Genomic DNA, 41764 nt, shown 5'->3' with positions numbered 1-41764 from the left:
CCACACGCCACACGCCACACGCCACACGCCACACGCCACACGCCACACGCCACACGCCACACGCCACACGCCACACGCCACACGCCACACGCCACACGCCGGCTACTGCAAAAAATGACAGGCGCCGTCGGTTAATCGGTAAAGCACGCCGCGCTCCTCCCGGCCCCGGGGGACAGGGTGAATCCAGCCCTTGGCGGCAAGCCTGTCGATCAGCGTCCTGGCGGTTCTGTAGTTGATTTGAAGGTGCCGATAAACATCGATCGGACGAAAATCGCGCGCGAGCCTGAACGCGAGGCGAACGATTTCCTTCTCCCTCGGGTCCATTGTTGGACTGGGCAGGGCTGGAGCCTGGAATTGGCTGATAAACAAACGCAGCAAAGTGAGGCAAACCTCAGGTTTGTTCGCGACATTGTCGTAGGAGAAGGAAAGGAGGCGATATCCGAGAGACTGCAAAAAAACCTCCCGGTTCGTCTCGTTGTCAAACCCGTTGCGATCCATATCCCGGACATGCTTGGCGAAGCCTTTGATTTCGAAAAGAACCGTAAATCGCCATGGCGTTACCCAGGCGAAATCGGCAAAATAAGATCGGCCCCGCCAGTCCAATATTTCAAACTCGGGGTGTATATCCTCCAGGCTTCCCTTCAACGGCCACCACACCTTGTGCAAAAACATTTTCTCTCCATGAAAATTGCGATGCACTAACCGGCCTCTTCTTTCTCCTGTTCTTCGCTGGATATGATGCGACAAAAAAGCCGCGTAAGCTTCCTCGAATTCCATCGCGAACTCCCCCCTTAACGCAACAAAAGAACGTCCTTACCCGGCTTGAGGATAAGGACGTTCTTCGTCACTTTTACTTAGATTATAGCGCCAATACCCGGTTCTGCCTAGCTTACTCTGACCAGATAAGTCACGGAGCGATTGCGGTTCCGGTCATCGTCGGGCAAGGTGGAGGACACCATGAGCCGGTTGCCGGAGGGATTCCAGCGCAACGGGTCGGAGATGAATTTGATGTCCAAGGAGAGCGGAGATGACGTTCCGGCGGACACATCGGCGATATAGATGCCCCGAACGGTTCCGTTGGGCGTAATCCCGGAGTAGGCAAGCTTGGTTCCGTCAGGCGACCAGGCCATTCCGTAGATTTGGGAATCTTGAGCGATGGCGTGCAGCGTATTGCCTTGAAGGTCGGTGATGAGCAGCTCCATATTGCCGGATTTGATCCGTCTCACCAGAGCCAATCTTTGTTCATCGGGGGAAGGGAGCATCCATACGACATTGCTGACGCCGTCGATAGCAGAGCTTCCGTCCGACGAGCTACTCATAAGCTTGCCCTCCAAGGTCGTGTAATAAAAAAGGCTGCCGATCCGAAAAAGATTGCCGGGAAACATCTCATCGGTGTCCAGCAATCTGCGGGGCGTCTCATCGGACGTTCCCATCTCATAAAACGTGCCGTCAATGGTTGAATAGATGAGGGAGTCGTTATCGATCCAGCTTCCGTTATCGATCGTAATCGCATCCTCTTTCGTAAACGCCAGATTGCTCCGCGAGCTAAGATCGAGCAGATTCCCTCTGCCGGTATTGCTTTGAAGATAGAAGGTCTTGTAGAAGACCTTTGTTTTGTCCGGGCTCGCTACAGCGAAGCCCTGATTTTCCTCGCTGGCATGAATCGGGGTTTCTTGCCCAGTGGACAGCACATGAACGTAAACGTTGCTCGGATACCAGTCTGCGCCTTCAACGTGCTCAGGCTTCATATCCCTATTCTCGCGAGCGACCAGAAGCTCATCGTCGCTGAGCCAATCCGAGCCGCGGACATTGTCCAATCGGACGAGAGCGTCCACCTCCGTTTTCGGGTAGGCGATAGCTTCCGGGTTGTCCAGCACGGTAATCGTCTTGCCGCCGGCTTCGACTTGGTTCCGGTTCGAGCTCCATTGCGGCTGGCAGCCGGCAAGGAAAATCAGAACCGCAGCAACGATGCCCGCCGCGAACTTGCTATTTCTCACGGGAATTCCTCCTTAGTTACGCACGGATGGAAAAGAGGGAAGGCAAGCCGGAATACCGTTCCGGGCTCTTCCTGCAGCAACTCCACGCTGCCGCCCTGCTTTTCGGTCAACTGCTTGACGAGCGCAAGACCGAGCCCTGTGCCTCCGCTTTGCCGCGAGCGATCTTTGTTGACCGTGTAGAAGGGCTCGAATATTTTATCCCGCGCTTCTGCGGGGATGCCTATTCCGTTGTCGGCAATCTCGATGATCGCATGCTCGCCTTCGGCGCGGCCAGAGACAATGATGCGGCCGCCCGGCACGTTATACTTGATGCCATTGTCCAGCAGATTAACAAAGATGTGAACGAGGCTTTCGCGATCCGCCCAGATCGCAATGTCCGACAGCAGGGGAATGATCTCGACATCGTAACGCCCGGCCTTTGCCCTTAATCTGTCGATCAGGTCCAGCAGCAGCTTATCCAGATCAACCTGCTCGGGCTGATACTCGAAATCGTACTTCTCCAAGGCGGCCAGCCGCAAAACCTTATCTACCATGTCCGTCAGACGATCCGCTTCCAGTTGGATACGGGAAACGGCGTCGGAAGCCATTTCCGAGTCTCCCGGATACAGCTCCATCAATTCCGAATAAGCTTTAATAGACGTAAGCGGCGTCTTGAACTCGTGACTGATATTGCCGATAAATTGCTTCTGCTGCTGCTCCAGCTGTTGGAGCTTAGTTACGGCTTGGCGAAGCTTCGTCTCCTCGGCCCGCATCCCCGCGATGTTGTTTTGAATTTCGGTGCTCATATAATAAATTCCTTGGCTGAGCTGGCCCAATTCATCTTTGCGCCTTAAGGGGGCGGCAGGCAAAAACTGTCCTTTGCGAATTTGCTCTGCGGCGCGATTCAGCCTCACGATCGACGAGGCCGCTCTCCAGAAATACAAGTAACCGAGAATGAAGCTGACGCCAAGAACAGCAGCTCCAGTCAGTACGAATAGCCCTGCAATCGTATTGTAGAACCGTTGATCGTCGGCGAGGGAATACTGGAACTGGATCACGCCCATCTGCTCTCCCGGTCCCTGGATCGGCGACAGATAGAGCACGGATGCGTCCTCGCGCTGGTAGGCGATTTTTCCTTTTAGAGCGTACTTCAAAGCGTCGCTGTTGTCGTAAGAGGGGGGCGTGAGAGGAAGGGAATCCCCTACCTTCTTGCCGTCATTGTTGAACAGGACGACGTGCAGACCGGAATACACGGCCAGATCCATGGCGAATTGCTGTCCCCTGGACCGCAGAAATTGCTGGGCTTCGGTGGGAGGAGAGATCATATAGGCCTGCTTGATGCTCAAGTTGGCGATTCGCGTTTGCTGCAGCAATTCCTTTTCCATCCGGGACTGCTGCTGCTCCTTGATTCCTCTCAGCACGAGCAGGCTAAGCACGAACACAGTGAGCAGCAGGAGAAGGGCGAGAAACAGACTGAACTTAACCTTGATGCTGACGGCTTTCATGAATCGACTCCGGCAGCCTTGTAGCCTACGCCAAACACGGTTTGAAGCAAGGCCTGTCCGGTATCTCCGAGCTTCTTGCGAAGACGCTGCATATGAATATCGACCGTGCGCGTTCCCGCGGCATATTCAAGCCCCCATACGGTATCAAGCAGCTCGTCCCGGGTGTAGACCCGTTCCGGATGGGAGAGCAGCAGGGCGAGCAGATCGAATTCCTTGGGCGTAAGCTCTACGGCTTCATCTTGTACCTTGACAGTTCGCAGCTTCACATAAACCGTCAAAGCTCCCGCGACAATCGTTTCGGCCTCCGGCTCCTTCTTTTCCAATCGGCGCAGAAGCGCCTTCACACGAGCGATCAGCTCGCGAAGATCGAACGGCTTGGTCATATAGTCGTCTGCGCCCAGCTCAAGGCCGACGATTTTATCTACAATATCGTTCTTGACGGTGAGCAGGATAATGCCCATATCGGTGCGATTGTCCAGCTTTCGGCAAACCTCGTAGCCCGTCAGCTTCGGCATCATCACGTCGAGAATCATCACGTGAGGCCGAAAGCTGAGAGCCGTATCCAGAGCGGCTTGGCCGTCGTAGACGGTTTCCACCTCATAGCCTTCCTTGCGGAAGGCATAAGAAATCGGATTGGCGATGCCGGGTTCGTCGTCGGCAACGAGTATGCGTCTGTTCATAGTTTCACCTGGTTGTATGGTTTAAGCCTTGCGAGCCATCGCTGTCTCTGCATCTTCGAAATATTGCTCAAGCGTCACCTTTTTATTCGCAATATCCTCGGCGATTTCCTTGCCGACGAAGCGAACGTGCCAAGGCTCGTAAGAATAGCCTGTCACGGATTCCTTACCCTTCAAATAACGGATGATAAACCCGTGTTCTGCGGCATGCTTGGCAAGCCACTGGCCTTCCTTCGTTTTTCCGAAGCTTTCCTCCAAAGCATAGCCGACGCTGGCGCTTGAGATATCCATCGCCAGACCCGTCTGATGCTCGCTTTGGCCGGGACGGGCGCTAGTACGGTTCGCGACCTTCTCGCCCTTGCGCTTAACGTTGCTGTCGAAGATCGACTTCTGCGTCGCGTAGGAGCGATAGCCCGACACAGCCTTCAGCTTGATGCCGTCGTCCTTCGCCGCCTTGAACAACGATTCCAGAGCTTTGGCCGCCGCTTTCCGCATTTGCTTCTTGGGCGAGTCGCCCGAGAAGGAAAAAGGAACGTCGGGCACGATCAGGTCCTTGGGCACATAATCCGAGGCCAGATTGCGCTGCTTGTTCACAAGCACATAAAGGCTGGAGGCATTGGTAATGACGGCAAGTCCCTGCTTGTTTTTGCGCACAGTGCTGCCTGGCAAACTGTCGGCCAGCAGTTCGAATGCCGCGCTCTCCTTCACCGGAGGCTTCACCGCCTCGGTGGGAGGCGTTGATTCCGTCGGCTTCGTCTCTGTCGGCTTCGCAGTCGGCGGATTGCTCGCAGAGGCGCTGGGCTTCGGGGATTTATCGGGAGCCTGCGACGCGCTGGGGCTCGGCGATTCCGGCGATTGGCTCGGTTCGTCGGACGGGCTGGGCAGAGGCGTGAAGCTGGATGTCGGCGAAGCTTGTTCAGAAGGCAGCGCCTTCGATGACTGGGCTCCGTTATACCATATTCCTCCTATAATCACAATGCCAAGCGCTGCCGCTATCTTCCTATTTCTTTTTTTCATAGGTCATTCTCCTTGTAAGCATCCTATTGGTTCATCTCCGAGATTAATAGGACGATGTTTCTCCGTTATTACGACATGTTTCAAAGTTGTAAACTTCCTGTCGGACGGAAGGGAGCAAAAAAAGTGCGGAATGACGTCGAACGGGGCAGGATTAGGGGAGCTTCGCGTCAAAAGAAATACAGTTGAATTTGGATTCGGTTGAGAGGATGTTGGACATGGCAACCCGCCGTCGTTTCGGAGCAAGCATGAGAGTGCAAGTGATGCTGCTGATGATTGTCGTACTGATGATGCCGCTTGGGGGAGTCGGTTGGTTTTATTACAAAACGCTCAGCGAGGATCTGGGCGAGATCGAGCAAGCGCATGCGCTGGAGGTCAGCGAATCCGCGCACAGACTGCTCGCCCAGCTGGGAGAGCAGCTGTCGAGCTCGGTTATTACGAATGCCAAATGGAAGGACTACTTGCTGGCATTGAATGCAGGGGATATGGACTGGATTGAGGAAAACATCAACGTATCGCCGGAGATTATCCCCAACGTCAGCTTCGTGGCTACCGTCGATAACTCGGGAAAGGTGCTGACGCAGGCCGGGGATATTCCGGAATTTACAGGCAGCGTAAGCGACCCCTCTCTGATCGAAAAGGTTGCCGGCACGCCCGATGTGCATGGGTTCATGCTTACATCGCGGGGACTAGCCGTCGTGGCCGCTTCGCAGATTACGGACGAGCAGAGCCTGGAGCCTTCAACGGGCATTCTCGTCTTCGGTCGATTGCTGGATGACGAGGCCATTCAGGGAGTCGGCGCGATTCTGAACGCCGGCATCGGCATTCGGACGAAGACGGGGCAGCGGCTGAGCAGCGACGCGTCCGTGACCAGCCTTCTGGAAACCGGAGGGTCCGATAGCAGCGAACGGATGACATTCAAGACGGCTCAGCATGGCGGCAAACGAACAAGCCTCGTCGCTTCGGGGTATGCGGGGATGGACGGGGCGGAAATCGCCGAAATGGTCATCGCTGTGCCGGCGGAAGCCAGCGGAACGGTGCGTGCCGAGATGGTGCGCATGAGCGGAATCGCGGCGGTTATGGCCGTGCTGCTCTTCCTGTTGATTGCCTTTGTGCTGAGAAGACGAATTATCGTTCCGCTTGTCGCGTTCGAAGGCTTTCTGAACAAGGTGTCGGAGGGCCAGCTTTCCGGCGAGCTTCCGGAAGCGCTGAGCAGGCGAGAGGACGAGATCGGCTCGATCTCCCGCTCGCTGCAAGTCATGACGGGCCATCTTCGGACCATCGTGTCGGGCATCCGTTCGACCGCCTCCGTCACCTCGGCGGCTGCCGCGCAGCTGACGGAAGAGGCGGACACGGCGGCGGACGGAGCGCAGCGAATCGCCGGATCGATGAAGGAGGTTGCCACTGGAGCGGAGTCCCAAGCGCTCGGCATGAGGCGGGGCGCAGATGTCGCGTTGGAAATCCTCGGCGGAATGAATACGATCAGCGGGAGATCGGCCTCCGTCGCGGGAGTAGCTGAGCAGGCTTCCGCTCAAGCCTCCCAGGGGAACGGGACGGTGAACGGCGCCATTGCGCAGATGGAGAAAATCGCGTCGTTCGTCGAGACGTCGGTTCAGGAAGCCCGGCAGCTTCATGTGAAGTCCGAGCATATCGGCCGAATGGTCGAAGCGATAACGGATATCGCCTACCGGACAAATCTGCTTGCGCTTAACGCGAGCATTGAAGCGAGCAGAGCGGGGGAGCAAGGGCGGGGCTTTGCCGTCGTGGCGAGCGAGGTGCGCAAGCTGGCTTTGCAGGCTGACCGTACAGCCGGAGAAATCGGGGAAGTCGCAGGCGATGTGCAAGCCGGTATTCGCGCGGTCGTGCAACGCATCGATGAGGGACAGCGAGAGGTGCAAGGCGGAACCGAATCGGTTCGCGACGCCGGAGCGGCGTTTCACGCCATCTCGGCCAGCATACGGAATATGGAAGGCGAGCTTCAGGGAATAGCCTCGGCGGGACAAGAGATCGGCGCGCAGCTGGAGGAACTGTCGGCGCTGATCGAGCAGACGGAGGCGATATCCGAGTCCAGCGCGGATCGTTCGAGGGACGTATCGGGCATCGCCGAATCGCAGCTGGCCTCGGTTCGCAAGGTAGCCCGGGAGATGGGGGAGCTGGCCGACCGGATTCGCGAGCTGGAGCTTGCGGCGAACCGTTTCCGTTAAACTGGACCTAAGTCCAGTATTCAACCAAACAATAGACAAGGGTGGACGCGGGGGTTTTCCCTTATGCTATAGGTATAAAGGCATTAACGGAGAAATCGAGGGATTTACATGAAACCATCCAGAATAACCCAAACGGTTACCGCCTGGAAAATTTTGATCGGAAGCCTGCCCCGGGGGATTGTCGCCTTCGCGATAGCGATCGCCGGCTTGAGCGCCGGTCTTCCGCTGGCTGTTTTTTTCGTAGGTCTGCCGGTGCTGGCGGGCATGCTTATCGTCAACGGGAAGCTGTTAAGCCTGGAAGGCCGTTTGCTTGCCAAATGGGAGAGTTCTAAGAATGCGTCGTTCGCCGAACGCATAACGCTGTCCGATATTCGCTCGGACGACAGGCTTAAAGGCTGGAAGGGGTGGCTGAGCGTGCTGGGCAACATTCAGCATTACCGCGGCCTTGGCTACGGAATCGCCCAATTTCCGATTTCCATTCTCGCCTTCGTATTGGCCGTTGTCATTCCCGCGGTCGGCTTTGGTTTATTGCTTTCCCCTATCGCGTATCTGGTAAGCATCAACCTGTTTTCGTTCGACTTGTTTCAAAAAGACGTTGCCGTGGCCTGGCTGTTTCCCGGTTGGTCGAGCTTTCAGCGCTCTTGGTTCAGCGCGGGCCTAGGAGCGATCCTCCTGCTCTTCCTGCCTTCCTTGCTGCGCTTGCTTTGCGGCTTGTACGCCAGGTGGATTTACTGGATTTCGGGGACACAAGAACGAACAAAAAGCGGACCTGCATAGGCCCGCTTTTTGTATTGTTCGCGTTACATCCACGCTTCGCCCCAAGTCTGAATGGAGTGAATGACCTCCTCCAGTTGACGGCCTTTCTCGGTTAATTCATATTCGATGCGCACCGGCATTTCCGGATACACCGTTCGAGTAAGGATCCCGGCCGCTTCAAGCTCCTTCATGCGGTCTGTTAGCATTTTATCGCTCATTTCGGGAATTTGCTCTTTCATATCCTTAAACCGCTTAGGACCGCCGAGAAGTACGCGGATGATGAGTCCGGTCCATTTTTTGCCCAGCAACTCAGCAGCCGATTCGTACTTGGGGCACATTTTGGAATAGTCCATACCGATTCCCCCTTTCATGTATTTTAACACACGCACTTCAAAAAAGTAAGTATAAAATTAATTTTAAAAAGTAACTTTAAATAAGTAGTTTACTTTATTTATAATAGTTATTATACTGGAAATAAAGCAAGGAAAGAGCAAAAGGAGGCGTGCATCCCATGATCAACGTACAAAGGGCAAAGGATCGGTATTCCGCCGACCATGGCTGGCTAAAATCCAATTTCAGTTTTTCTTTCGCCGATTATCATGACCCCGACAATATGGCTTTCGGTCCTATGAGAGTATTGAATGACGATTCGATCGCGCCGACCAAAGGGTTCGGAATGCATCCGCACCGCGAGATGGAGATTGTAACGCTGGTGCTTGAGGGCGAGCTGGAGCATCAGGACAGCTTGGGCAATCGGGCCGTCACCAGATGGGGCGGCATTCAGCGGATGTCGGCGGGAACGGGCGTATTCCACTCCGAATACAACAGCTCCGCGACGGAGACGCTTGATCTGCTGCAAATGTGGTTCATACCGGCGGTTAAAGGGGTCGACCCATCGTATGAGACGACGGAATTCGATAAAGACGACCTTGTGGGAAAATGGGTGCCGATCGCTTCCTCCGCAGGTGAAGCGGGCAAGGTCGCTCATGTTCATCAGGATATGACGATCTATTTGACGGAAATCAGTTCTGAGGGTTCAATGGACTACAAGCAGCCAGCGGGAAGAAAAGTGTTTCTGTTCGTTCTAGAGGGAGAGGTCGAGGTGAACGGCGAAACAAGGCTCGCCCGCAGAGATGCGGCGCGTATCGAGGACGTTGCGGAGCTGACGCTCGGCAGCGGAGCAGGCGCGCGGTTAATGCTGATCGATCTTCCGTGAGCCATTTGTTACACAATTGAAATATTCCTGTGACCTAACTGTCGCAGAGACGGGGTATGATGAAGACAAGACCCCCTTTTTCATAATGTTGAAGCCTGCCACCGTTGGCAGGCTTCCTTTTTGCGTTCTTTCCTCAATAAATCGGAACGACAATCTTGCGCTTCTTCCGGTAAAATACCCAGCGGGTGAACCCGATCTCGCGAAGCCGCTCCTGAACGAGCTCCAGCTCGTCTCCGACCCGGCTCGGGAGGTGCGCGTCCGATCCGAACGTAACGTCCGCGCCGAAGTGCAGCGCCCGTTCCAGAATGGCGTCGGTCGGATACCAGCCGCCGCAGTCTTTTGTTTTGCCGCTCGTATTGATCTCAATGGCGAGATCGTTGGCGGCTACGGCCTTGAGCGCCTCGTCGATCTCGGCCTCCGCTCCGGCGATATCGGCAAATGCGGGGTAGTAGCCCTTCATCGCGTCGATATGCCCCAGCACCTGGAACAGACGCGATTGCGCAGATTGCCGGATAAGCTCGTAGTAGTGCTTTTTCTCCTCGGTCTGCTGGTCTTCGTTCAGGTTTTTCCAACGATTGCGGTTGAAAATGCTGACATTTCGGGTCTGATGAACCGATCCGATAATGTAATCGAACGGATAGGGCTCGTAGCTGCTCCGGTAAAGCTCAATCTGATCCGAGTAAAAATCGGATTCGACTCCGAGAAGCACCTCGATTCGATCCTTGTAGGCTTCCTTGAGTCTGAGCACTTCCGCGACGTAGTTCGGAAACTCGGACCGAGCCATGGCGATGTTCGGCTGGGGATGGTCGTGCTCATGGGCAAAATACGGCGAATGGTCCGATATGCCGATAACCTGCAAACCGGCCTTGATCGCCGATTCAATGTAGTCTTGAATGTTGTCCGAAGCGTGTCCGCATCTGTAATGGTGCGTATGCAAGTCGAATTTCATGTCATCACTCCTTGAAGGTCTCGGTTTATTCGCTGCCTACGAAATGATCCTCGGGCATGCCCTTCAGATCGTTCAAAAATTGTCTCATCGCGCTATTCACATAACGCCCCGACTTGGTCATGACTCCGACGGGATGACTGACCTCCAGCTCGCGGATGGGGATCATCTTCAGCGAGCCCCGCCGCAATTCCTCTGAGATGGAGAGCTTCGATACGATGGCTGCGCCCATATTCAGCTCGACCATGCGCTTTACTTCCTCGCTGCTTCCCAGCTCCATAACAATGTGAGGCTCGACGCCGTATTCCCGGAAAATCCGATCTGTGAACCGACGTCCGAGCGTGTCCGGCGACAGCAGAATAAGCGGGACGTCTTTGAGCATTTTAAGGGTGACTTTTTTGGCCTCTGCGAGGGGATGCTGCGGAGAGACCACGAATTCGAATGTGTCGTAATAGAGCACCGAGGTTTCCACCTGGAGGCTTCGATCGGTCAGGTAGCCGATGCCGACATCCACGGTGCCGTTCTCTACGCTGGACAGAACTTGCGCGGAGTTCATCGAGCTTATGCTTGTTTTGATCAGCGGATATTGATTCTGAAAGTAGGACAAAACCCGGGGAAGGATCTGGATGGCGATAGACGTCGTCGTTCCTAGAACGATCTGGCCTTGGGGGATTTCGTTCAGGTCGGACAGCTTCTGCTTCAGCTGCTCTACGATAGCTAATATTCGCTCGGCATGCTCTAGGAACACTTGACCCCGATCCGTCAAGGTGACGGGATGATTGCGATCGACGAGAATGGCTTTGAATTCCTCTTCCAGACTTTTGATTTGCGCCGATACGGCGGGCTGCGTCAAGCTGAGCATTTCCCCAGCTTTGCGGAAGCTCAACGTCTTGGAGATCGTGACTAGGGTTTCCAGTTGGCTAATGTTCACTTGTTCGCCTCCATAAGTATTGATTTAATTTATCGGCATCACTTATGTGCATAAAAAGGATTTGTCGGCACTTTCATTTCATTATAGGGGATTGGGCATGTCCGCGCAAAGGGTTTACAATTACTCAAATTTGAGTAAAATAAATGAGGTACTCAAATTTGAGTAATGAACGCAGTGATAACAGGGAAGGAAGTACTACAATATGGACGTGAATAAAAGCAATACGAAGCTTGTCGTAGCAGGGCTTATGCTCGGTCTGTTCATGGCATCGCTGGACCAGACGATCGTCTCCACGGCGATGACGACGATTATCAAGAAGCTCGGAGGGTTCGAGAGCTTCATCTGGGTTTATTCCGCTTACATGATCGCGATGGTCGTCGCGACTCCCATATTCGGCAAGCTGTCGGATATGTACGGACGCAAGAGATTTTTCCTGGCAGGTCTCATTCTGTTCCTGCTGGGCTCTATCCTGTGCGGCATGGCGCAGAATATGGATCAGCTCATCCTTTACCGGGCGCTGCAGGGAATAGGCGGAGGCGCCTTGATGCCGATCGTCTTCACGATTATTTTCGATCTGTTCCCTGCCGAGAAGCGTGGCAAGATGATGGGATTGTTCGGAGCGGTATTCGGCATCTCCAGCGTATTCGGTCCGATTATGGGCGGCGCGATTACCGACCACTTAAGCTGGCGCTGGATTTTCTACATCAACGTTCCCGTCGGCATCCTGTCTATCTTTTTTATCGCCAAGGCATATCACGAAACAAGGGTGGCCCGCAAGCCGTCCATCGACTGGGCCGGCGCGATCCTGCTGACCGGCACGATTCTTTGCTTGATGTTTGGTCTGGAGCTTGGCGGCACGGAAGGCTGGGCATGGGATTCCGCCCGCACGATCTCCCTGTTCGCGGGCTCCGCGATTATGCTTGCCTTGTTCCTCTGGGCGGAGAGCGCCGCTAAAGACCCGATTATTAAGCTTGGCCTCTTCCGCCAGCGGCTATTCACGAGCAGCATGGGCATCAGCCTGCTGTACGGCGGCGTATTGATCGCGGGCGCGACGTACATTCCGATCTTCGTTCAAGGCGTATTTCACAAGACGGCGACGGAAACGAGCACCGTGCTGACGCCGATGATGCTGGGCGTAGTGCTGAGCAGTCAGATCGGGGGCCGTGTCGCGGCGAAATTCCGCTATCGCGATGTCATGCTGATCTCTGCCATTACGCTGCTGATCGGGTCTTACTTGCTCGGCTTCGTCATGGACATGGAGAGCAGCCGATTCATGATCACCGTGTATATGGTCATTATCGGGCTGGGCATGGGCGTGTCCTTCTCGCTGCTGAACATTTCTACGCTTAACGCCGTTCCGCCGCAATACAAGGGGTCCGCGTCCTCGTTGATTACCTTCTTCCGGACGATCGGCTCCGCAATAGGAATTACGGTGTTCGGCGCTTTGCAGAAGCACGATTTCCAGCAGGGCGTACAGGCGCTGCCTGATCTGAGTCCCGAGCTGGCGGCCCGGATCAAAGGCGGGCAAGCGCTGCTTGACCCCGCGATCCAGCAGCAAATGGGCTTGTCCCCCGACATCGTCAACCTGCTGCTGGGCAAGCTGGCGGATTCGATTCTTTACTTGTTTCAGTGGTCCATTCTCCTTCCGGCGCTGGCTCTCATCTTCGTATTCCTGATGGGGCGCGCCCGCATGGAGAAGACGGCCCCCGGTCCGCAAGGAGCTTCGGGCGGGCAAGGGCCGACCGGTTCGGGCGATGCTTCGGCTTCCCGGCAGGGCGGCAAATCCCGGCCGGAACCGTCGCTGCCCCGAGGCTAGTCGATCATGTCAATTCGTCTGATTATTCTGGGCTTGCTTCAGGAGCGAAATTATCATCCTTACGAAATTCGGCAAACGATTAAAGCCCGCAATTGGCACCATACCTTCCGCATTCGCGACGGTTCGCTCTACTACGCGGTGGACCAGATGCATGAGGATGGCTTGATCGAGGTTGCCGAGACCATTGCCGTTCAGGGGGGCAATCGTCCGGATAAGCTTGTCTACCGCATTACGGACAAGGGAAAAGCGACCTTTCAGGAATTGATCTACGGCGAGCTTGGCGAAAGCTTCGTCCCGCAGCACCCCATGTTTGCGGCGCTGCCCTTCGCCCGGCACGCGGACGATGCGCGCATGGCCGAGATTATCGCCAAGCAGCTGGAGGCTTGCCTGACGAGGATCGCTCATCTTCGCGAAGTATTGAGCGTCAAGGGAAGCTGGCTTCCACGGGGAGCGGTGCGGCTGATCGAAGGCATACTGAGCTTCAGCGAGACGGAGCGAGCCTGGCTGGAGGGACTGCTGGAGGATGCCAGAAGCGGAAGGCTGACCGACGAAGGGAACGTTCCCGAGCAATATCGCAAATAAAGAGAAAGCCCGGTTAGGCATCGGCGGAGGAATTACCTCCCGCAACGAGGTCTTGACCGGGCTTCTTTATGCGGTTTCTTCAGGGTGCGTCCTTGGAGTCCCGGGCGCGTTCATCCCCGAAGCGGCCGGGCAGCCATCTTCTGAACAGCCGCTCGATGGTTTTCGTTTCTTTGGCGAGCACAGGGCCGAGTACGGCGAGAATCAGGACGTACAGCACCGCGAACGATTGAATGGCGGGCATAAGCCCTCCCGCTTTGCCGATGTTGGCCATGATGATCGAGAATTCTCCTCTCGACACAAGCGTAAATCCGATGTTCAACGAATGCCGCGGAGAGACGCCCGAGAGACGCCCTGCGATCATTCCAGCGGCAAAATTGCCGATCAGGGTCAGAACGACGGCCAGCAGCGTCATGCCTACCGCGCCTCCCAGCGTGGAGGGCTCGATGGTCAAGCCGAAGCCGAAAAAGAATATCGCTCCGAAAAAGTCGCGAAAGGGCATGACCTGCTGCTCGATTCTCTTGACGTGCTTGGATTCTCCCAGCACGAGTCCGATCATCAGCGCTCCGATGGCCTCGGCCACATGAAGCGTCTCCGAGAACCCCGCCACCAGAAACAGCAACGTCATGACCGTAAGCAGAAACAGCTCGGTCGAAGAGACGCCCAAGGGGATGTCGATATAGCGGACGACTTTACGGCCAATATACAGAAACAGGAAAATAAACAGAAAGGCGGTCAACGAGACGAGCAGAATGCTGGCGAACGAAGAGGCTCCGCTCAGAATCAGGCCGGTCAGGATAGAAATGTGCACCGCTATGAACAGATCGTCGAACATAATCATGCCCATGATGATTTCGGTTTCCTTGTTGGCGGTTCGCTTCAAGTCCACCAGAACCTTGGCTACGATCGCCGTGGAGGAGCTGGTCATTATTCCGCAGACGACCAGCGTTTCTTTCAGCGGAAGCTCCGCGATCCATCCCAGCAGCAGCCCGGACAGGAAGTTGAGTCCAACGTAGAATGTGCCGCCGATCAGAATGCCTTTGCCCGATTTCAACAGGCGCGCAACCGAAAACTCAAGTCCAAGATAAAACAAAAGAAAGATGATGCCCAGCCGGCCCATAAAATCGATGAAGCCGGAGCTCTCGATAAATCTCAAATCAATAATCCAGAAATGGGGAGCGTGCGGACCGACGGCCATTCCGATGAGAATGTAGAACGGGATGACCGAAAATTTAAGCTTCTGGGACAGAAAGCCGGTTAAGGTAATCAGAGCCACGGCCAAGCCAACCTCGAAGATGAGCGTGTCCATAGCCTATAGGCTCCCGTTGGCTAAAAACGTTCTCAGTTCCTTCAGATGCATTCGTTCCCCGGTCACGACAAGGGTCGAGCCGGAGGCGATCACGTAGTCGGGACCCGGATTGATCTGCTTGCTGTGATTTCTTTCGATGGCGGCGATAATGATCGCGCCAGCCGCCTGGCGAATGTCCAAATCCGCGATTTTCCGCCCGACGCACTGCCACTGGGGCTCTATCCGAATCCATTCGATAACGAGCTGGTCCAGCACCATCTCCTGGGCTTCGATCAGCTTGGGCTTGTAGCTGATGCCGGCCAGAATGGCGGATACCGCGCGGGCTTCCTCGTCATCCAGCACCGTCATCGATAACATTTCGTCGGGCGAGGAAGGGTCCATATGAAACAGCTCCCGCCTTTCGTCGTTATGAACGACGATGACGAGATGATCCCCCCCTCGGGTAACGAGGCTGAACTTGCGACCAATGCCGGGGAGACTGCATTCTCGAAAATTGAAGTCGCTATGGCTCATAGTAGATTTCACCTCCTGTCGGCGTTAGCTCCCGTCGAGTGATGAATGCGGTCGATCTGATCATGCCGATAGCCTCCTTGACGTTGAAATAACCCTTGCATCCAAGGGCTGCCCCCATTCTATCACACTTACGTCCCGGCGGCGATTCGTTCAAGCGAAGGTTAAGGCTGCATTAAAAAAAGCTAAAGCGGGGGGAGCAGACAGGAATGGGAACGCTTCATATCGAAGGATACGGGGACAATGGCGCTAAACAGCGGGAGAGGCGGCACGGATTGGACGACAAAAAAAGAATAAGGGCCTGGGTCATGTACGACTGGGCGAATTCCGCTTTTGCGACGACGGTGATGGCTGCGGTCATGCCTATCTATTTCATCAGCGTGGCGGGCGGTACGGATGGCAGTTGGAGCTTTACACAAACAGCGGCGGCGATTCTGGTCGCGTTATTGTCGCCGTTGCTGGGGGCGATCGCGGACCATACCGGCCGCAAGACGACGTTCCTGCGGGTATTCAGCCTGATCGGGGCATGCGCCAGCTTCGGACTGGCTTTCGTAGGACCCGGGGACATGTGGCTGGCCTCCGTGCTGGTCGTCATCGGCATGGTCGGATTCGGCACGGGCAATACTTTCTATGACGCTCTATTAAACGACATCTCTTCCCCGGCCCGTCGGGAAAGAATAAGCGCGCGGGGCTACGCCATGGGCTACCTGGGCGGAGGAATGCTGCTTGCGGTAAACCTGGGGCTGATTCTCGGTTGGGAGACAGTCGGGCTGCCGGATCAGAGCGCGGCTTCGCAAATCTCGTTCATGTCGGTCGGCATCTGGTGGATCGTCTTCTCCCTGCCGCTATTCCGACAGGTGAAAGACCAGCCGATGGCGCGGGAGGACACGATCGCGAATCATCTGAGGACGGGATTGAAGCGGTTGAAGGAAACGTCGGTCCGGATCAGGAAATATCCCGAGCTGCTCAAATTCATGCTGGCTTATTGGTTTATGTTCGACGGAATTAATACGATTATCGTTATGGCGGCCAGCTATGGCACGACGATCGGCATCGAGAGCAAGGATCTGATCACCGCGCTGCTCATCACGCAATTCGTCGGCTTTCCTTCCTCGCTCCTGTTCGGCAAGCTGGCCGATCGTCTGGGGAGCAAGAAAATGCTGCAGTTCTCGCTGGTCGTTTACTTGGTCATCGTTGTGCTGGGCTACTTTATGACGAGCGCTCTGCATTTTTACTTGCTTGCCGCCATGGTCGGAATGGTGCAGGGAGGCGCGCAAGCGACCTCAAGAGCCGTGTTCAGCAAAATGATTCCCGAAGGAAGAACTGCCGAGTTTAACGGCTTTCTCAGCTTGACCAGCCGATTTTTCTCCTTTGGGGGGCCGCTGGTATTCGGACTGGTGAAGCTGATCAGCGATTCGAGCCGTTCCGCGCTGCTAGCCGTGGCGTTCTTCTTCGTGGCCGGAATTTTGCTGCTGTCGCTCGTTAACTTCGCCAAAGGCGAGCGGGAAGCGCGCGAGACTGTCTAGGCGTATGGCCTACCGGGAGTAGCCCTATGAAGGCACGACGGACTCTGCGAAGCATATAGCGGCGGTTCCGCACGGCAGGCCCGTCTCATAGGAGACGTCTCCAAGCAGCTCGCCGAAGCGCGATTTTAGCCGGGACTCGGCCTGAGCGCCGTCGTTGTTCGCGATGGCCCGCTTCCAGGCCAGAACGGCCGCGGCAAGACTGCGGCCGTCTTCCAGCGCGAGATCCCATAGCTCCAGGGCGCTGGCTTGATGAACAACCGTTCGGTCGGACGGATCTATCCAGGTCTGGCGCGCTTCGTTGAGCACATCCCACTCCGGCGTTCGCCTTGGCGGGGAGAACGGCGCGAGATGACCGAGGGTAAGACGTCCCTTCCATCCCGAAGGATCGTAGAAGAGCCGCTGCGCGCTCTGGAATTGGGCGACCGCTCCATCGAGCTGATCGGCCGTGATGTTCTGCGCCAATGCCGGATAATGAACGGCAACGGTTCGCAGGAAGCCGGACGATAAATCTCCGGGCAAGCGTCCCTGGGTGTCAATTTCCGGCGCGACCGGCGTAAAGCCGGTATGCAGGCCGTCCCTGCGCAAAAGGAGCTGAGAATCCATCGCGGTTTCATATCGCTGATGATGCCATTTGCGAAAGCCGGAGCGGCTGAACACGAAAGGATGAAGGTTCCGGTCGAGCGCGTGATGCAGCAGAAAACCCAGCGCATAGGCGCTTGCGGGATCGTCGAGGGAGCGGTCTCGCGTCTCCTCGAACAGCGACAAGAGGAATGGGCCGCAGCGGACGGAGTGCATCAGGTTGCCGAGTTGATTCAATGCGGTGGACTTCTGCCACGGCAAATAATGATCGTAGAAGAGGAAGTCCGGGCCCTGGCAGCCGAGCTGGAAGGCGGTCTTCCACTCCGTAAGAGCCAAATTATCCGAGGTGGAAATAGCCCTTAAGACTTCTTTACCAAACTGTATATGGGCCCATATGTTCGGCAAGATTCCGCCTCCTTTGACAAAAATCAGTGTACTTGTACCTATGATTTCAGTATAATGAGATAAAGCAGTTGCGGCTAGCGGTTTAATCCAAGCAGACAAGGGGCGCGTTCAGGCATGAAGGCTGAGTACATCAACCCGTTTTTGGAATCCGCGCGGATGGTCATCGAGCAAATGGTGCAGATTCGTCCCAGCACGGGAGAGCTATCCATTCGTGACATCAAGTTCGCGGAAAACCACGTGTGGATTCAAATTGGATTGACGGGTCACTTGACCGGCGATATCGTATTTGGCTTAAGCGAGTCGGTTGCCATGCGTATCGTGTCCGCCATGATGGGAGGCTACGCGATCACCGAGATCGACGATATGAGCAAGAGCGCGATCTCCGAATTGGGCAATATGATCAGCGGGAACGCTAGCACCATGTTGTATAATCAGGGCGTTCATGTGGACATTACGCCTCCGAAAATTATGGGAACCCACTTCGCTTCCGCAACGGGGGCCAAGCGAGCGCTTGCCGTTCCGTTGATTATGGACGGGATCGGCGAGATGGAAATTCAGGTACTCATTGCTTGATCGCTATCCGATTGCAAATAAACATCTGGACGAACGCCCCGCGAGGGGCTTTTTTCATGGTAAAATAAAAGTTCCAGCGCGTTATCGTATAACGTCCCGGGAGGGGTAAATGATGAGAGAAGAGCTGTTCGGCAAAGTCGTGCTCATTACCGGGGCGTCGAGCGGGATCGGAGCGAGGGTGGCGGAGCTGCTCCTGGAGCGGGGAGCGATTCCCGTGCTGACCGCCCGCTCAATGGATAAGATGCGGCAATGGTCCGCGTCGAGGTCCGGCGAGCATGGGGTATATGAGATGGACGTTCAATCGGACTCGCAGGTCGCTGAGGTGATCGGACAGGTGCTGGCGCGCTACGGTCGAATCGACGTGCTGCTGAACAATGCGGGCTTCGGAGAATTTATGCTGGTCGAGGATGCGTCGATGGCGCATTTTCAGGAGATGATGGACGTGAACTACTTGGGGACGGTGCGCTGTACCCGTGCGGCGCTTCCCGCGATGCTGCAAGCAGGGCGGGGGCACATTGTGAACGTCGCTTCGATGGCCGGGAAGATGGCCAGCGCAAAATCGGCGGGCTACTCCGCGACGAAGCACGCGCTGCTCGGCTTTACGAATGCGCTGCGCCAGGAGCTGAGAGGCAGGGGAGTCGCCGTATCGGCCGTGAATCCGGGACCGATTGATACGCCGTTCTTCGAACGCGCGGATCCGGAAGGCCGGTACGTTCGCAATATTCGTTGGTTTATGATGTCGCCCGACAAAGTCGCAAGGGCAATTGTGTCGGTGCTGGAAACGAGAAGAGCGGAGCTGGATATGCCGTGGACGGCCGCTGTGGGAACGAAATTTATGCAGCTGTTTCCTCGAATCGGCAACGCGCTGTTCGGCAAGTTGATGAATCGCAAGTAAGGCATGTATGAAAGAGGGGACGAACTGATGAGCTTTACGGAGCTGGGACTTAACGATGCGTTGACGGACAAGCTGAAGGCTGCGGGGATTGCGGAGCCTTCGGAGGTGCAGCGGCAGGCGCTTCCCGCGCTGCTGGGCGGGAAGGACGGAATCATCGTCTCGCCGACGGGAACGGGCAAGACGCTTGCGTATTTGCTGCCCCTCTTGCAGAGGATCGACGGCTCGCGCAAGGAAGTGCAGGCGCTGGTGCTTGCGCCTACCCAGGAGCTGGCCATGCAGATCATGCGGGAGGCGGAGGCTTACGGCCAGCCGCTCGGAGTGAAGGCGACGGCGTTGATCGGCGGCGCTTCGCTGGCAAGGCAGCTTGAGCGGATGAAATCCAAGCCGGCGCTCATCGTCGGAACGCCGGGGCGCGTCCGGGAGGTGGCCAACACCCGCAAGCTGTCGCTTCATGCGGTCAGCTTTGCCGTTGTGGATGAGACGGACCGGATATTTTCCCTCGGGGGAAAGAATGATGTCGAGCATCTGCTGAAGATGTGCGGGCGAGAACGTCAAACGGTATTCGTATCGGCGACCCGTTCGCAAGCGATGAAGGAAGCCGAGAGAAAGTGGCAGAACGATCCATGGGTCTCGGACGTAACCGGTAAGGAGAATGAGAACGGCTTGTCCTCGACGCTGCGTCACTGGTATTTCCAAGGAGACCGCAGAGACAAGATCGACCTGATCCTGAAGCTTGTTCGCCACATGAAGCCGACAGCGGCGCTGCTATTCGTGAACGATACGGAGAAAATCGGCGAGCTTCAGGCCAAGCTGCGCTATGAGGGCCTGTCGGTAGACGCCCTATATGGCGACACGAGAGGACAGGAGCGCGGCGAGGCGATGCAGCGCTTCCGCAACGGCCGCACGAAGCTGCTGATCGCGACCGATGTCGCAGCCAGAGGGCTCGATCTTCCCGGGCTTCCGCTTGTCGTTCAGATGGAGCCCGCGCTCGACGCGGACCATTATGTGCACCGCTCCGGCAGAACGGCGCGCATGGGACGCGAAGGGACCTCCATTACGCTCATTGCGCCGGAAGAACGGTTTATCGTGGACAAGCTGGAGAAGCAGCTTGGCGTGACGTTCGAGCCGAAGATGCTTTACGAGGGACGCGTCGTGTCGCTGGAAGAGGGGCTTGCGCGCAAGGGCGCGAGCGGAAAAGGCCGTTCGAAACCTGGCGAGGAAGGACGTCCGGCGTGGAAATCGAAGGCCGAATATATGGCTTCGCTGGAGAAACGAAAGGCCTCGACCGAAGGTCAAGGGCGGGAGCCGAAGCCGGCCGCTGCCGAAGCGAAGCAAGGAGCGGAGCGCCGGGATACCGGTAAGCTGCCGGGCGCGAGGACGGAACCGGGGGCAGGCATTCGTGCGGCCAAGGTGCATGCTGCAGCTGGCAAGCGCGATGAAGCGACGGGCGGGAAGCCAGCCGCGAAACCGGTTGCCAAGCCGGCCAAGATCAAGTCCGATCGCGCCCGCGATCAGAAAAACAAGGGCGCGCCGAAGTGGCTGAAAGCGAAGCGGGAAGCCGCAGCGGAGGACAAACCGGCAGAGTAAGCACATTCCGAACAGCGGATTGGATTTCGAGAAAGGCGGCGTTGGGGGACTCCCCGCGCCGCCTTTTTCTTGAATACTGTTTTATTACTTATCTGATCGCGCGATACAAAACGTATGCCGCCGACCCGCGGAGGGGCCTACCTCGCCGCTTCGAGGCTTCATCGGTACGTTTTCACGACGAGGCTGTCAAGGCTTTTGAATTCGTAGCCCTGCTGTCTGGCCCCTTCGATGATTCGTCCGAGCGCCTCGGCGTTGTCGCGCGATACGGAGTGAAGCAGAATGACCGCGCCGGGATGAAGCTGCGCCATCACGCTGTCGTAAGCGTAGCGCCAGCCCTGCTGACGATTGACGTCCCAATCCTTGTAGGCGACCGACCAGAATACGCCGGTGTAACCCAATTCCCGGCAGGCGGCGAGCATACGATTGCTGAAGATGCCGCGAGGGGGCCGCATATAGCGCATTTCCTTTTGCGGCGTAAGCCGGGCGACCTCCTGCCGAACCTTGTCCATCTCGCTGCGTATTCTTTCCGTCCCGACCTGGCTCAGATCGGGGTGGCTCCACGAGTGGTTGCCGATCAAATGCCCTTCTTGCGTCATTCGCTGCACCAATTCGGGCTGATCCTTCACGAAATGCCCGGTGACGAAAAATACGGCTGGGACCTTCTTCTCCTTGAGCACGTTCAGAATTTGCGGCGTTAAGCCGTTCTCGTAGCCGTTATCGAAGGTCAGAAACAGCTCCTTCCGCTCCGTATCCCCGAGAAATATGGCTTCCTGCTGTTGAAGTACATTCATAAAGCCCTCTTCCGCAATGGAAGGAAGCGTCCCGTTTCGGCTTTTCTTGAACCCGAAGTGATAGGGAGAATCTCCTCCTGCGAAGGCCGTGCCGGCCCAACTCGGCGGCAATAACAAGCAGATGGCGGCTAATAACGTCGACAGGGCAATTTTACGCATGAAGCGCAGGCACTCTCCTCTTGGCTGGGTTCTATTTACCTTGGGATGACGGAGCGGGAATTATTCGCGCCGGCTCTTCGAGCCTCTTCTCTTGAACAAATCCGCGGCGAACATAAACGCGAGGACAGGTAGCAGCGTAATCGCTTCAACCCCTATAAAGCCCCAAGTTCCGATGGCAGCCCATCGATACCATCGATAGTCGGACAAATACGAATTCACGAGAAAGAGCCAGACGGCGGATAATAAATAGGCAATCGCATAGGGCTTCATGAACGATACCTCCCTTACTACCGTTCCACCTCGTCTTGCAGACTATTCAGAGTAAAACCCTATTTCGGTGCGCATACTGAGGGCAGCGGAAAGGATGGGACGATATGGAACCTCGCGTGGCGATCACAAATTTTCAATTCATGTCCCTCATTGTCATTTCGACCATTGGCACGTCCAGTCTTTACGCTCCGGCGGCGTTATCCCACTATGCGGACAGGAATTCCTGGTTTCTTGTGCTGGTTGGCGGGTGCGTCGGGGCGTTTAATCTGCTTGTCTTCATGGGGTTGAATCGGATGTATCCGGACAAAAGCCTGATCGGCATCTGCAAGCAAGTGCTGGGCCCTTGGCTCGGAGGCTTGTTTGCCTTTGTGTTTATTTTCTATTTTCTGGACATTACGGCTTGGGTTCTGCGGGAATTCGCGCAGTTTTTCATCATTGCGCTTAACCCCATCGTGCCGCAAATCTGGTATCTGAGCGCAGGCGTCATCATGGGCGCTTACGCTGTGTTCCACGGCTTGGAGGTATTCGGTCGAGTGGCGGAGATCGTTTTTTTCGTAACGGTGTCGACCTTTCTCGGCATCTATCTGATTCTCATTCAGCAATATCATCCCGAGTATTTGCTGCCCGTATTGGAAAACGGCATCCTGAAGCCGCTGGAGGGCATCATCCCCGTCAGCTCCTGGTTCGGCGACCTCATGGCGGTATCCATGGTCGTACGGCATGTTCGTCAAACCAAAAGAACGATGCTGTTTGCCCTGGGGGCCGTCGGGATCACCACCGTCCTGCTGATGTTGTCCGTTCTTTCCTGCACGATGCTGTTCGGAGCCAAAGCCTCCGGGACATTCACCTATCCGAGCATCAGCCTGATTCAAAACATAAAGCTGTTTCGCAATATCGAGCGATTCGATGCCGTGCTGGTCGCCGTATGGGTCATGAGCTCCTTCATCAAGATCACCTTATATTTCTGGGCTTCGCTCAAGGGGCTGACGGAATTGCTCAAGCTCAGACAGCCCCGTTCGTTTATCGTCCCGCTTGCTCTCGGCCTGCTCGTGAGCGCGAAGTACAAGGTATGGGGGTTAATCGAATTGGCCGCTTTCTATGACAAGCAGGCTTGGTATTTCATGGTCTTTCAGTTGGCGCTGCCGCTGTTGCTGCTGCTGATCGCGATGTTCAGGAAGGACGGAGGAAAGCTGGGGGTGAGCGTATGAGCAGGACGAATCAGCCCGGCCAGCGGCTCGCCTCCAAACCTGCGGAAAATATATCGCTTCTGAAGAAGAGAATGCGGGACACCCAGGATCTGATCTATATCGAATTTGCCTTGTGCTCGGGGCAGCCGGGCGCGGTCTGTTATCTGCAAGGCTTGACGGATGAACGGAAGCTTGAAAATCTGTTGAAGGAGGTCAAGGAGAAGGATCCCCCCCAGCTTACTTTTCGCAGAGACGAGGAATTGGAATCGATCGATCAGATCGCGGAGGCTCTCGCACACGGCAAAGCCGTGGTGCTGCTGTCCGATCCCGCGCGCGGAATCGCAATCGATACGCTGGGCGTGCAGCTCAGGAAGGTGGACGAGCCCACCAGTGAATCTACGTTAAAAGGACCGCGAAGCGGGTTTACGGAATCGCTGTCCAACAATCTGGCTCTTGTGCGGTTCTACCTTCCGTCCGCAGATTTGAAGGCGGAGTATTGCGAGATCGGACAGACAAGCCGGATCAAAGTCGCCCTGATCTCGATAGATGGCGTGACGAATCCGGTCATTCTGGAGGAGCTGAGACGCAGAATCCGCGAAATTCCGGCCGACTTCATTCTGGGCAGCAATTACATTGAAGAGTGGATCGCAGACAACCCCTATACGCTCTTTCCCTTGGTTGAGTCGACAGAGAGACCGGATCGCGTGGCCGGCGCGCTGATCGATGGCCGAATTGCCGTTATGGTGCAAGGCAGCCCGTTTGTGACGCTGCTTCCCTTTGTGTTCCTTCAGGCGTTTCAAGTCGGGGAGGACTACGAATGGCAGTTTTATATCGGCTCCGCCCTGCGGCTGCTCAGAATATTATGCGCTCTGATCGGAATGCTGCTGCCCGCGTTCTATGTTGCTACGATTACGTTCCATCACGAGCTGATTCCTACCGCCCTGCTTCAAAGCATCGCCGCAGCGAAGGAGCCGGTGCCTTTTCCCGCTGTGGTCGAGAGCTTCGCGATGATGGCCGCCTTCGAAATCATGCGCGAAGCGGGCATTCGCATGCCCAGGCAGATTGGCCAAGCGGTCAGCATCGTCGGCGCGCTCATTCTCGGCCAAGCGGCGGTGCAGGCGGGCATCGTATCGCCGATCATGGTTATCGTAGCTGCGCTGACCGGCATATGCACGTTTACCCTGCCGGCCACAGCCATGAATTACGCGATTCGGCTCCTCCAGTTCGGAATGACGTTCCTGGCTTCCATTCTAGGTTATGTCGGAATCATGTTCGGGATTGTCGTATTACTCACCTATCTGGCATCCCTGCGCTCGTTCGGAATCCCCTATCTCGCTCCGGCGGCCCCTTTTCATTTCGGTGAGCTCACCGACGTCCTCGTTCGCAGGCCCCATCCCTTGAACGTCAAGCGGCCGGCATTATTTCGCTCAATTAGCCCTTATCGCTGGAAGAGGGGCCGTCCATGAAGGGCCGACGCTGGATCTGGGGGACGGTCGCGGCATTGGCGCTGCTGAGCTCGGGCTGTAAAGGCAATGTGGAGTTGAACGAGCTTCATATCGTCCATGCCGTTGCGGTGGACGTGGGTAAGAAAGGAGGCGTGCGGGTGTCCGCCGAGATTTCGGAGTTAACGACGGGAGGACAGCAGCCGAAGGGGATGCAAAACCGCACCTTCCTATTGACGGGAGAAGGAAAAACGCTGTTCGAGGCGGCTCGTTACATCCTGGACAAATCGGATCGTACTCTTCTGTGGGGACAAACCTCTGTCATAATTATTAGCAAAGCCGCGGCAAGCCGAGATTTCGACAAGCAAATCGAATCGATCCGGCGGTTTCGTCAGTTTCGGAATACGACTATGCTGTTCATGATCGACGGCACGGCCTCGGAGGTTCTTGAGGTGGCGATGCCCAACTCGGCGATCAGCGGGCAAGCTCTGAGAGGGCTGTCCGAGGGCGGGGAGAGCACGGCCCTGACAACGCAAACAACCTTGCTGGACATATACAGGGATCAGATTAATAAATATCGGGATATCCTTGTGCCGTCAGTGAATATTTCCAAAAAAGAGCGAGGGGCGAAAAGCTGGATGCTGCAGACGGTCGGCTTTTTCGCATTCAGCGATAACAAGCTGGCCGGCTATATGGGCGTGAAAGAAAGCAAAGGCTACATGAGAGCGGCCAATCTGATGCGCGGAGCCGTAGAGGAAGTCGCCTGCGGCGGCGCCTCCTCCCGAACGGTGACGTTTGAAAATACGATCAGCAAAAGCCGGATCACGGCGAAGCTGGACAAGGACGGAGCTCCGGTCGCGCACATCGAGATCGATGCCGATTTGAACCTGGTCGGAATCCCCTGCGAGGATACGGACGTTACGCCGGGGGATATTGCCGATTGGGAGAAAAGGCTGAATGCGGAGATCGAGTCTGAAGTGGAGGACTTCCTCGCGGCATCGCAGCGCCGCAAGACGGACTTGCTCGGTATCGGAGAGAATCTCCATCGGAGGCATCCGAAGCAGTGGAGCCGGGTGAAGGAACGCTGGGCCGAGCTTTACCCGACCTGTCGCTTTACGGTAAGAGTCCGCACGCGAATCGACCATACGAATTTTACGACGTAAGGCTTCCCTTTTTTGTAAGCGATGCTTGCTCCCGTTATAATAGAAAGAAAAGTACGGGCGTCATCGCGTCTTAAGGGGGATACGTCAAATGATATCGCGTCAAGCGAATGCGCGAGTGCCTGCGCTGGCCATCAGCGGGCTGACGGGAGGCTACAGCCAGAGAAGACCGGTGCTGCACGATCTGTCCATAACGGTCTATCCGGGAGAACTCGTCGGGCTGATCGGACTGAACGGCGCGGGGAAAAGCACGGCCATCAAGCACATTTTAGGGCTCATGGTCCCTCAGAAGGGGGAAGTCCGCGTTGCGGGAGTTACCCTGGAGGAAAATCGCGAGGTCTATCGCTCGTCGACCGCTTACGTTCCGGAGCAGCCGACCTTGTACCCGAATCTGACGGTGAAGGAGCACCTCCGTTGGACCGCCATGGCTTATCATCTGGAGGAGGCTCCCGCTTTGGCGACGATCGGGGAGCTGGCCGAGACCTTCCGGATGACGGATGCCCTGAACGCCTTGCCGGATACCCTGTCGAAGGGGATGAAGCAGAAGGTTATGCTGATGAATGCGCTGCTTGTCCGTCCTGCGCTGCTCATTATCGACGAGCCGTTCCTCGGATTGGACCCGCTCGCGATCCGGGGGCTGGTGACCGCTCTCGACGAGGTACGGGCGCAAGGGAGCGCGATCTTGCTGAGCTCGCATATCCTCTCGGCCCTTGATCGCAAGGCGGATCGTCTCGTCGTGCTGCATAAGGGAAACAGAATTGCATGGGGAACGCCGCAGGAGGTTAAGCTGCAGGCGGGCTTCGAGGACGCGAAAGCGACGCTGGACGATGCGTTCGAAGCGCTGGTCTCGTCGGCGGAAGGAGGCCATTCGCGTGGGTGAGACGAGACGGGAGGAGCAGCGCGTCTTCCTTCGTTCTCTCAGGCGCGAACGCGGGGCCGCATTCCGGAAAGAAATCGTGCCTTATTTCCGCTACGTGCTGCAAAGCGGGTTTGGCTTGTTCGCCTCGGCGATTTTTTTTGCTTCGTTTATTTGGTACACCGGACTGATCAAGGACGTGCCGGAGGCTTGGCCGGTCAAGGAGGTCGGAGTCGCGCTTCTGACCTGGGCAGCATTCCAAGCCCCGCTTCGCACTTATTTCCGTCCTTCCGACCCGGTCTTCCTGCTGCCGATGGAAAACAGGCTCCTTCGAGAATATATCGGGCCTGCGCTTAGAAAGTCCATCGTTGTCGGGGCGCTGAGAGCCTTGGCGCTGTTTGCTCTGTATGCTCCGATCTATGTCCGCTCTCCCCAGACGGCAGAGCTTTCGGAGTCGCATTCGCTTGCGGCATTAGGCATCATGGTCGTCCTGATCGCCGGAGGCAATGCATACGGCGGCTGGAGAGAGCGCAGAATGGCGAATCGGCTCTGGCGGCTCGGGCTTCGCCTCGCGAGACTGCTGCTGACGGCGGGCGCTCTTGCAGGGCTACTGCTTAAGCCATTGGTGCTGGCCATTCCGTTCACGCTGCTATGCATGGCCGTTATGGCGCTGCTGTGGAGGCTGCCCGCTCAGCATGCGCTCCCTTGGGAACGTCTGATTCAGGAGGAAGCGGGCGCCCGTCGCAAGTGGATGGCTTTCCTGAGCTGGTTTGTAGATATTCCTACGGAGACGGCAAAGCCGGCCCAGCGCCGTTGGATCGCCTGGGCGGGCGATCGTCTTCCGTGGCAACGAAGGTGGGCATGGCATTACCTGTATGCCAAAGTTTTTCTGCGCGGAGAAACGTTCGGAGCGGTGTGGCGCTGGATGCTTCTGTCGGGGTTCGTGATCGCGGTTGTCGGCAATCCTTTGGCGGATGTGATCATCTATGCGGTATCGATGGCCGTATGCGGATTGCAGCTAAGCGAGCTGAGAAGAATTCGATTCGTAGAAACGGCGGATACGCTGCCGATTGCGCCGGAAGGCAGGCTGATCGCCGCTGCGGCGATAGCGCGAACGGCCGGCATTGCCGCGGCGGTGGCGCTGGCGGTCGTCGGCCTCGCGACAGGAGCGATCGGAGCGTCTTACTCCGGTCAAGCGACAGATACGCTGCGGCTTGATTACTGGGCTCCTATTCTCGCAGGCGGGCTGCTATGGTGCGGATGGTGGATGCCGAGGCGCATCGCGAGGTTCCGGGACGAGGATGACTTGTAAGCAGGGGAGGCGGCAACGTCGGCGCTCCGTCTGCTTCAACAAAAAAAAGAGCAGGCCATGCCGGGTGCATGAGCCTGCTCTTTTCTCTAAAGCCGTTTTACTTGTGTCGGGAAGCTGTCGCTTCGTCTTCTAAGCGTTGCCTGCTTTTACGTCCAGCACCGCTTGATAGATTCGATCGAAGAGGTCTTCCAGATTGCTTTCTTCTATGCAAGAGAAGGCGACGCGCAGGTCGGACGAGCCCAGCGCGATCGTGCCCACGCCGTAAGCGCTAAGGAGGCGCTGGCGCACGGTCTCTGCATCGACGTCCAGCTTAAGGCACATGAAGTAGCCTGAGTTAAAGGGATAATAGCTCCACTCGTTGCCGTACTTGCCGCTGTCCAGCAGGGTTTTCACCTTGTTGGCGCGGCCCTTCATGATCGCGAACTTCTCATCCTTCTGGGCCTGGAAGAGATCGGACTTCAGCGCGCGCAGGATAAACGTCTGCGAAGGATGCGGTCCGCTGGAAATCGTGGAGCGGATGTTGCCGGTCGTCTTCTGCTCGAGAGCGGCCAGACTCGCTTCCGACAGGCCGCCGTAGGTAATGAAGCCGACGCGGAAGCCCCATACGTACTCTTCCTTGGTCGCTCCGTCGACCTTGATCGCAAGCACGCGCTCGTGCAGGCCGCACAGTTGGCCGAATAGCGACTCTTGCAGAGAGTCCTCGAAGAAAAGACCGAAGTAGGCGTCGTCCGTCACGGCGACGATGTTGATGCCGGCTTCTGCCGCATCGCGAATGGCGGCGACGATCTCGCGGCCCTCCTCGATATTCGGCGTATAGCCGGTCGGATTGATGGGGAAGTTGAGCAGGACGATTGCCTTGCCGCGATCCTTCTGGGCCAGCAAGGCATCGCGGAGGCCCGCCGAGTTGAACCTGTTGTCCGCATCGTACAGCGGATAGTAGACCATCTCCGCGCCGCGGCGAACGTTGAAGGTCAGCTCGTAATTTTCCCAGTTTTTGTCCGGAACGACGACGGCGTCGCCTACGTCCGCGAATAGATCGCCGACGATGCTGAGGCCGTGGGTCAAGGCGTTCGTGACAACGGGAAGACTGATCGTCTTGCCTTTAATCGAAGGGTTCTCCGCGAGCATCTTATCGCGCCATACGGTGCGCAGCTCCGGCTTGCCTCCCGGAGGGGCATATTCATAGATGTCCTTGGGCTCATAGGCGGACAGGGTTTCTTGAATGACGTCCAGATGCATCGGTTTGCCGTTCTCGGTCGCGATACCGATCGTCGCGTTATAGACGCCGGCTTTCTGCTTGGCTTCGGCCGATTGGCTCAAGATGCCGAGCTTAGGCATGTACATAGCTCGACCTAAACTGGATAACATGGAGGCAGCGTGCGGATTATCGCGGGAAAGCGTCTCGTTTAATTGCTGGGCAAGGGGATTCATAGCTCCCATCCTTCCAAGTAGTCATTAGGAGATATTATACACCATTGGTCAGGGAGCGTCATTTCATTCAAGCGCTTTCAGTAAAAAAAGGAGCAGGAAAATGTTAAGTTTCGCTAATTTGTTTCTTTAACGCACTGTCGCGAATGCGCGTGACCGTGTCCGCGTCTCCCGGGAGGTTGCGGTCGAGCAGATTTTGCATGATTCCTTCTCTCTTTTTCTCGCTTCCGTTCTGGCCGAATTTGAATTTGCCTGTCATGGACTCCGCATCCAGACGAAGCACGGCTACTCCGCGCAGAGACGAGGCATAGCGGGGGTCCGAGGCATCGATCGGAGCATGTCCGCCTTCCGGCTGCATTTGCCCCAGCAATGCGGCCAATGCGGACGCCTTCTCTTCGGCTTGTTCGACTTGAGCGACAGTGCCGCGAATGCGGACCGAACGAAAGAACACGGTGGCGGGGCAAGCCAGATACGGGTCGGTAAAATAAGAAGGAATAAACGCATGAGCTTGATAAACGACGAATTCCGCGCGCGAGTTGTCTGCCAAGCCGGCCATTTTCTCACCTTGCTTGCTTCCGTGAAAATAAACGGCTCCGTTCACACAGGCATAGTTCAACGGCACCGCTTTTGGCCAGCCATCGGCTCCGGCGAACGTAAGCACTCCGTCGTTTTTCTCTTGCAGGAAGCCGATGCATTCTTCGTCCGAGGTTGCGAATTCTTTTCTTCTCATCTGGATTTCTCTCCTTTGGATACGGCTGTTGAGGAACAGTGTACGGCTTGCATTGACAAGAGAAAAGATCCATTTTACATTAAAAATACTAGTCCATTGTGAAGAGGGGGAGAGGTGTGAGCTCTCCATTTGCCTATAACGCCAAGCTGACCGAATGCGGCACGAAGCATCTGGCGATGTTTCTGGCTATTCGGGAGGCGATTGCCGAGGGAACGCTCGCTCCCGGGGAAAGGCTGCCCTCGACAAGAAGGCTGGCCGAGCTGTACGGGTTGTCTCGGGGCAGCGTCAGCTTGGCCTATGAGATGCTGACGGCGGAAGGGTTCGTTCAGGCGGGAATCGGCAGGGGCACCTTTGTCGCCGGTTACGGGCACAAGCGGAACGACGGTGCGGCATCCTCCGAAGAGGGCGAGTCTCCTGCCGCGTTGCCTGCGATTACGGACTGGGGTCGCCGACTGCTGGAATTGCAGGCTGTAGAGGCCTCCTCAGGGGATGTCGGTACGTCCGTACCGTTCGCGGCTCCTTCTCCGGCATCGTCCGATCCGTCTATTCTCGAGGCGAATGCCCGCGTCTCCTTCGTGACCGAAGGCTTAAGCGCAGCAAGGTTTCCGTGGCAGGAATGGAAGTCGGAGGTCGCCCGGCAATGGAAGCGCATCGGCGTCTACGGATCGCGCGGACTGGAGAATTCGGCCGGCAGCCTGTCGCTGCGCAAGGCGATTGCCGGACGCCTGCGCCGAGAGAGGGGCATTCCCTGCGGCGAGGAGGATATCGTCATTACCTCCGGCTCGATGCAGGCAATTGCCCTGCTCGCCCAATTGCTGCTGGAAGAAGGAAAAACGGCTGTCGTCGAGAACCCTTGTTATAAGGGAATCGAGCGCGCGATCAGGGCGACGGGAGCCGGGCTGATTTCCCAGAGAACGGATCGCTCCGGCATCGTGCCGCAGGATTGGGAGGCGACGCTTCTGTTCGTGACGCCGACGCGTCAATTTCCGACGGGAGTCGTGCTAGGTTACGAGAGGAGACAGGAGCTGCTGCTCTGGGCTTCCAAACGCAAGGCATTTATTATCGAGGACGATTACGACAGCGATTTTCGCTGGGGAGGCCGCCCGCTGGAGCCGCTTAAAGCGCTCGACAAGGAGGGACGCGTCGTCTATGTCGGCACGTTCTCCCGGTCGATGGGCACGAGTCTGCGAATCGGCTTTGCGGTGGTTCCAAGGGAGCTGCTGCAGCCGTTGCTGCTGGCCAAGAAGCTGTATGATCCCTATCCGACGAGTCTCGCCGAACAGCAGGCGCTGGCCGGCTGGATGTCCGGAGGCGGCTACGACAGGCATATGCGCAAGACGCGCAGGTTGCTAGGCAAGCTGGAGCGCAAGCTGCGCGAGTGTCTGGAGACGAATCTGGACGGGCTGTTCACGCCGTTTCCCGCCGATGCCGGCATGCATGTCTATGCGAGGTGGGAAGGGACCGAAGCGGATTACGAACGGCTTATTCGGGAATGCGCGGTGCAAGGAGTCCGGTGGAAAAACGGCTCTGCCTACGAGCTTCCATCCGCCGGGCGTCCGAAGACTCCTCCATCTGCGATATTCGGCTTTGCCCATTTAACGGAGCGGGAGATCGAAGAGGGCATTCGGCGCATTCGCCGAGCCGCCGAGGCTTTGTCGCTGCTCCGCGACGCTTACCGGGAACAAGGAGGTAAAGTTCATGCTTGACCTGTCCGCCACATCTTTCGTCTTGCTGCCCTCGTTCGCTAAGATCGTTTGCGAGCCGGGCTGGAAATGGCAGAAGCGGGAGAAGCCGCTGGCCAATTACGATATTTTTTACGTATGGAGCGGGGAAGGCGAACTCTTTCTTAACGGGAAGCCGTACACGCTCGGCAAGGGGAGCTGTTTCCTGTTTCGCAAGGGGGATCATACTTGGGCGACGCACAATCCGCAGAAGCCGCTCGTGCTTACCTACATTCACTTCGATACGGCCGAGCCGGTCAAGCTTGCTCCCAAGCCATACCGTCTTCTGCAAGACACCTTCGATTTCGAGCATCTGCTCTCCAAATACGTGAGATTGTTTCTGGTTAAAACCTATGCGGCGGAGATCGAAGCCCAGCTCATTCTCAAGCAACTGATTATTCACCTGCTCCGTCATGATCAGGAAGAGCCGGTGGAGCGAAAGGCAAGCAATCAATTGACCGAAAGCATCCGCGAGGTTGCGAATTACATCCAGCAGCATCCCGGCATCGTTCATCGGGTGGAGGACCTTGGGAAACGCGCCGGCTTGTCCTCCCGCTACTTCTCCATCAAGTTCAAGGAGCTGATCGGCATGTCCGTTCAGACGTACATGATCCGCGCGCGAATCGAGCGCGCCCAGCATTTGCTGCTGCACGCGGGGATGAACGTGACGGAGGTGGCCGATGCGCTCGGCTACCGCGACATCTTCTTCTTCAGTCGGCAGTTCAAGCAATACACGGGCAAAAGTCCTTCGGAAATTCGGTGAGAATGAAATAAAGCTCGTCCTTTCGACCGCAAGGCCGGAGGAACGAGCTTTATTTCGTTTTAGTTGCCGGTGGCCAAGGTTCCGAGCTTCTCGCCCATTCGCACCTTGCTCCCGACCTTAAGATCGGGACGGGGACGGAATGTGCCGTCCTCGGTTAACAGAACGATCGTCGAGCCGAATTCGAAATAGGCCAGCTCGTCGCCGCGATTCGGCCGGACGGGCCGCGGCTCTACGTACTTGATGCTGCTGACGTTAAGCGCGCCTACCTTGACGACCGCGACTTCGCCGACTTCGTTGCGGATATAAGTGACGAGCCGCTCATTACGGGAAAGCACGCGCCGCATTGAGGTAAGGCCGAATTCGTTAACGGGATACACTTTGCCGGGAATATGCTCGCTCTCTACGATCTCGCCTGCGCAGGGGACGTGGATGCGATGATAATCTGTAGGACTTAAGTACAGTACCCAGAAGAAGCCGCGCCGATATTGGGCGATTCGCGGAGAGCCGTGAAGCAGCTCCTCGATCGTATAATCCTGTCCTTTGATCTGAAGCATCATGCCATCCTGAATCGGACCGCAGCCGGTGACAACCGCGTCTACCGGACTGACCAGGGCGTCCGGAGAGCCGTCGACGGGACGTCGGCCGGGCTTCAGGCGCCGGGTGAAAAAATCGTTCAGCGAGCGGTATTCCGAAATATCCTTCTCCGCTTCTTCGACCGGGATATTGTACATGGCGGCAAAGCGCGGAATCCACCGGCGGCTCAAGGACGATTTGGCGAAACGGCCTGTCATCCGGGACACGAATTTGCGCGAGGACAGTTCTGTCATTAAGCGCAGCAGCCAACGAGTCATGCGGAGGGATCTCCTTTACGGTAAAATTCATTCCCGAGAATTGTGACACATCGCCGGATAAAGTGCAATAGTCCTTAAGCAAAGGTAGGAGCCGTTCCCTTTCCGGCCCGAGGGGTATATATTGTCTCGATAGCCGCGATCAGGCGAGACTAGGCCCGCGAGGAGATTGGACGATGCTGAAAGCCGCTTTCATAACGCCAGGAGCGTATCCGGTGCCTTCTCCCACGGGGGGCTCTGTCGAACGTGTGGTAGAAAAGGTCGTTCCCGCGCTGCTTCCGCATGTCGACGCTACGATCTACGGCCGAATCGGCAGCCGGCTCCCTGCGCGGGGAAGCTTAAACGGCGTTTCGGTCATCCGCTTCCCCGGCGCGAACAAAGCGAATTACTTCAAGCGGGTCTGCGACAGACTTGCCCGTTCCGTGCCCGATGTCATTCAGATCGAGAATCGCCCCCTCTGGGTGCCCCGGATAAAAAGCCGTTTTCCCCGCAGCCGCATCTGGCTGAACCTGCATTCCACGACCTTTATTACAACCCCGTACATCAGCGCTCGTCAGAGAACAAGGTGCTTAAAAGCGGCGGACTATATTCAAGTCAACAGCGAATTTCTTCGCTCCTATGTTCGGAAGTACGTCCCCCAAGCAGCGGAGAAAATCAGGGTGAACCATCTGGGCGTCGATATCGCGCGATTCCATGGGCGTTCTTCCCCGGAGGGGGCGAGCATGCACGATCAGCTTCGGGCCAGGCATGGATGGGGGAACCGTCCGATCATTCTTTATGCGGGGAGGCTTGTTCCGCAGAAAGGCGTGCATCATCTGCTGGCCGCATTGCCGCTTATTCTGGCGGCTGTTCCCGAAGCGCTGCTCGTCATTGTCGGCAGCGCCCAGTATGGGTCTCATCGACGGACCGGATACGTACAGCGACTTCATCGCATGGCGGCTCGGCGTAATGCGAGCGTTTTTTTCCAGCCCTATGTGTCCCATCATGAAATCCCGAATTGGTTCGCTATGGCAGATGTCGCGGTCGTGCCCTCCGTTGGCCGGGAAGCATTCGGTCTTGTCAATCTCGAAGCGATGGCATCCGAGCTTCCTGTCGTGGCTACCCGCGCGGGCGGACTCAAGGAGATTGTGGTCGACGGCTGGACGGGATTTCTCGTCGCGCCCGAGGCGCAGAAGCTGTCCGCCGAGCTGGCCGATCGAATCGTGTATTTGCTTGCCAACGAAGGGGTTCGCAGGGAAATGGGACGCAGGGGAAGGGAACGGGTGCTATCGGACTTTCAGTGGCGGCATACGGCGGAACGATGGGTCGGCTTTCAACGGGAAACCGGCAGATAACCGAACCGGATTTGGCGATTTGCGGCGGGCTCGCGAGCTGAAGAGGATGCAGCGCGAGCCGGCGTCGTTGCCCGGCCTAGAAAGGACATTATACATAATTCGTCCTCTCATTCAGAAAGGAGCTTTCAGCCGTGTGGGCTTGAAAGCTCCTTTCTGAATGGGGTGCCGTTCCCAGGGGGGCGACCCGGTTTTTCCTAGCTATGCTCAAGGTGTTGCAGCGTTTGCAGGAAAATCTGTTCGATGTGGGAGTCGTCCAGCGAATAGAAGACGGTTTTGCCGCTTTTTCTTCGTTTGACCATCCGCATGTTGCGCAAATAGCGCAGCTGGTGAGATACGGCGGATTGTCCCATATCCAGCAGCACGGAAAGATCGTGCACGCATAGCTCCCGGTGAAGAAGGGCGCCGATCAGCTTGATTCTCGTCGGATCGCCCAGAGCCTTGAACAGCTCGGACAGCCGCGAGGCGGAATCGTCGGTAATCATCCGTTGCTTCACTTCGTGCAAAGGAAGATCGGAATGGGAGCAGCTGCTTTCGTCCGTCCGTTCAAGCGTGATTTTATCCATGAGATTAAGCTCCTTCGCTTCGCGTAACGATCGTACTTCCATTATAACGCAACGTGCCGCTTGCGAAAACACGGACATCCGGCATCCGTGATGCGGGCGAGTGCCCAACCTCGTGACGCGCCCATGGGTGAATGCATATGATACTGGAGATTTCGACGAACAGGAAGGAGAGGCACATGAAAAAGAAACAAGCGGGTAAATCTCCTAAAGCGCGCCGGCCGCAATATTACGTTGACGACCCGAACAAACTTGAGCTGCAATGGCTGGACGATATACAAAAAACGAAGGCCAAGCCAATGTCCGTGCACGGCTCGGCCGCTCCGACGCAGCAGCCGCCAGAGAGCCAGGCTGCCGGCAGAACCAAGCGGGATAACGTCCATACCGAGACGGCCGGTGTCTCGAAGACGACGCAAGCCGTTCCGGCGGCAAAAGAAGATTCGGCTTCCGCAGACCCTCCAGTGTCTTCGGGACAGGTCTCAGCGCTCGGCGAGGCGGTGGAAATATTCGAGATCGCGGCGGAGCTTCCGCCGGCGATCGAGCTTCCGATCGCTGTCGAGCTGCCGGATATTGTGGCGGTTGTGGAATCGGCGGAGGCGGCAAGCATCCAGTCTACGGACGATCTGGTAGCCCTGATGAGCGAGCTGCCGGAGAGCTTGGAAATGACGCAGGATCGCAAGCAGAAGGAATCGGCGGACGAAGAGCAGGAAGCCCGGGAAGCCCGCCGCTTCAAGCTGGAAGAGAAACGAATGCCTGCGCGGCAAGCTCCAATTGTCTATACCGACGATCTTGCGGACGAATCGGTGACGGGAGAGAAGCTTGCCCCGTTCGCGGTGAAGGCTGCACACCTCGCTGCGGATGCCGTGAGCACGAATGCGCTGGCCGATTTCTCCGTCACGGCGATCAAGCTGGCAGATGGATCGATTACTTCTTCGAAGCTGGCTTCGGAATCGATCGTGGGCGACCATCTTACCAAGAACTCCATCTCCGGGCAGAAGATCCGGGATCGTTCGATTACCGGCGAAAAGCTGCGCGACGGAAGCGTATCTTCGGAGAAGCTGGCGGACAGAACGATCAGCTCGGACAAAATCGCCGAGGGCTCCATTCAATCGAAGCACTTGAATGTGTCCGTCATCACCTCCGAGCTGCTTCAGGATCAAAGCATTACCTCGGAGAAAATTCGCAGCGGCTCGATCCGCAGCGAAAATCTGGCTAACGAAATCATAGATACCTCGAAGCTGGCCGAGGGCGCGGTGACCACCTCGAAGCTGCGTGACGGCGCTGTCTCCAAGGATAAGGTGGCACGAGGGGCGATTGAGTCCCAGCATCTGAACGAGGGGCTTATTCTGGCGGATCATGTCGCTCCGGGCGTGCTTCAGGGAAAGCATTTGGCTCCGCGAGCCGTCGCGGCGGAGCATCTGGCCGACGGAGCCGTAGGCGCTCGGGAATTGGCCGAACGGTCCGTATCGGGAAACAAGCTTTCGCTCGGAACGGTCCAATCCGAGCATCTTCAGGCAGGAGCGGTAAAGAGCGACCATCTCGCAGAAGAGGCCGTGAGGTCTAAGCATCTGACAGACGGCGCGATCTCCGCCTCCAAGCTCGCCGAGCAATCGGTCACGACGCTGAAGCTGGTAGATCAGGCAATCACATCAACCAAGGTAGCCGACCAGAGCATCGTATCGGCCAAAATCGCGGATGAAGCGGTGCAGGCAAAACACTTGGCCAAGGGGAGCATCGTCGCCGACAAGCTTGCCCTCGGCATCGTGGAAGGGCGTCATCTGACGGAATATTCCGTGAGCGGCAAGCATCTGTCTGCCCAATCGGTCGGTCGAGAGCACCTGAAGGACGACTTGATCGGACCGACCCAGCTGGCCAAAAGCGCAATCCGCCCAGAGCACCTATCAGAAGGGGCAATCGGGCCGGCGCAATTGGCGGAAGGAGCTGTGGGACCCGCGAAGCTGGCGGAGCAGTCTGTTGGCAGTCGGCATATCGCGCCGTCAGCAGTGAAGACGGAGCATCTTGCGCCCGACAGCGTCATGGCGGAGCAACTGGCGACCGGCTCGTTAAGGCCGCATCACTTTGGGCAGGATTCGGTCGTAAGCGGAGCATTGTCCGCCGATTCCGTGGACAGCCGACATCTTCGCAAGGGAGCGGTAGAGGCCGTTCATCTGGCGACGGGATCCATTGGCACGGCCGCGCTGCAGATTGAAGCCGTCACGGAGAAGAACATTGCTCCGGGCTCGGTTGGAGAGCGCCAGATCGGCGTGCGCTCGGTTTTCTCTCACCATCTTACGGATCATTTGATTACTTCGCTTAAGCTTTCTCCCGAATGCGTTTCTACGGATAAGCTTGCGGATTTGGCAGTGACGGCGGCGAAGCTGGCCGATGACAGCGTCACCTCCGACAAGCTGGCCGATAACGCTGTATTCGACAAGGCTTTGCAGGACGGAGCCGTGAACGGTCGCTCGCTGGCCGAGGGGGTCGTTTCCTCGAAGCATCTGAAGCCGCAGGCCGTTAAGCACCTCCATCTCAGCGCAGGTTCGGTTTCCTCTTCCATTCTGGCGGAGGATTCGGTCACGGCGGATAAAGTCGCGGATGGGGCTATCAAAGCCCAGCACCTCGTCTCCAATTCGATCGAGAGCCGTCATCTGGCTGAGCAGGCTGTGCTTGGCATCCATCTTGCCGAGAAAAGCATTCGGGATATTCATCTGAACGACGGCATTATCGGGTCCGCCAAACTGGCTGCAGGCAGCGTCGATAGCGGCAAGCTGGCGTCCGGCTCCGTACGCGAGCAGCATATTGGCGAGCAGGCGATATCAGCCGCCCATCTCAAGGCAAATGCGATCGGTTCGACCCACATTGTCGATGGCGCCGTAAACGCCGCTCATCTGTCGGCAGGAAGCGTTCAGGAGTCTGCTCTGGCGGCTCGCGCCGTAACTGCAAACATTCTGGCGGACGAAAGCGTGACCTCGGGGAAGCTGGCTCCGCTCAGCGTCAGTACGGAGCATCTGCAGATCGAGAGCGTCAGCGGCAAGCATCTGAAAGCCGAGGCGGTGCATGGCTTCCATCTGCGCAAAGGCACGGTATCCGTCTCCCATCTTGCGCCCGATCTGCTTGAGCTGGCCAAGAACGGAGAACGCCGTATTGACGCGGAGAGGCTGGAGCCCAATGCGGTCAGCGCGGTTCACCTCAAGGATCGTTCGATTGTCGAGGATAAGCTGGCCGACGGCGCGGTCACAAGAAGCAAGCTCGCGGACGAAAGCGTAACGAGCGCGAAGCTGCTTGCGGAAAGCGTTACGTCAGAGAAGCTTGGGGATTCGGCGGTCCTCTCGGATAAGCTGGCTGACGGAGCGGTGACCACCGATAAGCTGGCGCGGGGAAGCGTGGGGACGGAGCAATTGGCTTGGGGCTCCGTTACCCAGGCAATATTGGCGGAGGGCTGCGTCGATGAGAATCAGCTGGCCGATGGAGCGGTTACATCGGATAAGGTTGCGGACGGCAGCATCGGTACCAGGAAGCTGGCGAAGGATGCGATCACCGCGAATCTTCTGTCCGCAAGAAGCGTGACCTCGGATAAGGTTGCGGACGGTGCGATATCGTCGGCTAAGCTGGAGCAAGGGGCTGTCGGGACGACGCATCTGGCGGCAGGAGCGGTGACGACTGAAATTCTGGCAGATCGCAGCGTAGGAACGGATCAGCTTGGGGAAGGCGCGGTCACGTCCAAGAAGCTGGCGGACAGCAGCGTCGGAACGAGGCAGCTTGCTGTAGGCGCGGTGAGCGCGGCGATTCTGGCGGACGGCAGCGTGACGACGGACAAATTGCCGAACCAGTCGGTGACGACGGAAAAGCTGGCCTTCGAGAGCGTCGATACAGGGCAGTTGGCAAGCGGGGCAGTAACCGACGATATTTTGGCAGAGGGCTGCGTCACAACCGAGAAGCTGTCGGATAGCGCGGTGACGGCGGAGAAGCTGGCGTTCGGGAGTGTCGGCAGGGCGCAGCTGGCGGTTGGCGCCGTGACCGAGGACATACTTGCCGCAGGAAGCGTCGGCAGCGACAAGCTGGCGGAAGGCTCGGTGACGACGGAGAAGCTGGCTTACGGCAGCGTGGGCACGGGACAGCTTATTGTAGGCGGAGTGACATCGGTTATTTTGGCCGATGGAAGCGTGCAGAGCGGAAAAATTGCCGACGGCGCAATTACGGCCGACAAGCTGGCCTATGGCAGCGTCGGAACGAGCAAGCTGACCGATGGCGCAGTCATCTCCGATATTTTGGCGGACGGCAGCGTGACCTCCGCCAAGCTGGCCGGTGGAGCGGTCAGCGCCGATAAGCTGGCCTATGGCAGCGTAGGGACCTGGCAGCTGGCGGCGGGTTCGGTCGTCACGGATGTTCTGGCGGACGACAGCATCACGACGGAGAAGCTGATGGAAGGCATCATCACGACCGACAAGCTGGCGGGGAACAGCGTCGGAACGAGCCAATTAATCGTGAACGCCGTGACGGAGGATATCGTGGCGGAAGGCGCGGTAACCTCGGCAAAGCTTCGCGACGGCGCGGTGACGGCGAGCAAGCTTGCGCATCGCAGCGTGGGCAAGGAGCAGCTGGATGTCGGCGCGGTGGATGCGGATATTCTGGCCAAAGACAGCGTAACGTCGGAGAAGCTGGCAACCGGCTCCGTGACGGTCGACAAGCTGGCGTTGGGCAGCGTAGGCCCCGGGCAGTTAACGGTTGGTGCGGTAGATACCGGACACCTGACGAATGGCAGCATTACGGTAGCGAAGCTGGCTAATGGCGCGGTGACGACCGACAAGCTTGCTTCAGGCAGCGTAGGGAAGGAGCAGCTAGCTCTCGCCGCTGTGTGGGAGGATGCGTTGGCGGAAGGCGCGATCACGGCCGACAAGCTGGCGGAAGGCGCGGTTACCTCCTCAAAGCTGGGAATAGCCAGCGTAGGCGCATCGCATCTTGCTCCCGGCGCGATTACGGAAACCAAGCTGGCCGACGATAGCATCTCTACGGCGAAGCTGATCGATGGCGTCGTAACGACGGATAAGCTGGCGGGAAGCAGCGTCGGAACAAGTCAAATCTCGGACGGCAGCGTGATCGGGGATAAGCTGGCTCCCGGCGCGGTGACGGCGGATAAACTGCAAGATGGAGCGATTGTTGCGGCAAAGCTGGCGTTGGGAAGCGTAGGCACCGGCCATCTGGCTGTCGGCGCAGTGGATTCCGGGCGCTTGGCGGACGGGAGCGTGACTGAAGAGAAGCTGGCGGAAGGCGCTGTGACTTCTTCGAGGCTGGCTGCAGGGAGCATAGGTACGGAGCAGCTGGCGGAAGGCGCGGTCACGACGCTCAAGCTGGCGCATGGCGCGGTAACGCTGGAAAATCTGTCTCCTCCGCTCTTCCAATTTCTGAACTTCGTCGGAGAATCGATCGGGGAAGAGCGTCTTATTGACGGTGCCGTCACAGCGGCGAAGCTGGCGGAAGGCGCGATCGGAACGGCACAGCTGGCGGACGGAGCGATTGTCGGAGAGAAGCTGCAGCAGGGCAGCATCGGAAGCGAGCAACTGGCGGCGGGCGCGGTGAATGCCGAGAAAATTGCCGTTAGAAGCGTAAGCTCCTCCCACATTATCCCGCGCTCGATTCTCGGGTATCATCTGGGAGAACAAACGATTACGACCAGCCATATGAAGCCGCAGTCGGTGACGGAAGCACAGCTTGCGGATGGCAGCATTACTGAAGGAAAGCTTGCTCCGGAAGTACGGGAGTTGTTCGGCCAATTGCTTCAGACGCAAGTCGCTGAGCAGGTTCCTGAAACGACGGTTACGGAACTGGAAGCGGGAAGCGTAACGAGCGCGCATCTGGCGGACGGCAGCGTGAGCGGAGCGAAGCTGGAAGCGGGAAGCGTAGTAGGCGCGCATTTGGTGGACGGCAGCGTGAGCGGAGCGAAGCTGGAGGCGGGGAGCATAGTAGGTGCGCATCTGGCGGACGGCAGCGTGAGCGGAGCGAAGCTGGAGGCGGGGAGCGTAGTAGGCGCGCATCTGGCGGACGGTAGCGTAAGCGGAGCGAAGCTGGAAGCGGGGAGCGTAGTAGGCGCGCATTTGGTGGACGGTAGCGTAAGCGGAGCGAAGCTGGAAGCAGGGAGCGTGACGAGCGAGCATCTGGCGGACGGCAGCGTGAGCGGAGCGAAGCTGGAAGCGGGAAGCGT

At 57.2% G+C, this 41764-nt stretch carries 35 protein-coding genes; 18 read left to right on the top strand and 17 right to left on the bottom strand.

All coding sequences use genetic code 11. The features are described from left to right. Window positions 1-102 precede the first annotated feature (102 nt). From ACFO1S_RS15485 to ACFO1S_RS15465, 5 genes are all read right to left on the bottom strand, one after another. On the bottom strand, window positions 103-777 hold the full coding sequence (locus tag ACFO1S_RS15485) for a hypothetical protein (protein WP_204604824.1): 675 nt from the start codon (window positions 775-777) through the stop codon (window positions 103-105). A gap of 107 nt (window positions 778-884) precedes the next feature. Next, window positions 885-1997, bottom strand: coding sequence for a TolB family protein (locus ACFO1S_RS15480; RefSeq protein WP_204604823.1), 1113 nt, complete (start codon window positions 1995-1997; stop codon window positions 885-887). Continuing rightward, window positions 1994-3481 carry a sensor histidine kinase gene (locus ACFO1S_RS15475; RefSeq protein WP_204604822.1) on the bottom strand — a complete coding sequence of 496 codons (1488 nt, stop codon included), beginning with the start codon at window positions 3479-3481 and terminating at the stop codon, window positions 1994-1996. Before ACFO1S_RS15475 ends, ACFO1S_RS15480 begins: the two co-directional genes overlap by 4 nt. Continuing rightward, window positions 3478-4161 (bottom strand): response regulator transcription factor, encoded by a 684-nt coding sequence (locus tag ACFO1S_RS15470; protein ID WP_204604821.1) that lies wholly within the window; start codon window positions 4159-4161, stop codon window positions 3478-3480. Before ACFO1S_RS15470 ends, ACFO1S_RS15475 begins: the two co-directional genes overlap by 4 nt. A 21-nt stretch (window positions 4162-4182) precedes the next feature. Beyond that, the gene (locus ACFO1S_RS15465) at window positions 4183-5175 is read right to left on the bottom strand and encodes a M15 family metallopeptidase (protein WP_204604820.1); all 993 of its coding nucleotides are present in this window, start codon (window positions 5173-5175) and stop codon (window positions 4183-4185) included. A 215-nt stretch (window positions 5176-5390) separates the two neighbouring features. On the opposite strand from ACFO1S_RS15465, the gene ACFO1S_RS15460 reads away from it, so the two are divergent. Both ACFO1S_RS15460 and ACFO1S_RS15455 read left to right on the top strand, forming a co-directional pair. Further along, window positions 5391-7376: a methyl-accepting chemotaxis protein gene (locus tag ACFO1S_RS15460; RefSeq protein WP_204604819.1), complete on the top strand. Its 1986-nt coding sequence runs from the start codon at window positions 5391-5393 to the stop codon at window positions 7374-7376. 108 nt (window positions 7377-7484) lie between these two features. Further along, window positions 7485-8153 carry a sensor domain-containing protein gene (locus ACFO1S_RS15455; RefSeq protein ID WP_204604818.1) on the top strand — a complete coding sequence of 223 codons (669 nt, stop codon included), beginning with the start codon at window positions 7485-7487 and terminating at the stop codon, window positions 8151-8153. A gap of 23 nt (window positions 8154-8176) precedes the next feature. Here the strand turns inward: ACFO1S_RS15455 and ACFO1S_RS15450 are convergent, their stop codons facing one another. Beyond that, a complete protein-coding gene (locus ACFO1S_RS15450; protein WP_204604817.1) occupies window positions 8177-8485 on the bottom strand; it encodes a winged helix-turn-helix transcriptional regulator in 309 nt (102 codons plus the stop codon). A 158-nt stretch (window positions 8486-8643) separates the two neighbouring features. Here ACFO1S_RS15450 and ACFO1S_RS15445 point away from each other — a divergent pair, with 158 nt between their 5' ends. Then, window positions 8644-9348: a pirin family protein gene (locus tag ACFO1S_RS15445; RefSeq protein ID WP_204604816.1), complete on the top strand. Its 705-nt coding sequence runs from the start codon at window positions 8644-8646 to the stop codon at window positions 9346-9348. A 133-nt stretch (window positions 9349-9481) separates the two neighbouring features. On the opposite strand, the gene ACFO1S_RS15440 is transcribed toward ACFO1S_RS15445, so the two are convergent. Beyond that, the gene (locus ACFO1S_RS15440) at window positions 9482-10297 is read right to left on the bottom strand and encodes a histidinol-phosphatase (protein ID WP_204604815.1); all 816 of its coding nucleotides are present in this window, start codon (window positions 10295-10297) and stop codon (window positions 9482-9484) included. A 25-nt stretch (window positions 10298-10322) separates the two neighbouring features. Then, window positions 10323-11225, bottom strand: a complete 903-nt coding sequence (locus tag ACFO1S_RS15435; RefSeq protein ID WP_204604814.1) for a LysR family transcriptional regulator — start codon at window positions 11223-11225, stop codon at window positions 10323-10325. A gap of 202 nt (window positions 11226-11427) precedes the next feature. Here ACFO1S_RS15435 and ACFO1S_RS15430 point away from each other — a divergent pair, with 202 nt between their 5' ends. Continuing rightward, window positions 11428-13041: an MDR family MFS transporter gene (locus ACFO1S_RS15430; RefSeq protein WP_204604813.1), complete on the top strand. Its 1614-nt coding sequence runs from the start codon at window positions 11428-11430 to the stop codon at window positions 13039-13041. A gap of 6 nt (window positions 13042-13047) precedes the next feature. Then, entirely contained in the window at window positions 13048-13623 is a 576-nt protein-coding gene (locus tag ACFO1S_RS15425) for a PadR family transcriptional regulator (RefSeq protein WP_204604812.1), read from the top strand. A 79-nt stretch (window positions 13624-13702) separates the two neighbouring features. On the opposite strand, the gene ACFO1S_RS15420 is transcribed toward ACFO1S_RS15425, so the two are convergent. Further along, window positions 13703-14929 (bottom strand): cation:proton antiporter, encoded by a 1227-nt coding sequence (locus tag ACFO1S_RS15420; RefSeq protein ID WP_204604811.1) that lies wholly within the window; start codon window positions 14927-14929, stop codon window positions 13703-13705. Between the two features lie 3 nt (window positions 14930-14932). Next, complete coding sequence (locus tag ACFO1S_RS15415; RefSeq protein WP_204604810.1) at window positions 14933-15442, bottom strand: cation:proton antiporter regulatory subunit; 510 nt, start codon at window positions 15440-15442, stop codon at window positions 14933-14935. Window positions 15443-15648: 206 nt separating this feature from the next. Between ACFO1S_RS15415 and ACFO1S_RS15410 the strand changes: the two genes are divergently transcribed. Beyond that, entirely contained in the window at window positions 15649-16965 is a 1317-nt protein-coding gene (locus ACFO1S_RS15410) for an MFS transporter (protein ID WP_204604809.1), read from the top strand. A 24-nt stretch (window positions 16966-16989) separates the two neighbouring features. On the opposite strand, the gene ACFO1S_RS15405 is transcribed toward ACFO1S_RS15410, so the two are convergent. Next, on the bottom strand, window positions 16990-17949 hold the full coding sequence (locus ACFO1S_RS15405; RefSeq protein ID WP_204604808.1) for a zinc dependent phospholipase C family protein: 960 nt from the start codon (window positions 17947-17949) through the stop codon (window positions 16990-16992). A 114-nt stretch (window positions 17950-18063) separates the two neighbouring features. Here ACFO1S_RS15405 and ACFO1S_RS15400 point away from each other — a divergent pair, with 114 nt between their 5' ends. From ACFO1S_RS15400 to ACFO1S_RS15390, 3 genes are all read left to right on the top strand, one after another. Then, the gene (locus tag ACFO1S_RS15400) at window positions 18064-18522 is read left to right on the top strand and encodes a chemotaxis protein CheX (protein WP_204604807.1); all 459 of its coding nucleotides are present in this window, start codon (window positions 18064-18066) and stop codon (window positions 18520-18522) included. A 112-nt stretch (window positions 18523-18634) separates the two neighbouring features. Then, window positions 18635-19417 (top strand): SDR family NAD(P)-dependent oxidoreductase, encoded by a 783-nt coding sequence (locus ACFO1S_RS15395; protein WP_204604830.1) that lies wholly within the window; start codon window positions 18635-18637, stop codon window positions 19415-19417. Between the two features lie 27 nt (window positions 19418-19444). Beyond that, entirely contained in the window at window positions 19445-21004 is a 1560-nt protein-coding gene (locus ACFO1S_RS15390) for a DEAD/DEAH box helicase (protein ID WP_204604806.1), read from the top strand. Window positions 21005-21162: 158 nt separating this feature from the next. Here the strand turns inward: ACFO1S_RS15390 and pdaA are convergent, their stop codons facing one another. After that, on the bottom strand, window positions 21163-21954 hold the full coding sequence (pdaA, locus tag ACFO1S_RS15385; protein ID WP_204604805.1) for a delta-lactam-biosynthetic de-N-acetylase: 792 nt from the start codon (window positions 21952-21954) through the stop codon (window positions 21163-21165). A gap of 60 nt (window positions 21955-22014) precedes the next feature. Then, window positions 22015-22224, bottom strand: coding sequence for a hypothetical protein (locus ACFO1S_RS15380; protein WP_204604804.1), 210 nt, complete (start codon window positions 22222-22224; stop codon window positions 22015-22017). 104 nt (window positions 22225-22328) lie between these two features. Here ACFO1S_RS15380 and ACFO1S_RS15375 point away from each other — a divergent pair, with 104 nt between their 5' ends. The 5 genes from ACFO1S_RS15375 to ACFO1S_RS15355 all read left to right on the top strand — a co-directional run bounded on the left by ACFO1S_RS15375 (window position 22329) and on the right by ACFO1S_RS15355 (window position 28181). After that, window positions 22329-23432 carry a GerAB/ArcD/ProY family transporter gene (locus ACFO1S_RS15375; RefSeq protein ID WP_378127080.1) on the top strand — a complete coding sequence of 368 codons (1104 nt, stop codon included), beginning with the start codon at window positions 22329-22331 and terminating at the stop codon, window positions 23430-23432. Continuing rightward, a complete protein-coding gene (locus ACFO1S_RS15370) occupies window positions 23429-24877 on the top strand; it encodes a spore germination protein (protein WP_204604802.1) in 1449 nt (482 codons plus the stop codon). The genes ACFO1S_RS15375 and ACFO1S_RS15370 overlap by 4 nt, the downstream gene beginning before the upstream one ends. After that, on the top strand, window positions 24874-26016 hold the full coding sequence (locus ACFO1S_RS15365) for a Ger(x)C family spore germination protein (protein WP_204604801.1): 1143 nt from the start codon (window positions 24874-24876) through the stop codon (window positions 26014-26016). The genes ACFO1S_RS15370 and ACFO1S_RS15365 overlap by 4 nt, the downstream gene beginning before the upstream one ends. Window positions 26017-26104: 88 nt before the next feature. Further along, entirely contained in the window at window positions 26105-26893 is a 789-nt protein-coding gene (locus ACFO1S_RS15360) for an ABC transporter ATP-binding protein (RefSeq protein WP_204604800.1), read from the top strand. After that, window positions 26886-28181 carry an ABC transporter permease gene (locus ACFO1S_RS15355; RefSeq protein WP_204604799.1) on the top strand — a complete coding sequence of 432 codons (1296 nt, stop codon included), beginning with the start codon at window positions 26886-26888 and terminating at the stop codon, window positions 28179-28181. The genes ACFO1S_RS15360 and ACFO1S_RS15355 overlap by 8 nt, the downstream gene beginning before the upstream one ends. 129 nt (window positions 28182-28310) lie before the next feature. Here ACFO1S_RS15355 and ACFO1S_RS15350 read toward each other — a convergent pair whose 3' ends face one another. Both ACFO1S_RS15350 and ACFO1S_RS15345 read right to left on the bottom strand, forming a co-directional pair. Continuing rightward, entirely contained in the window at window positions 28311-29612 is a 1302-nt protein-coding gene (locus ACFO1S_RS15350) for an aminotransferase class I/II-fold pyridoxal phosphate-dependent enzyme (RefSeq protein ID WP_204604798.1), read from the bottom strand. A 103-nt stretch (window positions 29613-29715) separates the two neighbouring features. Then, complete coding sequence (locus ACFO1S_RS15345) at window positions 29716-30339, bottom strand: pyridoxamine 5'-phosphate oxidase family protein (protein WP_204604797.1); 624 nt, start codon at window positions 30337-30339, stop codon at window positions 29716-29718. A gap of 116 nt (window positions 30340-30455) precedes the next feature. Between ACFO1S_RS15345 and pdxR the strand changes: the two genes are divergently transcribed. Beyond that, window positions 30456-32045: a MocR-like pyridoxine biosynthesis transcription factor PdxR gene (gene pdxR, locus ACFO1S_RS15340; RefSeq protein ID WP_378127077.1), complete on the top strand. Its 1590-nt coding sequence runs from the start codon at window positions 30456-30458 to the stop codon at window positions 32043-32045. Continuing rightward, complete coding sequence (locus ACFO1S_RS15335) at window positions 32038-32823, top strand: helix-turn-helix domain-containing protein (protein ID WP_204604796.1); 786 nt, start codon at window positions 32038-32040, stop codon at window positions 32821-32823. Before pdxR ends, ACFO1S_RS15335 begins: the two co-directional genes overlap by 8 nt. Before the next feature lie 59 nt (window positions 32824-32882). Here ACFO1S_RS15335 and asd read toward each other — a convergent pair whose 3' ends face one another. Continuing rightward, on the bottom strand, window positions 32883-33674 hold the full coding sequence (gene asd / locus ACFO1S_RS15330; protein ID WP_204604795.1) for an archaetidylserine decarboxylase: 792 nt from the start codon (window positions 33672-33674) through the stop codon (window positions 32883-32885). 173 nt (window positions 33675-33847) lie between these two features. Here asd and ACFO1S_RS15325 point away from each other — a divergent pair, with 173 nt between their 5' ends. Beyond that, window positions 33848-35005, top strand: coding sequence for a glycosyltransferase family 4 protein (locus ACFO1S_RS15325; protein ID WP_204604794.1), 1158 nt, complete (start codon window positions 33848-33850; stop codon window positions 35003-35005). A gap of 194 nt (window positions 35006-35199) precedes the next feature. Here ACFO1S_RS15325 and ACFO1S_RS15320 read toward each other — a convergent pair whose 3' ends face one another. Beyond that, window positions 35200-35568 (bottom strand): ArsR/SmtB family transcription factor, encoded by a 369-nt coding sequence (locus ACFO1S_RS15320; protein WP_204604793.1) that lies wholly within the window; start codon window positions 35566-35568, stop codon window positions 35200-35202. A 176-nt stretch (window positions 35569-35744) separates the two neighbouring features. Here ACFO1S_RS15320 and ACFO1S_RS15315 point away from each other — a divergent pair. Next, a partial coding sequence (locus ACFO1S_RS15315) for a hypothetical protein (RefSeq protein ID WP_378127075.1) occupies window positions 35745-41764 on the top strand: 6020 nt, incomplete at its 3' end.

Source organism: Cohnella boryungensis, from assembly GCF_042651945.1.
GTDB lineage: Bacteria > Bacillota > Bacilli > Paenibacillales > Paenibacillaceae > Cohnella > Cohnella boryungensis.
The sequence above is the reverse complement of the archived record's forward strand: the minus strand, read 5'-3'. Positions and strand labels throughout refer to the sequence as shown.

Coding starts and splice junctions, on each gene's coding strand:
- ACFO1S_RS15485 (WP_204604824.1), bottom strand. CDS start 777: ATGGAATTCGAGGAAGCTTACGCGGCTTTTTTGTCGCATCATATCCAG.
- ACFO1S_RS15475 (WP_204604822.1), bottom strand. CDS start 3,481: ATGAAAGCCGTCAGCATCAAGGTTAAGTTCAGTCTGTTTCTCGCCCTT.
- ACFO1S_RS15470 (WP_204604821.1), bottom strand. CDS start 4,161: ATGAACAGACGCATACTCGTTGCCGACGACGAACCCGGCATCGCCAAT.
- ACFO1S_RS15465 (WP_204604820.1), bottom strand. CDS start 5,175: ATGAAAAAAAGAAATAGGAAGATAGCGGCAGCGCTTGGCATTGTGATT.
- ACFO1S_RS15460 (WP_204604819.1), top strand. CDS start 5,391: ATGGCAACCCGCCGTCGTTTCGGAGCAAGCATGAGAGTGCAAGTGATG.
- ACFO1S_RS15455 (WP_204604818.1), top strand. CDS start 7,485: ATGAAACCATCCAGAATAACCCAAACGGTTACCGCCTGGAAAATTTTG.
- ACFO1S_RS15450 (WP_204604817.1), bottom strand. CDS start 8,485: ATGGACTATTCCAAAATGTGCCCCAAGTACGAATCGGCTGCTGAGTTG.
- ACFO1S_RS15445 (WP_204604816.1), top strand. CDS start 8,644: ATGATCAACGTACAAAGGGCAAAGGATCGGTATTCCGCCGACCATGGC.
- ACFO1S_RS15440 (WP_204604815.1), bottom strand. CDS start 10,297: ATGAAATTCGACTTGCATACGCACCATTACAGATGCGGACACGCTTCG.
- ACFO1S_RS15430 (WP_204604813.1), top strand. CDS start 11,428: ATGGACGTGAATAAAAGCAATACGAAGCTTGTCGTAGCAGGGCTTATG.
- ACFO1S_RS15425 (WP_204604812.1), top strand. CDS start 13,048: ATGTCAATTCGTCTGATTATTCTGGGCTTGCTTCAGGAGCGAAATTAT.
- ACFO1S_RS15420 (WP_204604811.1), bottom strand. CDS start 14,929: ATGGACACGCTCATCTTCGAGGTTGGCTTGGCCGTGGCTCTGATTACC.
- ACFO1S_RS15415 (WP_204604810.1), bottom strand. CDS start 15,442: ATGAGCCATAGCGACTTCAATTTTCGAGAATGCAGTCTCCCCGGCATT.
- ACFO1S_RS15410 (WP_204604809.1), top strand. CDS start 15,649: ATGGGAACGCTTCATATCGAAGGATACGGGGACAATGGCGCTAAACAG.
- ACFO1S_RS15400 (WP_204604807.1), top strand. CDS start 18,064: ATGAAGGCTGAGTACATCAACCCGTTTTTGGAATCCGCGCGGATGGTC.
- ACFO1S_RS15395 (WP_204604830.1), top strand. CDS start 18,635: ATGAGAGAAGAGCTGTTCGGCAAAGTCGTGCTCATTACCGGGGCGTCG.
- ACFO1S_RS15390 (WP_204604806.1), top strand. CDS start 19,445: ATGAGCTTTACGGAGCTGGGACTTAACGATGCGTTGACGGACAAGCTG.
- pdaA (WP_204604805.1), bottom strand. CDS start 21,954: ATGCGTAAAATTGCCCTGTCGACGTTATTAGCCGCCATCTGCTTGTTA.
- ACFO1S_RS15380 (WP_204604804.1), bottom strand. CDS start 22,224: ATGAAGCCCTATGCGATTGCCTATTTATTATCCGCCGTCTGGCTCTTT.
- ACFO1S_RS15375 (WP_378127080.1), top strand. CDS start 22,329: ATGGAACCTCGCGTGGCGATCACAAATTTTCAATTCATGTCCCTCATT.
- ACFO1S_RS15370 (WP_204604802.1), top strand. CDS start 23,429: ATGAGCAGGACGAATCAGCCCGGCCAGCGGCTCGCCTCCAAACCTGCG.
- ACFO1S_RS15365 (WP_204604801.1), top strand. CDS start 24,874: ATGAAGGGCCGACGCTGGATCTGGGGGACGGTCGCGGCATTGGCGCTG.
- ACFO1S_RS15360 (WP_204604800.1), top strand. CDS start 26,105: ATGATATCGCGTCAAGCGAATGCGCGAGTGCCTGCGCTGGCCATCAGC.
- ACFO1S_RS15350 (WP_204604798.1), bottom strand. CDS start 29,612: ATGAATCCCCTTGCCCAGCAATTAAACGAGACGCTTTCCCGCGATAAT.
- ACFO1S_RS15345 (WP_204604797.1), bottom strand. CDS start 30,339: ATGAGAAGAAAAGAATTCGCAACCTCGGACGAAGAATGCATCGGCTTC.
- ACFO1S_RS15335 (WP_204604796.1), top strand. CDS start 32,038: ATGCTTGACCTGTCCGCCACATCTTTCGTCTTGCTGCCCTCGTTCGCT.
- asd (WP_204604795.1), bottom strand. CDS start 33,674: ATGACTCGTTGGCTGCTGCGCTTAATGACAGAACTGTCCTCGCGCAAA.
- ACFO1S_RS15325 (WP_204604794.1), top strand. CDS start 33,848: ATGCTGAAAGCCGCTTTCATAACGCCAGGAGCGTATCCGGTGCCTTCT.
- ACFO1S_RS15320 (WP_204604793.1), bottom strand. CDS start 35,568: ATGGATAAAATCACGCTTGAACGGACGGACGAAAGCAGCTGCTCCCAT.